Raw genomic sequence first — 56,963 nt, forward strand, 5'->3', positions numbered from 1 at the left:
GGACGAGTTCGCGTTTGTCGCCGCGCGCAGTTATCAGACGCATCTGCGCGAGTACGCTGAAATGAGCGTGCTCGATCTCTGGTACGAGCGCATCACCTTCGATCGCATGTACCAGGCCGTGCAGAGCGAAGACGCGCGGCGGCGCATCAAGCGCGGCATCGAACGGGCTTCGCGCCGCACGCACGAAACGATGCTGCCGAAACTCGCCGACCGAACCGGCGACACGTGGCGCATTCGCGATGCGCCGCCTGCCGTGTTTCACATCCACGGCAAGAGCACGCTGATCGATAAGAACGACGGCTGGATGACGCTCAAAGCCAGTCGTGAAGATGCGCTCGCGACGCTCGTGCGCGATTATGTCGCGACGCTTACGCCGGAGCGCGCGAGATTGCTGTCGCAATTCAGCCTGCAGGATGTCGCGTTCAAGGTGGTCGGCGTGGGCAGCGTCGGCACGCGCTGCCTCGTTTTGCTGCTCACGGATCATCACGACAAGCCGCTTTTCCTGCAGATAAAGGAGGCATCGACGTCGGTCGTCGCGAGATTCACGAAACATGCGAAGCACGCCGACGATATCAAACACGACGGGCACCGCGTCGTTCACGGACAACGTCTGATGCAGGCCGCCACGGACCCGTTTCTCGGCTGGGCGACCGGACCGCTCGGGCGCACGCTCTACATCCGCCAGTTACGCGACATGAAAATTTCCGCAGAACTCGATACTTTCAGCGACGACGTCTTTCGCGAATACGCCGTGCTTTGCGGCTGGGCGCTTGCCCGCGCGCACGCGAAGTCCGGCGGATGCGCGCCGGAAATCTCGGGCTACCTGGGCAACAGCGATCGAATGGCCGAAGTTCTAGTGCGCTACGGTCGCGCCTACGCGGATCAGGTGGAAAAGGACTACGAGGTGTTTCGCGTTGCGTGCCGGGACGGCAAGCTCGAATCGCGTTCGGATGCGGACATCGCGGCGGAGTTCGCGCCGTGAAACGATCCGCTGCGCGATGACATGAACCGGGGCACGCGGGTTCAGTCGCGTGCCGCGGGATGCGTCAATGCGCAGCGCTGACTGCTCGCGGCCGATTCTGTCGCGATGCGCGCTCGTAGGCGTCTACGGCGAAGGCGAAAACGGCGGGCAAGGCATCCGAGGATGCAACGTCGACGACGTCATCGGTTTCGGGGAAATGAAAGTGATCGGGACGCGCGAACAGCTCGCGCAAGGCGGCTTCGTGTCGTCCCGCGAATCCGAGGTCCGCGACGGCCTCCGCCTCGATGGCATGCAACAGCCGCCAAGTCAGCGGCACTCCTTTATCGATGTAACGCCCCGCGATCTGACGCGTGATGCGCTCGAGGTCATGCACCGCGCGGGCGAACTGCCTTCTGCTCAGGTTTTCACCATTCGACTCCATGATCCACCCCTTCCGGCCGGTCTTATTGTACTGTACAAATATACAGTACTTGTTGCAATGAAAATAGCGTCGCGCGAGTCGAACCGGGTGTATGTGCGATTCCGCCTACGTGCGTTTCAGACATGCGCGGCTATGCGCGCCTGCCGACAAAGCGCATCGTTCAACCGTGCTTGGGAAACTCCTGAGCGGAACGCGCAGGCAGTTTCTGCGTTCGTTCGACGGCACCGCGCGGCCAACAGCGCTGCAAACCACGGGAGAACTGACATGAACAAGGATCAAGCCGAAGGCGTTGGCAAGCAGGTCAAGGGAAAGATCAACGAGGGCGTCGGCAAAATGACGGGGGACACGGCTCAGGAAGCCAAGGGCGACATGCAGCAAGCAGCCGGCAAGGTCCAGAAAGGCGTGGGCGATGCACGCGAGGATCTGAAGGACAGCGTGAAAAAGAACCCGTAAGACGGGCCAACCGGCGCCGCGACTCCGGCGCCGCTTTGAGCGGGACGTGCTCGATGCGTCCCGTTTTTTATTGGCGGGCGCACGGCGGCGCGCCGACTTTATGCGCAAAAAGTTCCGGACGCTCAACGCATCAGCCGTGGATGACGACGAGCAACGCCTTGGCCTCCGCGCGCCCGACATTCCGGATCGCGTGCGCCTCGTCCGCGGCATACCGCGCGGTTTCCCCCGCCTTCAGACGACGCGTCGCACCCGACGCATCGACCTCAACGGAACCGTTCAGCACTGTGAGATGCTCGCGCGTTCCCGGTTCGTGCGCGTTCGACGTGAGCGCGGCGCCCGATTGCAGCGTAAGTTCGTACCACTCGAACTTGCCGGCGAGTTCAATCGGTCCCCACACGCGCAACTGATAGCCGCCGTTGTCCCCACTCAGGGTCGGTATTTCATGCAGCCCCGAAACGCGGATCGCTTCGGCGGGCCTTTGCTGCGCGAACAATTGGTCGAGGCTGATGCCGAGCGCATTGGTCAGTCGCCACGCGACGGCGATCGTCGGATTTGCCTTGTCGCGCTCGATCTCCGACAGCATCGACTTTGACACGCCGGCCGCGCGCGACAGATCGTCGAGGGTCAGCTTCCGTTCGCTGCGCAAGCGTTGAATGATCTCTCCGACGCGCGGCGGTGTTGCGCCTGCGCCCGCGAGATCGCCTGCTTTTCCCTCTGAACCCGTGCTTGCCATGAATCGACCAATCCCGTAAAGTGTTCGGCATATCGGAAATGCGTTCGAAATATCGAACATGTCCGATGCGATGGATGCACTATAACAGGGCTAAGGACGGCGCGCGCGAGTCACGAGGCGCGGATTGCATTGGCAGGCCCAGAACAAGGATTGCGATGAAAGACCGATATCTCTCCCATTTGCGTTCGACGCTCGACGAAATTCGCGCTGCGGGGTTCTACAAGACGGAGCGCGTCATCGCGAGTCCGCAGTCGTCGGACATTCGGCTCGCGAACGGCGCGGCGGTGCTTAACTTCTGCGCGAACAACTACCTGGGTCTCGCGGACGATCGCCGGCTCATCGAGGCCGCGAAGGACGGACTGGACGCCGATGGTTTCGGCATGGCGTCCGTGCGTTTCATCTGCGGCACGCAGACCGTGCACAAGGAACTTGAACAGGCGATCGCGCGTTTTCTCGAAACGGACGACGCCATTCTTTATTCGAGTTGCTTCGATGCAAACGGCGGCCTCTTCGAAACGCTGCTGACCGAAGAAGACGCGATCATCAGCGACGAACTGAATCACGCCAGCATCATCGACGGCGTGCGGCTCTCGAAGGCCCGGCGTCTGCGCTATAAGAACAACGACCTCGCCGATCTGGAAGCGCGTCTTCAGGAAGCCGATGCAGCCGGCGCACGCTTCAAGCTGATCGCGACCGACGGGGTTTTTTCGATGGACGGCATCATCGCCAACCTTTCCGGCATCTGCGATCTCGCTGACCGTTACGGTGCGCTCGTCATGGTCGACGATTCCCACGCCGTCGGCTTCATCGGCGAGAACGGGCGCGGAACCCCGGAGCAATGCGGCGTGCTCGATCGCGTCGACATCATTACCGGCACGCTCGGCAAGGCGCTTGGCGGCGCGTCAGGCGGCTATGTCGCCGCGCATAAGGAAGTCATCGATTTGCTGCGTCAGCGCAGCCGGCCGTATCTTTTCTCGAACACGTTGGCACCGAACATCGCCGCGGCATCGCTGAAAGTGCTTGAACTGCTCGCAAGCGACGAAGGCGCGACGTTGCGCCGGCGCGTCCGCGAGAACGGGGCGCACTTCCGCAAGGCGATGTCCGCGCTCGGCTTCGATCTTGTCCCCGGTGAACATCCGATCATTCCGGTCATGCTGGGCGACGCTCAACTCGCGTCGAAGATGGCTGATGCGCTGCTCGACGAAGGCGTCTATGTGATTGGCTTCTCCTACCCTGTGGTGCCGAAAGGACGCGCGCGCATCCGGACGCAGATGAGCGCGGCACACACGCCGGAGCAGATCGATCGCGCAGTCGATGCGTTCGCTCGCGTCGGCCGATCCCTCGGCGTCATCGGCTGACTTTATGCGCATAAAGGCCCGCGACCTTCGAAGCAGCATCATCAAGACCAAACGCCAGGATCAAACGCAATGAAAGCCCTCGCCAAACTCGAACGCGCACCCGGCCTCACCCTGACGCGCGTGAAGCGACCCGAAGTCGGTCACAACGACGTTCTTATCCGCATCCGGAAGACGGCGATCTGCGGCACCGACATCCACATCTGGAAATGGGACGAATGGGCGCAGAAGACGATTCCGGTGCCGATGCATGTCGGTCACGAGTACGTCGGCGAGATCGTGGAGATGGGACAGGAAGTACGCGGCTTCGCCATCGGCGACCGCGTGTCGGGCGAAGGCCATATCACATGCGGTTTTTGTCGTAACTGCCGCGCGGGCCGTCGTCACCTGTGCCGCAACACGGTCGGCGTGGGCGTGAATCGTGAAGGCGCATTTGCGGAGTTTCTCGTGATCCCGGCGTTCAACGCGTTCAAGATTCCGCCTGACATTTCCGACGATCTCGCTGCGATCTTCGATCCGTTCGGCAACGCGACGCACACCGCCCTTTCATTCAATCTCGTCGGCGAGGATGTGCTGATTACCGGCGCCGGGCCGATCGGCGTGATGGCTGCGGCGATCGCGCGGCACGTCGGCGCGCGCAACGTCGTCATCACCGACGTGAACGACTATCGGCTCGAACTTGCCCGCAAGATGGGCGCGACGCGCGCGGTCAACGTGGCGAACGAAAACCTGCGCGACGTGATGAGCGAACTCGGCATGACCGAAGGATTCGACGTGGGCCTGGAAATGTCCGGCGTGCCGAGCGCATTCACGGCGATGCTCGAATCGATGAATCACGGCGGCAAGGTCGCACTGCTCGGCATTCCGCCGGCGCAGACCGCCATCGACTGGAATCAGGTGATTTTCAAGGGACTCGAAATCAAGGGCATCTACGGACGCGAGATGTTCGAGACCTGGTACAAGATGGTCGCGATGCTGCAAAGCGGCCTCGATCTCTCCCCGATCCTCACGCACACGTTTCCCGTCGACGACTATCAGCGCGCATTCGACACGATGCTTTCCGGCAACAGCGGCAAGGTCGTACTCGACTGGACCGCCGTCGCGGCCTGAGGGGCACGGATCACGGCGCGTTGTCCGCAGATGCCTTCGAAAATTCGGCCTGAATGGCGACGTGCACATCGTCGCCGACGGCCGGATACCACGTCGTCAGTCCGAACTGAGCGCGGCTGAAATGTCCGTCGGCGGAGAAGCCCAGCGTTTCCTGCTTCGTGAGCGGATTGACCGCGTGTCCGTTGAACGTCACGTTGAGCGTGACCGGCTTCGTCGTGCCGCGTATCGTCAGATCGCCCGTCAATATGCCCTTGTCTTCGCCGGTGCGTTGAAACGCCGTGCTGACGAAAACGATGTCCGGATAACGCGCGCCATCGAACATGTCCGGTCCTTTCAGCATGCGATCGAGCAGCGGCACATTGGTGTTGACGCTGGACGCGTCGATTCGCGCGCGTACCGAGCTTCCGGACATTCCGTCCGCGTTCCAGTCGAGTTGCGCCGTGGTCTTATCGAATCGGATGACGAAGCGCGAGTAGTGGAAATGATCGACGTCGAAACTCACGTTCCAGTGATGCGGATCGAGCTGATAACGTCCTGCCGGCACGCTCGATTCACTCGACGAAACGTGATGCGTCACGACCTGAAGCGGCGTGCACGCCGTCAATGCGATCGCCGCGAGAAAAAGAACGAGACGCTTATAAGCCTTCATCGCGCATTGCCTCGAAAACAAAAATAGAACGTCGACAAGTTTCGCCGAGATCATCCGAACGCGCGCAAGCCGTCACGGACTTTTCGTCAGCACACACGAAAATGTCGCGATCGGGTAGAGTTCGCCTCGACCTACATCTCAAAAAAGCGGCGCCACCGTACGCGCGTTGGCGGATAAAACATGTGCACATGGCTGTCCCGATTCCGAACGTTTCGCGCGCACTTGTCGGCGGTTGCCGCGCTCGTCGCGCTGGGCTGGACGCCCGCCGCGCACGCAAGCTGGTGCGGCGACGGTCTCTGGCTCGACGCGATGGTCGCTTCGCATCACTTTCACCCGGACAAGGACTTCGAGCAATTCAATCCGGGCATCGGCGTGGAATGCTGGGTCGCGCCGCAATGGGCGGTGACAGGCGGCTACTTTCGCAATTCGCTGTCGAAGCCGTCGTTCTACGGCGGCGGCGTGTGGGGACCGGACTTCCTTCACTGGAATTACATCAGGCTCGCAGTCATGGCCGGGCTCATCTCCGGCTATGACTACGGCAGCTACGGCCTCGGCCATAACCATACGGTCGGTCCGGTTGCCGCGCCGCTCATCATGCTGGAATACAAGCGCGTCGGCGCGAACATCATCCTGATTCCGCCGATCCCTTCGAGCGATCTTCCGTTCACGCTTGGGTTCATGCTCAGACTGCGATTCTGAACATCGTGCGGGGTTTGTGGTTTGTAACGTACTCCCGAGCTCCAGACGACTGAACGAGAATCCAGCTAACGCCTTCGCGGCCGAGGCAAACCGGCGACGCTGTCAGGCGCGCCGCGCATGCGTTCTTGACACCCGCGTTGGCGGCCCAACGATTGCTGAGGGGTGCGATGTGACGCATCGTGCACAGCAAACAAGAGAAAAGAATCAGCACGTAGACGAAAGAAAACGCCGCACGCATGGCTCAACGTCATAGGCCCGGCTTTGGCTCGCTACGCGATGTCGGCGTCACTCCGTGCCCGAGTCTCTCTGCGACCCCATCCATGAGCAAGCCAACCCAGATTCGCATGAAGCTCGACGAATATCGGCTGCAATGGCGCGTGCTGACCTTCTACGAGCGCTTCGAGCAGATCATCGCCCACATCCTGAGCGTCGTGATCTCGGTGATCATCGTCGTATCGCTGTGGCAGTTGATTCGGGCGGTCATAGCGCTGACGCTGTCGGGGGCGCTCGATCCGCTGGATCATGCGATCTTTCAGGCGGTTTTCGGCATGGTGATGACGTTGTTGATCGCGATGGAATTCAAGCATTCGATCACTCGCGTCATGTTAAGACGCGATCACATCGTGCAGGTCAAGACAGTGCTTCTCGTGGCGATGCTCGCGATAGCGCGCAAGTTCATCATCCTTGATCCAGCCACGGACCCGGGCCGCATTGCCGCACTGGCGGCCGCGCTGATCGCGCTCGGCAGCGTCTACTGGCTAATGCGGCAACGCGACGATCCCGTCGATGCGGCGATTGCAGAGCGCGCCGCGCGGGATCGCGAAAAGCGCGATTGATATTCTGTTGGCGTGCTGCCGATGCTTTCAGCGTCAATCTGGCAGCACGAACTCGGTACGCATGTCTTCGATCACCTTCTCGACGTGATGTACATAGTCCGCACCGAGGTCGTTGAGCGGCACGATGTTCCAGTTGCGGCCGGATGCGTCGGGCGGATGCCGCTCTGGCAGCGGTATGCGCACGCGCAAGGCTCCCGGCGCGTCAGCGGAGATTTTGGCCATGCGGCTTTGCAGTTCGTCGCGAATCTGCTCAGGGGTTCGAACGGTTTTCGGCATGGGTCTGCCTCCTTCGCTTGCACGTCTGGATCGTGACTGGTTGGGCGCAGACGTTGGACGCATGCACCGACGCCTCTTTGAAGTTTAGTCGCTAATTCGGATAGGCATCGACTGATGCAATGATCGTCCAGAAAAAGTGAGTGCATTCCTCCTCACAGCCCCGATTCTCGCTGTCTATTCCACGAATCCGGAATCTTCTTGAAGCGCACCTGCCTCACTGTCCCCGCGCCGCGTGTCGCAAGCACTCCAGCATCAACGTCGCAGCGGGCGTCAGCGGACTGTCCCTGCGCGTCACGATTCGCACCGACACGGCAGGCAACGGATCAACGATAGGAAAGATCGCGAGCCCTTCGCCGACCCATGGATGTTCCAGCAACGCGGCGGGCATCGCGGCGAGCGCATCCGAGCCACGCAACAACCCGTGCGCGATGATGAAGCTCGGACACTCGATCACACGTTTGGGCACCATCAGACCGCGCTCGGCGTACGAATCGAGCAGCGCCTGCGTCGAACTTTCCGGCGACGGATTCAGCAGCCACTCCGCATCCGACAACTCCGCGAGCGACGTGCAGTGCCGCAACGGATGATCCGCGCGCCCGACGATCGCCGAGCGGCTCTCGTACAGCTCGATGTGATCGAACTCCGGCGCGAGATGTTCGGGCACGACGACCGCCACGACGAAGTCCAGCGAACCATCGCGCAGACGCGGCATCGCGACGCCCGGAAAGCCTTCGATAAAACTCACGCGCGCGTCCGGCATCTGCTTGCGAAACGCGCGATACGCCTGCGGCAATATCGATAGCGCGGCAGTCGGCGTGACGGCCGCGCTCACGCTGCCCGCGCCGGCGCCTTTCATCTGCGCGATGTCGTCTTCCGCGCGGCGCATTTCGCTGACGATCAGATGCGCCCGCACGCGCAACTGCTGCCCGAACGCCGTCAGTTGCACGCCGCGCGCGGTGCGCAACACGAGCGGTACGCCCAGATCCTGTTCCAGTTCCTTGATCGCCTTAGTCAGCGCCGCTTGCGACAAATGAAGGCTGCGCGCGGCCGCGCGAATGCTGCCTTGCTCGGCGGTCGTCAGGAAAGCGCGCAACTGGTGATATTTCATGCTCATGGCCGACATCCTAGGGTTATCGCCGACAACTAATAGTCATCACGCAATAAATTTACCGTCTTTTGGTTTGCTTATCGGCTTTATATGCTTGGCACACATCGAATCGCATCGAGCAAGGAGCGTCATATGTTGTCAGTCGAGCCCGTCATCCCCGGCATTGCCGCCATCGCATCGGAATTCGTCGATGTGCGCCGGCGCATTCACGCGCATCCGGAACTTGCGTATGAGGAAACGCAAACCAGCGATCTCGTCGCGGGATTGCTCGCGCAATGGGGCTACGAAGTGCATCGCGGGCTGGGCAAGACGGGCGTCGTCGGCGTGTTGACGGAAGGCGAGGGCGGCAAGCGCATCGCACTGCGCGCCGACATGGACGCGTTGCCGATCGAGGAAGCCACCGGCCTGCCGTATTCCAGCAAACACGCGCGCACGATGCACGCATGCGGCCACGACGGCCACACCGCGATGCTTCTGTGCGCCGCGCGCCATCTCGCCGAAAGCCGCCAGTTCTCGGGCACGCTGATCGTGATTTTCCAGCCCGCCGAGGAAGGCGAGGCGGGCGCGCGCGCGATGATCGAAGACGGTCTCTTCGAAAAATTCCCGTGCGACGCCGTGTTCGGTCTGCACAACATGCCCGGCCTGCCCGCGGGCGACATGTTCTTCACGCCGGGTCCGGGCATGGCGTCGTCGGATCGCGTGAACATCACCGTGCGCGGCGTCGGCGGACATGGCGCGATGCCGCACGTCGCATGCGATCCGATGCCCGCGGTCGCATCGATCATGCTCGGTCTCAACAGCATCGTCGCGCGCGAAGTGGATGCGCAGAAATCCGCGGTCGTCACCGTCGGCAGCGTGCAGGCGGGCGAGGCGTGCAACGTGATCCCCGAGACCGCGCTGCTGAAGCTCTCCGTGCGCGCGCTCGACGCGGGCGTGCGCAAGCAGCTTCAGGAGCGCATCACCGCGCTCGTGAACGCGCAGGCATTGGCGTTCGGCTGCACGGCCGACATCGACTACGAACTCGGCTATCCGGTGCTCGTGAATCACGCGGAACCGACCGCCTTCGCCACCGATGTCGCGACGAAAATGCTCGGCGCGCAACGCGTCGATCCGGCCGCGCGTCCGCTGATGGGCAGCGAAGACTTCGCCTTCATGCTCGAAGCGTGCCCCGGCACGTATGCGTGGATCGGCAACGGCATCGGCTCGAAGGGCGGCTGCATGGTGCACAACCCCGGCTACGATTTCAACGACGACATCCTCGCGATCGGCGCGAGCTACTGGGTGCGCCTGGCCGAAGCCTGGCTCGCCGACTGATCCTTCGGAATCCATCATGAACGCACCTACCTTTGCCAGCGCGCCCGCGAATCCTTCGATGCAAACCAGCCGCGCGGCGCGCACGCGGCTCGTTCTGGCGGCGGCGGTCGGCAACGCGCTCGAGTTTTACGACTTCATCGTCTATGCGTTCTTCGCGCTGACCATCGGCAAGCTGTTCTTTCCGGTGGACGATCCGGTCGGCCAGTTGCTGCTTGCGGTGGCGAGCTTCGGCGTCGGGTTCTTCACGCGGCCGATCGGCGGCTTGCTGATCGGCATGTACGCCGATCGCGCCGGCCGCAAGAAGGCGATGCTCCTCACGCTCGGGCTGATGGCGCTCGGCACCGCGATGATCGCCGTCGCGCCGACTTACGCGCAAGCGGGCATCGCCGCGCCGATCATTCTCGTGATCGCACGGCTGATTCAAGGCTTCTCGGCGGGCGGCGAAGTCGGCGCATCGACGACGCTGTTGCTCGAACAGGCGCCCGCGAACCGGCGCGGCTTCTATGCATCGTGGCAGTTCTCGAGCCAGGGACTTTCGGCGCTCGCCGGCGCGTTGACCGGCGTCGCGCTCACGGCGACGCTCACGACCGCGCAACTCGAAAGCTGGGGCTGGCGCGTGCCGTTCTTCATCGGCACGGCGATCGTGCCCGTCGGCTGGTGGCTGCGTCGCACGATGGAAGAAGCGCCGCCGCAAAACGTCGCCGCCGCGCCCAAGGCACCGAAGATTCCGCTTGTCACCGTGCTGCGCGAACATGGCCGCGCGGTGCTCAACGGACTCGGCCTGACGATCGGCGGCACGTCGGCGCACTTCATCATCGTGTTCTATCTGTCGATCTACGGCGTGAAGACGCTCGGCCTGCCGAGCTGGACGTCGATGCTTTCGGGCTGCGTGTCGGGCGCGATTCTCTTTATCGTCGCGCCGATAGGTGGCTATCTGTCGGACCGCATCGGCCGCAACAAGCTCGCGCAGACGACGCGCATCCTGCTGATGCTCGCGATCTGGCCGGCCTTCGCGCTGCTGAACAAATCGCCGAACGCGACGACGCTGCTCGCGGTCGTCACCGTGCTCTCGATCGTGCATTCGCTCAACGTCGGTCCGACCGGCGCGATGCTCGGCGAGCTGTTCCCGCGTTCGGTGCGCGCGACGGGCGCGGCCATCGTCTACAGCATCGGCGTGGCGATCTTCGGCGGCTTCGCGCAGTTCTTCGTGACGTCGCTCATCGTCATTACGAAGAGCGTGATGGCGCCCGCGTGGTACGTGATCGGTTGCGGCGTGCTCTCCGTGATCGCGGTGGCGTGCATGCGCGAAAGGTCGCAGGAAATGCTCGACTGATCGTCAAATCTTGCGCTGCACGCGCGCCGGATGCGTATGCGAGGTGTATAACTCGACGTGTCCGGGTTTCTGAAAAGGCCGCCCGCGCGGCCTTTTTTACTGGATCCCACACTATGAAGAAAGCGCGATAAAGGGGACTTCCATGCGCAAGAAGCTACGCTCGCAAAGCTGGTTCGGCGGCAACGATAAAGACGCGTTCATCCATCGTTCGTGGATGAAGAACCAGGGCATACCTCACGATCAGTTCGATGGCCGGCCGGTCATCGGCATCTGCAATACATGGTCGGAACTCACGCCGTGCAACGCGCATTTTCGCGAGCTCGCGGAATACGTGAAGCGCGGCGTGCGCGAGGCAGGCGGCTTTCCGCTGGAGTTTCCGGTGATGTCTCTCGGCGAATCGAATCTGCGGCCAACAGCCATGTTGTTCCGCAATCTCGCGTCGATGGACGTCGAAGAATCCATACGCGGCAATCCGATCGATGGCGTCATTCTGCTCGTCGGCTGCGACAAGACCACGCCCGCCTTGCTGATGGGCGCGGCGTCGTGCAATCTGCCCGCGCTCGCGGTGTCGGGCGGACCGATGTTGAACGGCCGCTTTCGCGGCGGCACCATCGGCTCGGGCACGGGCGTCTGGCAGATGTCGGAGGAAGTGCGCGCGGGCACGATGACGCAGGAAGAATTCGTCGAAGCCGAATCGTGCATGAACCGGTCGCGCGGCCATTGCATGACGATGGGCACCGCATCCACGATGGCCTCGATGGTCGAATCGCTCGGCATGGGCTTGCCGCACAATGCCGCGATTCCCGCCGTCGATGCGCGCCGTCAGGTGCTCGCGCACCTGGCCGGCCGACGCATCGTCGATATGGTCAAGGACGATCTCACGATGGACAAGATCCTCACGCGCGAAGCCTTCGAGAACGCGATTCGCACGAACGCGGCGATCGGCGGATCGACGAATGCGGTCGTGCATCTGATCGCCTTGGCGAAGCGTATCGGCGTGGAGCTCACGCTCGAAGACTGGGAACTCGGCAGCAAGGTGCCTTGCCTCGTGAATCTGCAGCCATCGGGCGAGTATCTGATGGAAGACTTCTATTACGCGGGCGGCTTGCCCGCGGTGTTGCGTCAGCTCGGCGAGCAAGGCTTGCTGCATCGCGATGCGCTCACGGTGAACGGCCGCACGATTTGGGACAACGTCAGCGACGCGCAGAACTACGACGAGAAGGTCATCACGCGGTTCGAGAAGCCATTCAAGCCGCACGCGGGCATCGCGGTGCTGAAGGGCAATCTCGCACCGAACGGCGCGGTCATCAAGCCATCGGCGGCGACGCAATCGTTGCTGAAGCATCGCGGGCGCGCGGTCGTATTCGAAAACGTCGAAGAGTTGCACGCGAAGGTCGACGACGATTCGCTCGATATCGACGAGCACTGCATCATGGTCCTGAAGGGCGCGGGGCCGAAGGGTTACCCCGGCTTCGCGGAAGTCGGCAACATGCCGCTGCCGAAAAAGGTGCTGCAAAAAGGCATCACCGATATGGTCCGCATCTCCGATGGCCGCATGAGCGGCACCGCCTACGGCGCGGTCGTGCTGCATGTGTCGCCGGAAGCGGCGGCGGGCGGTCCGCTCGCGCTCGTGCAGACCGGCGACATGATCGAACTGGACGTCGAAGCGCGGCGTCTGCATCTCGAAGTATCGGACGAAGAACTGGCGAAGCGCCGCGCCGCATGGCAGGCGCCCGAATTGCCGAAGCGCGGTTATTACCGCTTGTATGTCGAGCATGTCTTGCAGGCGGATCAGGGCGCGGACCTGGACTTTCTCGTCGGTTCGAGCGGCGCGCCCGTGCCGCGCGATTCGCATTGAGCGGAGGCAATCGATGACGAACCTGCAAACGCCGCCGCCCGGCATGTGGCCGGTGCTGTACGCCTATTTCGATGCGCTGAACCGCCTCGACCACGACGCCACGCGCAAGCAGATCGACGCGACCCTCGCGGCGGGCGCGCCGGCGATCGTCACGCTCGGTCTCGCGACGGAAGTGCATCACCTGTCGGAAGACGAGAAGCGCACGATGATCGACGTATGCGCCGCGCATATCGCCGGTCGCGTGCCGCTCGCGGTCACGATCACCGGCGACAGCGTCGATGCACAAGTCGCGCTCGCAAGCCATGCGCTCGAACGCGGCGCGTCGTGGTTGATCCTTCAACCGCCGTCCAAACGCGGCGAGCCGGAAGCGTTCTACTACGACTTCTTCGCGTCGGTGCTCGAACGGACCGGCGCGAATGCGGGCATTCAGAACGCGCCGGAATATCTGGGCGTGGGTTTGTCGGCGGAATCGATTGCCGCGCTCGCTGCCGAGCGGCCGAACTTCCGTTTGCTGAAGGGCGAGGGCCCGGCTGTGACGATCCGCGCGACCATCGAACGATTGCGCGCGCTCGAACAGACGCTCGCGGTGTTCAACGGGCGCGGTGGCCAGGAACTCGTGGACAACTTGCGTGCGGGCTGCGATGGCCTGATCGTCGCGCCCGACGCGTTCGATCGTCAGGCCGCCATTTACGACGCGTTCGCCGAAGGCCGCGAGGACGATGCCGAATCGCTGTATGCGGAGACGCTGCCGGAAATCGTCTTCGTGATGCAGTCCCTGGAAACGCTCACCTGTTACGGCAAGCGCATCGCGGCGTGGCGCATGGGCTTCGACGTGCAGCACGATCGCGGCGCGCGTCCGACGCCGTTCGGCATCGAATGCGCGCGCCGTTTCGCGCAACGACTAGGGCCGACATCGCGCGTCTTGCGCCGATGAATCAGCGCGCCGCGTGCCGCGTGAAGCGCTGCTCGATCACGGATGTGCCCCATTGCGTGCCTTCGGCTTCATCGCTCAACGTGAATCCGAACGATTCGTACAAGTGGCGCGCGGCGTCCAGGCTCTTGAAGGTCCAGAGATACGTTTCGTCGTAGTGCGCGTCGACGAAGCTCATCGCGCGCGCCATCAATTGCCTGCCTATGCCGCTGCCCCGCAACGAATCGTCGACGATGAACCAGCGCAGATGCGCGACGCGCGTGGTGAGATCGCCATCGATCGCGAGCGAGCCGAGCGTGCGCTCGCCTTCCATCACGAGCCACAACGCGCGGCCTTCGACCGGCAGACTTTCCGCGAATGCGGCCAATTCCGTCGCGACCCTGCGCTCGAAGAACACGCCGAAGCCCGCGTGATGCGCGTAGAAACGCGCGTGCAGGCTCGCCACATCGCCGATGCAGCCGGGCCGGTATCCCTCCACGATGCGCGCGCTTTCCGTATGCGCGGCATGCGGCGTCCTGTGATCGATCTTGTGTTCGTGACCGTGGGCGAGCGCATCGGCGTAGAGCGCGAGCGAGCGCACGAGCGTCTGCTGATCTTCGGGCACCATGCGGCGCAGCGCGTCGGAAACCTGATCGGTCGCGAACTTGTCGATCTTTCTGCGCAGCTTCTGTCCGTTCGCCGTGAGATACAGCTCGGACGAACGCGCGTCTTCGCTCGATGTCTGCCGCGTGACAAGCCCCGCCGCTTCGAGCCGCGCGATCTGCCGGCTGGCGTTGGATTTGTCGAGCCGCAGAATTTGCGCGATGTCGCGCGCCTGAATGCCGGGCGTCGCCCCGATCTCGATGATCGCGTGAACCGCCGAAGGCGCGAGTCCGCTGTCGGCCAGCGTGTTGCGCATGAAGCCCAGTTCGCGCACGAGCTTGCGCGAGAATTCGCGCAGTTCGAGGATGGTTTTGTCGCGCGATTGAACGGGTGTGTCGATGAAGTCCATGTCCTCTCCATCGGTTGCGAGGCGCAACCAAATGCCTCTAATTTAGTTGCGATCTGCAACTTTCGCAAGAAAAATCGCGCTCCCGAAAAGCCTCACCTTTAGCCGCGATCGCGCGCCAATTCGCTCGCGCGCCGCGGTTCCGCCACGCGCAGCAACACGATTGCGATGCCGCCCCACGCGAACTCGCGCACGCGCCGCGCACGATACAGACGGGGATGCTTAGGTAAGCGAACGAATGGACATTGAAATGCGAGCGAAAGCAATGTGTAGTGCGAGACGCGGTAAATATTCGCGGACAAAAAAAACCCGGCTCATGAGCCGGGTCGAAGGAGGTCGGGCGCGATTCCGAGGTCACGCCCGACCGCGTGGCACTCTGCTGGACGCCGCTGCGTGGGAACACGCGTGCGCGGCGCTCGACCGTGAGCCGTCGGGATGAAGCTCCACATGGAGCTGCACGAGCCAGGCGCCGGGACAGGTTCCGTCGATGACGAATCTGTCGCTGGTCCAGGCGATGCGCCTTGCGGCTCTGGCCGCATCGAATTCGAGCTTGGCGATGCGTCGCACGATGAAGACGATGCCTGCCGCGCTCCCGAGCGTCGCGAGACGCATCGTCGTGGTTTCGAGCGCATGCACATGGCCCGTGCAACCGCAGACCGCGAGCCACGCCGCATCCGATGCCGCGACGCACAATGCGATCAGCACGGCGTTCGCACGCAGGGAAACGACAGTGGACGCTCGCATCGGCATCTCCGGGGCCGCACGGCCGCGAATCGGCGCGCTCGACGTATAGTGCGTGGACAAACCTTATGCGATGCTTAAGCCGCCGGCGCCGCAAGGCGTTATCGGGGACATAATGTGCGGCTGCGCGCAAAGCTTAAGTGGCGCTTAAGCATGCAAGCCGGACAATCGGCGGCGACCTGTTGAGCCTGGAGAAAGTGCATGCGCCTGTTATTGGTGGAGGACGACGAGATGATCGCGGAGACCGTGCTCGCCGCGTTGCGCCGCGCTGGTTACACGGTGGATTGGGCGCAGGACGGACGGGCCGCGGAGCTGTCGCTTGGCAACGGCGTGTACGACCTCGTGCTGCTGGACCTGAACCTGCCCAAGCGCGACGGCCTCGACGTGCTCGCCACGTATCGCAAGAACGGCGGCGACGCGCCCGTGATGATCCTGACGGCGCGCGATGCCGTCGATGACCGCATCCGCGGCCTCGACGCCGGCGCGGACGACTATCTGATGAAGCCCTTCGATCTCGACGAGCTCGCGGCTCGCGTCCGCGCATTGTTGAGACGCCGCACCGGACACAAGCATCCGGTGTACTCGCACGGCGAGCTGACGCTCAATCCGGCCGCGCACGAGGCGACCAAGGGCGGCGTCGCGCTCAATCTCGTGCCGCGCGAGTTCGCGCTGCTGCAGGCGCTGATCGAAGAGCCGTCGCGCGTATTTCGCCGCCCCGAGCTCGAAGAAAAACTGTACGGCTGGGGCGAGGAAGTGGGCAGCAACGCGATCGAAGTCCACGTTCACAGCTTGCGGCGCAAGATCGGCGCGGATGAGATCGTGACGGTGCGCGGCGTCGGCTATCGATTGAAGAGGATCGGATGACAACGATCCGCCGATGGCTGCTCGGCTGGCTCATCTGCAGCCTTGGTATCGCGTGCCTGATTGCGGGCGTCGGCATATTCGACGCCGCGCGCCTCGAAGCCGGCGAACTCTTCGACTACGAACTGCGCACCGTCGCGCTCTCGCTGCCGCATAACATCACCGCCGACGACGTTGCAGAGGGCCGCAATCCCGAACTGCACGGCATCGCGGACGACCGGCTCGTCATCGACATTTGGGATCGGACGGGCCGCCTCATCTATCACTCGCCGCGCGAGCCCGCGTTGCCGCGTTTCGGCGACGGTTTCGAATCGGCGGAGCGGGAAGGGTATCGCTGGCGCGCGTTCGGCGTCGCGCAGCCGGATCGCTTCGTGCAGGTCGCGCAGCCTTATTTCATCCGCGACGATCTCGCCATGGCGCTCGCATTGCGCACGATTTGGCCGCTCGCATTGCTGATTCCGGTGATCGTCGTGATCGTGCTTCTCGTCGTCGCGCGCGGGCTTTCGCCGGTGCGCTGGCTGTCGCGATCGCTCGTCGCGCGCTCGCCGGAATCGCTCGAGCCCGTCGTCTTCCACAAGCCGATGCCCGACGAGCTGCGTCCTCTCGTCGATGCGTTGAATGGCCTGCTCGCGCGTCTCTCGGAGGCATCGCAGGCGCAGCGCACGTTCGTCGCCGATGCCGCGCACGAACTGCGCACGCCGCTCACCGCGCTCAAGCTGCAAATCCAGGGCGCAATCGGCGATGGCTCGCTTCAGGTCGATGCCGCGACGCTCGCGAAGATCGACGGCCGGTTGAATCGCCTCATCCATCTCGCGCAGCAGCTACTCAGCATGGCGCGCGAAGACGCCGCGCGCGAAGCGGCCATCGCGCCGATGAGCCTGCGCACGCTCTGCGAACTCCGCGTGAGCGATTTCTCGTTGCTGGCCGAAGCACGATCGATCGACCTCGGCCTGGAACTCGAACATGCGCTGGACGATCACGATCCGTTCACGATCATGGGCGAAACGCACGCGCTCGCCGTCCTCGTGAACAACCTGCTCGATAACGCGATCCGTCACACGCCGCACGGTGGGCGCGTCGACGTGACCTTGCGGCGCCAAGCGGATGGCATCGCGCTCACCGTGCTGGACTCCGGTCCCGGCATTCCGCCGGACGAGATCGATCGCGTATGCGACCGCTTTTATCGTTGCGTCGGGACGTCGGGACACGGCAGCGGGCTCGGTCTCGCGATCGCGCTGCGCGTCGCGCAACGGCATCACGCGACGCTCGACGTCAGGAACCGCGATGACGCGAGCGGTCTGATCGTCGCGGTGCGCGGCTTGTGTCCGGTTGCGTCGGCGGCGCGCGCGAAGGATGTCGTCAGCGGAATGCATGCCTGAATGAAACCGCAAGAAGCGGGGCGTCGTGCGCTCGCCGCGCGGCGAAGCTGCTCGTTTCATCTTTCATGGCGGTCTGTCATGAAGACACTCGTTCTTCTATGCGCTTGTCTCGCGTGGACCGGCGCCGCGCTTGCAACGGACGCAGCGGAAGCGCCCGTTGCGGCTTCGTCCGCCGCACCGGAACCGAAGACCTTGAAGGAACGTCTCGGCGACAAGGCCAGCGACGATCAACGCGTGGACAATTGCCACGTCCCGGCGGACCGGCGCGGCACGAAAGTTCGTCCCGACAAGTGCATGCCTTGAAGCACGCGATTGTGTTACCTTTGACGTGATGAACCATTTGGTACAAATTCAGGAGCCCGCCTTGTCATCCACTCAAGCATCGTCCGTCCTGCGCCTCGGCATTCTCGGTGGCGCGAACATCGCCAGACAATTCACGCGTGACGTGAGACCGAGCGAGCGCGTGCGCGTCGTCGCGGTCGCGAGCCGCAGCGACGAGAATGCGCAAGCCTTCGCGCAAGCAAACGGCATCGAAAAATGGTTCGGCAGCTACGACGCGCTGCTTGCGAGCCCGGACATCGACGCGGTTTACGTTCCGCTGCCGAACAGCCTGCATGCCGAATGGGCGATCAAGGCCGCGGATCACGGCAAGCACATCCTGTGCGAGAAGCCGCTCGCGCTGGATCGCGACGAAGCCGCGCGCATGTTCGAGGCCGCCGATCGCAACGGCGTGCTGCTGCTCGAAGCGTTCCCATACTATTTCCAGCCGCAGACCGCGACGATGATGGCGCTAATCGGCGAAGGCGCGATCGGCGACGTGCGCGCGATTCAGGCGAACTTCGGCTTCACCGTCGGCAATCCCGGCGCAAACATCCGCATGAAGCCCGAGCTCGGCGGCGGCGCGCTGCTCGATGCGGGGAGTTATCCGCTGAGCCTCATTCGTCTCGTGATGGGCAGCGCGCCGCAACGCGTCGATGCAATCGCGACATGGGCCGACAGCAACGTCGACATCAGCCTCATGGCGACGCTCATCTACGCCGATGGCCGCCGCGCGCAAGTCTCGTGCTCGATGGATGCGGCGAATCATCGGCACGCGACGATCATCGGCACGCAGGGCACGATCGACACCGAATATCTGAATCACACGAGCGCGCAGACGGCGGGCGATCAATACGGCTATCTGCCGAGCCAAATGCGCGTGCGTCGCGGCATTCCGAATTCGGTGCCGTTCGAGACGGTCGAGTCGGACACCGGAAGCGGCTTCTTCTTCGCGGCGGAAAGCTTCGCGCGCATGGTCGCAACGCACGATGCCGCCGCCATCGAGTACTACGCGCAAGTGAGTCTCGACAATGCCGCGACGCTCGCCGCGATCATCGCAAGCGCGCGCAGCGGCAAGCCCGTCACGCTGTGATTCGCGCGCGAGCGCATCTCGTCAACGCCTGACGATCACCACTTCCATGTATTCGCTCGGCACGACGAGCGAAGACGGTCCCGCAACATTGCAGCGTTCGAGCAGGCCGCCGATCTCGCGTTCGAGATCGGCCTGCTTCGCTGCATCGAGCGCCGCGAACGCGCGATGCACGGGCCCGTAGAAATCGCGGAACACCTGTATCCAGTGCGCCGGCGATTCATAGCGCATGTTGAAGTACTTGCGTACGCAACGAATATCGGCTGCCTCGGCGCCGAAGAGCGCGACGAGATGCGGCTCGGTGCCCCAAAGCGCGGGCGATTGCAGCCTCGCGGGCGGCGGCACGTAAGCGCCGATGATCTTGAACAACTGGCCGATGAAACCCTCGGGCGTCCAGTTCGCCATGCCGATGCGTCCGCCGCTTTTCGCCACGCGCAGCATTTCGCTCGCCGAGCGCCTGTGATCCGGCGTGAACATCGCGCCGAATGTCGACAGCACCACATCGAAGCTGCCGTCGTCGAAGGGCAGGTTCTCGGCATCGGCGACCTCGAAGTCGATCGCGAGTCCTTCGGCTTGCGCGCGCGCACGGCCTTTTTCGAGCAGCGCCGGAACGTAATCGGTCGACGTCACGCGGGCAAAACGTCGCGCGGCGGCGAGCGTCGCATTGCCGTTGCCGGCGGCCATATCGAGCACGCGCTCGCCGGCGCGCACATCGATCGATTCGGCAAGCATCTCGCCGACGATCTGCAACGTCGTGCCGATCACCGCGAAGTCGCCACTCGCCCAGGTGGCTTGCTGGCGGGCCTTGATCGCGGCGAAATCGGGTTGCTGTGATTTGGCCGGCTCGTCGCAGACCGCGGATGTATTCAACGCATGCATGGTTCGTTCTCCAGTTCCGGATGATGTGTCGAGCGTCGCCCTGATAGCGGGCAGATGCAGTATCCCGTTACCATCGCTTCGACGCCTGTCCGCAAGTCGCCGCGAATTGTCCGTTCGTCCGCTTTGCGATGCTTACGATCACCGGGAGACGCCATGAGTCTCGACATCCTGTCCGACGTGCTGCGCACCGTGCGCTTGCGCGGCGCGCTGTTCTTTCACGTGAGCGGCAATCGAAGCTGGGCGGCCGAAGCGCCGCCCGCGCGCGACATCGCGAGCATCGTCATGCCGGATTGCGAGCATGTGATGGAGTATCACGTCGTGACGCACGGCAACTGCTGGGGCGCGCTCGTCGGCGAAGCGCCGGTGCGTCTTGCGAGCGGCGACATCATCGTGTTTCCGCACGGCGACGCGCATGTGATTTCGAGCGCGCCGGGCATTCGCGCCGAAGCGGATATCGATCCGTTCTCGATGAAGATCGATCAGCTGCCCTTCACGCTGACCTACGACGCGGTCGAGGCGCGCAACAATCGACGCCCCGACGACGCGTATGAAACGATGCTCGTATGCGGCTTTCTCGGCTGCGATCTGCGTCCGTTCAATCCGCTGATCGCGACGTTGCCGCGCCTCTTGCATCTGAAGGAATCGGGCGCGCAGGGCTGGATTAATCACTTCATGCAGCAGGCCGTCGTCGAATCGCGTCACAAGCGGCCGGGCGGCGAAGCGATGCTCGAACGCATGAGCGAGATGATGTTCGTCGATGCCGTGCGCCGTTACGTCGATGTACTGCCCGATGAAAGCCGCGGCTGGCTCGCGGGCCTGCGCGACCGATTCGTCGGGCGCGCGCTCGCCGTCATGCACGATGCGCCCGCGCACGAGTGGACCGTCGAAGAACTGGGCGAGCGCGTGGGCCTCTCGCGTTCGGCGTTGCACGAGCGCTTCAGCGAGATCATCGGCTTGCCGCCGATGCAGTACCTCGTCAACTGGCGCATGCAGGTCGCGGCCGGACTGCTGCGCAACACGAACGCGACGATCGCAGCGGTCGCGCAGGACGTCGGCTATGCATCCGAAGCGGCGTTCATTCGTGCGTTCAAGCGCCTCGTCGGCAAGCCGCCCGCGACGTGGCGCCGGGAGAAAACGCGCGTGGAAGCCGAGACCCAAGCACATTGATTGACGCCGGGCGATTCTCTGACTAGAGTCAGAGATATGAACCCGACCGACATCAGCCAGATTCGCAGCTTCAATCGCACCGTTGCCGAGGGCATCGGTGCGCTCAACGAGCTTTTTCTCGGGCGCGGCCGTCCGATGGGCGAATCACGGCTCATCTGGGAAATCGGTGCGCAGGGCGTCGATCTTCGCGTGTTGCGCGAGCGTCTCGGTCTCGATTCGGGTTACGTGAGCCGCACGCTCGCCGCGCTGCAGCGACAAGGTCTCGTCGCGGTCGAGTCTCGTCCCGATGACCGCCGCGTGCGCCGCGCGAGCCTCACCGATGCGGGCTGCGCCGAACGTGAAGAACTCGAAAGGTTATCGGACGCGGTCGCGGGGGGCATGCTCGCGCCGTTGAACGATGCGCAGCGCAAGCGGCTGATCGCGGCGATGGCCGAAGTCGAGCGCTTGCTGCAACCTTCGCTGATGCGCTTCGCGATCGAAGACCCGACGAGCGAGGATGCGCAATGGTGCATCGACCAATACTTCGCGGAGTTGAACGCGCGCTTCGAAGCGGGCTTCGATCCGTCCGTCAGCCTGTCCGCCGATGCGCGCGAATTGACGGCGCCGCAGGGCGCGCTGATCGTTGCGAGGCTGCGCGGCGCGGCGATAGGCTGCGTCGCGCTCAAGTTCCACGGCGCGTCGCCGGCCGAGTTGAAGCGCATGTGGGTGAGCGCCGGCGCACGCGGACTCGGCGTCGGACGTCGGCTGCTCGAAGAGGCCGAACGGCTCGCGTCGCAGAACGGAGCGAAAGCCGTGCGTCTGGAGACGAACAAGGCGCTCGGGGAAGCGATCGGCCTGTATCGGCGATCCGGCTATGTCGAGGTCGCGCCGTTCAGCGACGAGGCTTACGCGCATCACTGGTTCGAGAAGAGTTTGCGTTGACGCCTCCCGTCAGCGCGATGACGAGATCGAGAAACGCGCGCGTCTTCGCCGGCGGATGATGCCGCGACGGATAAAACGCATACAGCGGAAAGCGCTCGTCGGGCCAGTCGGGGAAGAGGTCGATGAGCTTGGCATCGGCGATCAGATGTTCGTGACCCAGCAGCAGAATCTGCGCGACGCCATAGCCTGAGAGCAGCGTGCTCAGCATCGTGCCGGGATCGTTGAGCGTGAGACGGCCGTGCGTTTCCACCGTGATGCGCTTCTTCTTGCGATGAAACTCCCACGCGAACGGCCGTCCCGTTTCGGGATCGCGAAACTCGATGCACGTATGCGTGCCGTCTGCGAGCGCCTGCGGGGTAGCGGGCGTGCCGCATCGCTTGATATACGACGGCGCGGCGACGGTCCGCACCGGCGTATCGAGCAGCTTGCGCGCGACGAGACTCGAATCGCGCGGCTCGCCGAAGCGCACGGCGAGATCGAAACCATCCGCGATCATGTCGCCGAGACGGTCGCTCGTGATGAGTTCGAGTTGCAGATCGGCATGCGCCTTCAGAAACGCGTCGAGCTTCGGGCCGAGCAGAAGCCGCGAGAAGATCGGATCGACGTTCACGCGCAAGCGGCCGCGCACCGCCGTCGCGCCTTCGGATGCCGTGGCCGCCGCTTCCTCCAGTCCCGCGAGATGCGGCATGACGTGCTCGAAGAAGCGCCGGCCATCGTCGGTGAGCGAAACGCTGCGCGTCGTGCGATCGAAAAGACGAATCTTCAGACGCGCTTCGAGACGCGCGATCGCGCGGCTCACGCCGGGCTGCGACATGCCGAGCCGATCGCTCGCCGCGGCGAACGTGCCTGCATCGACGATCGCAGCGAACACGCTGATGCCGTTGAGGATGCGTTCGTTGAAGCCGGCCATTCATGCCTCCGCGTCATGGATGAGAAGGCATTCATGTTATCGCGTCACGCAAAAAAACGGGCCCCGAAGGGCCCGGAAGATCACTCCAACACGGTCAACTCATGCGTGGTGCGCTTTCGCGACCTTGTCCACGGAGATCGAATCGGCGCGCAGGCGCTCGTATTCCTGCTGGCTCATCGGCACGGCGTCCTTCTTGCCGAGATCGCTCAGGCGGATGCGATACGTCTCACGCGCCGAGTAAGCCGCGATCGCCGCGATGATCGTCACGCCGAACGCAATGGCGCCGACCGTCAGCGGAATGTTGTCCGACCCCGGCGGCGCAACGGCCGCGAAGAGTGCGGGCAACAGCGCGGTGATCGTCGTGCCGATGTTCTGCGAGATCGCCATCGCCGAAACGCGCGAACGGGTCGGGAAGAGTTCCGGATAGAAGCTCGGGAAGATCGCGTTATAGCCTTGATACACGACACCCCACATCAGCAGCGACATCAGGAACGCGAGCGGCACGCTATGGATGCTGATCGCGTAGAGATACGCGAAGGCCAGCAGACCGGAGATGAGCGAGCCGCCGATCATCATCGGGCGACGGCCGATCTTGTCCGACAGATTGCCGACGAACGGAATCACCAGCACCGCTACGATGTTGCCGACGACCGGAATCCACAGATACACGCTCTTGTGGAAGCCGATGCCGTAGGAAGACTGCACCGCATACGCCGCACCGAAGATCGTCGCGACCACGGGAATCACGTTCATCAGCGCCATGCAGACGACGCGGATCATGTCGGGCGTGCTGTTGGCGAACGCTTCCTTGATCGGCGACTTCGGCACACCGCCATGCGATTCCTCGGACGTGAACGCGGGCGTTTCATGCACTTCCTTACGGATGATGTAGCCCGCGACCAGCACGAAGGCCGACAGCAGGAACGGCACACGCCAGCCCCACGAGTTGAACATGTCTTCCGGCATGAACGTGGCGAGCGGCAGGAAAACGGCGGCCGCGAGAATCTGGCCGGCCTGCACGCCTTGCAGCGTGAAGCTCGCGTAGTAGCCGCGTCGGCCGAACGGCGCGTGCTCGAGAATCATCGAGCTTGCACCGGAGATTTCACCGGCCACCGCGAAGCCTTGAAGCAGGCGCAACACGACGAGCAGCGCGGGCGCGGCCATGCCGATCTGGTGATACGTCGGCAGCAGGCCGACAGCCATCGTCGAGATACCCATCAGGAACATGCAGACGAGCAGCACGTTCTTGCGGCCGTGCGTATCGCCCAGATGACCGAGCACGAATGCGCCGATGGGACGCGCCACGTAGCCGACGCCGTAGGTCGCGAGCGACGCGATGATCGCCACCTTCGGATTGCCCGACGGGAAGAACAACTGCGGGAAAATGAGTGCAGCAGCCTGGGCGTAAATGAAGAAGTCGTAATACTCCAGCGCCGAGCCGATCCAGCCGCTCGCGGTCGCTTTTTTCGCCTGGCGGCCGCCGTGCGCGTCTTCCTTAGGGCTAGCCATAGAGATGTCTCCGAACAATGGGTTTATGGAGTTGAGCCTGGAATCTGGCCGAGCGGCGGAGCGTTTTGGTTTGTCGCAATACGCGCGCTCTGAAAGTGATTGGAGAATAAAAGCGCAACCCCTTTCGATCAACGATTTATGATAAATTTTGCGCGATTATCGCACGCGCGTGTCCGATAATCGATCACTTTGGGGGTTAGCACTAGCAATTGACTTTGATGGAGCGCCGAAACATCGGCCCATCCATAACTAAACAAGCATGCAAGCATGACTAAACCGGAACTCGACAAGCGCGACTGGATCGCCGGACTGGAGAAGGGACTGGCGATCCTCGAAGCCTTCGACGATCAGCACGCGCGCATGACGCCGACGCAAGCCGCGGCGCGCACCGGCCTCACGCGCACGGCGGCGCGGCGTTATCTGCTGACGCTTGCGCATCTCGGTTACGTGCAGACCGACGGCAAGCTCTTCAATCTCACGCCGCGCGTGCTGCGCATGGGCTGGTCGTATTTCGAGTCGGCGCGGCTGCCGCGCATCGTGCAGCCTTATCTGCAGCAATTGAGCGCGCTGATTCACGAGTCGGTGTATGTCAGCGTGCTCGATGACTGGGACCTCGTGATCATCGCGCGCAATGGTTCGACGCGCGTGATGACGACCGGCTTCGTGCTCGGCGCGCGCGTGCCGGCCGCGCTGATGTCGGGCGGCATCGCAATGCTCGCGTATATGGACGAGGCATCGGTGCGCGGCTGGCTCGAAGCGACCGAGTTCAAGCCCTTCACGCCGCTCACGATCACGAACAAGGAAAAGCTATACGAGAAGATCAGGCAGGCGCGCGTGGATGGCTACGTCGCGATCGAGCAGCAATTGCAGATGGGCGTGCGCGGCATCGCGGTGCCGATGAAGAACCGGCACGGCGAAGTGGTCGCGGCGTTGTCGGCGAACATGCCGATCGGAAAGGAAACCGCCGAGGCAGCGCTTGCCCGCGTGCTGCCGCCGTTGCAGGAGACGGCGTTGTCGATGTTGAACGTGATCTGACCGCGGCGAGATCGCGCAAAGGTGAGGATTTTCGGGAATGCGTGTCGAACGGCGCTCGCAGCCCTTGTTTAAAGGTAATTTCTGAATCGCCGATGACGCAAAGGTGAGCGTTTTCGGGATCAGACCGCATCATCCTCACTTTTACCTAATTCCCCAGCTCCACATTCCCCCCACGGTTGCAGCGACCAGCGTTCGCAACGCCAAGCGGATATCGACACAAGGAAAGGGGAATCGACATGACTCAGTTCGACGCGAAACGGCTTCTCAGTCTGTCGGCAGCAACGGTCGCCACCGCGCTTTCACTCGGAGTCGGCTCAGCGCCGGTTTATGCGCAGACATCGCCGATCAACATGCGCGTTGCACGACCAACTGAGCTCTGACACGATGACGCTCACGACGCGCCCGTGAAGATCGGGCCTTGCCCGCCCGGCACGAATGCGCGATGCGCGCTATCGCCGTTCGCGCCCGACGCGGGCGCCGGATCGCGCAACGTCACCGCCGTTTCGGGCGTGATCGGCACGCTCGGTTGCGCGAGCAGTTCGGTCTTGCGCATCGAGCCCGCCGACGTCCCGAAGTAATACCCGATGATGCTGATCCACGCGGTCCCGAGCGCGCCGACCACGACGTTCACGAGATCGCGATTCGCCTCGGGCAACGCGCGCAACGCCATCAGCAGCAGAATGCCGAAGAAGCCGCCGGTCACGGCCATCGCGAGGAACTTGGGCACCCAGTCCCTGTTCGCGATGCCCATTGCGCGCGCATCGGCGCGGTCGCCCGCCGAGATGCGCGCCATGTCCGCTTCGAACGACAGACGCGCCTGCGCCGCCGCCACCACGAGTTGTTGCAACTGCAACGAGTTCGCGTTTTCGGCCTGGCTGATCTTGTCGAGCGCGGCGGGATCGTTGAGCGCGGTCGCGACGATATCCGGATCGTTAGGCGTCCCGAGCGCATGGGAGATGATCGCGGCCGCCGTGCTGACGCCAAGCCCGACGGGCCCGCCGATGAGACCCGCGAGAAGAGGCGCCTTCGCGCCGATGGTTGCCGCCACTTTCGACCAGTCCATCATGCTGCTCCCAAAAGAAGATTCGTCGCCATGCGCTCGGTCCAGCCGCGGCTGAACGTCGGCCATGCATGCAGGCCCTTCAGATAACGCAATCGATACGCAATGAAGCGCAGGACGAAGCGCATCGGATCGGCGGCTTTCACGGCATCGACGGTATCGGGGCCGAACTTGCCGTCTTCCTTTGCGCCCGATGCCTTCTGCATCCACAGCACGACGAGCCCGCCGTTGTAGTTGGCATCGAAGATCTGGAACGCGACGCGCGGATCGAATTCGTCGAGATGCAGCGGGTCCCAGTACTTCTGCTTCGCGATGCGCTTCGCGAGATCGAGCGGCAAGTCCTTCATCGCGCCCGCATAGCCATAGCCGCGTGCGACGCGCGCCGTCACGCCCCACATCGTTTCGCCGCCCGGGTCGGCCGGATGGAATGAGTAGCCGCCTTCGCTGCCGATCAGCGCTTCGAAGGCGTCGTCGAAGCTGTTCATGTCGATCTCCTTGGCGCCTGCGCGTGCCGCCGGAACCATCGTCGCGGCGCCGGAAGAAACGGGCCGGCGCGCGAGGCGTCGGCCCGGTCGCGTCAAACAGTGGCAGGCAGTCATGACGCGACGGCAGGCCTTATGCATCCGCCATGCCAGTCGGTGCATCGCGCGCGCGAAAGCCTTGTGTGGCAAGGCGCACAGAACGGGAGTAGCAGGCGCGCGGAGATGCGAACTGTCGTGCCAAGGCCAACGCTTTTTCGGCGCCGCTGTGCGGCTCGCGCAGACATCGCACGCTCATTCGACGCTCATTGTCCGCGCCTACGATGCAAGGCATCCGGGCGGCGCGGTCCTGATCGAAACCATCGCACTGCCTTTCATTGACGACGTTTCATCGAAGGAGAAATGCCATGCGCCACTATCCATCGGACAGTCCTCGCGCGGCCGCGCGCATCGTCGTGATGTCGCTGATCGCGGACGGGCATATCGGCAGTGCGGAAATCGAAGCGCTCGAACGGCGCGGCTTCTATGCGCGGCTCGGGCTTCATGCGGGCGAGTTGCACGACGTCGTGCGCGAGGTTTGCGAGGATCTCACGCGATGCTCGTATCTCACATGGGACGACGTGTGCCGCGTCGACCCGCATGTCGTGCATCAGCTCGCGCAGGACGTATCCGACGAGCGCGTGCGACGCGATGTGCTCACGCTGTGTGAATCGGCGGTGGTCGCGGATGGCGTCATGAGTTGCACGGAAGCCGCCGTGATCGATGCCGTGAAGCGCGCGTGGCGCATGCACTGAACCGCGCGAAACTCAACCGGAGACGACATCATGCAACAACACGTTCTCGTCGCAGTGGGACCGGATGGCAGCCATGCAGCGCTTGCGCTCGGCATCGCGCGGGCCCGCGAATGCAACGCGCGCCTCACGGCGCTTCATGTCGTGGACCGCGCGCCGTTCTGGGCGATATCGTCCGCGCAATACGACTTCGGCGCGGCGCTCGCGCAGGTCGACGAACTCGCGCGCGAAGTCGAGAAGCGCACGCTTCAGGCGATACGCGCATCGAGCATCAACGGCATGTGCGTGACGGTGGACCTGCGGGGCGGCACGACGCTCGCGCGCACGATCGCGCAGGCGGCGCGCGAGTTCGACGCGGATCTCATCGTGATAGGCCGCACGAAAGCCACGCACTGGCGTTTCTGGGAAGAACGCGTGGCCGATGCCGTGAGCCGCCACAGCAATCGCCGCGTGCTGATCGCATCGAACCGCGCGGGTAATGAAGCGAGCGTTGAAACAAAAGCGACACCGTTACGCTTTACCATCGTCGATTCGACGCAGCGCACAACCCCATCATTCAGTTCGAGAGGAAGCTCGCCATGCCGGATCGCATCATCAAACCGTCCCGACGCACCTTGCTGAAGGGCCTCGTTTCCGGCACGGGCCTCGCCCTGACAGGCGCGGGTCTCGCCGATGCCCTCGCGCAAGGCGTCGCGCCCGCCGTCGTCACCGCCGACAAGTTGCGTCCGCAACTACCCAGCGGCGTGATGAGCGGCGACGTCACCGCGACGAGCGGCATCGTCTGGAGCCGCACGGACCGGCCCGCGCGCATGATCGTCGAGTATTCGACGAGCGAAAGCTTCAGGACGATTCAACGGCGCATCGGACCGGCCGCGCTCGAAAGCAGCGGTTTCACGGCGCGCGTCGATCTGACCGGCCTGCCGCCCGGCGCCGATGTGTTCTATCGCGTGCGCTTCGCCGATCTCGTCGATGGCAAAGCCTACAGCGAGCCGGTGACGGGACGTCTGCGCACGGCATCGATCGAAGCGGAGAAGCCGATCTGCTTCGTATTTTCCGGCGATGAAGCGGGGCAGGGCTGGGGCATCAACGAGCGCTTCGGCGGCTATCGCATCTATGAAGCGATGCGTCGCGAAGCGCCGGATTTCTTCATCCATCAGGGCGATCAGATCTATGCGGACAGCGTGATCGAACCGGAAGTGAAACTGCCCGACGGCACGATGTGGACGAACATCGTGACCGAAGGGAAGTCGCATGTCGCGCAGACGCTCGACGACTATCGCGCGGCGTTCGCCTATAACCAGCTCGATAAAAACAAGCGCCGCTTCGCAGCCGAAGTGCCGTTCCTCGTGCAATGGGACGATCACGAAGTGCGCAACAACTGGTATCCGGGACAAGTGATCGGCGAAGCGGAGAAGCGTTATCAGACGCGTTCGATCAACCTGCTCGAAGCGCGCGCGAAGCAGGCGATGTTCGAGTACAACCCGTATCGCATCAATCAGCTCGATCCGGAACAGGTGTATCGCGGCTTTCAGTTCGGGCCGCTGCTCGATGTGTTCATGCTCGACGAGCGTTCGTATCGCGGCGCGAACTCGCCGAACACGCAAACGCGTCTCGACGCGGATTCGGCATTTCTCGGCTCGCAGCAGACCGCGTGGCTGAAGGCATCGCTCAAGGCATCGCGCGCGACGTGGAAGGTGATTGCGAGCGACATGCCGATCTCGCTCGTCGTGCCCGATGCGAACCCCGATGTGCCCAAAGGCACCTTCGAGGCATGGGCCAACGCGGACAACGGCGCGCCGTCCGGCCGCGAACTGGAGCTTGCCGACATCCTGCGCTTCATTAAGCAGGAAGACATCAGGAACGTCGTGTGGATTACGGCGGACGTGCACTACGCGCAGGCGACGCACTACGATCCGTCGCGCGCGAAGTTCACGGAGTTCAAGCCGTTCTGGGAATTCGTCGGCGGGCCGATCAACGCGGGCACGTTCGGCCCGAACGATCTCGACATGACGTTCGGTCCCGAACTGCGCTATGTCAGCGTGCCGAAGGACAATCCGCAGAACCGTTCGCCCGCGGCCATGCAGCAGTTCTATGGCCGCGCGAAGATCGATCCCGCGAGCCGCGCGCTGACGGTCTCGCTGCACGACCTCAACGGCAAGTCGCTGTACGAAGTGAAGCTCGACGTCGAGGCGTGAGCGTCGCTTAAGCGGCGAGCTTCGCGGCCAGCTCGGCGACGTGCTTGCCCTGATAACGCGCGATATCGAGTTCGTTCTGCGATGGCTGACGGCTGCCGTCGGACGAAGCGAGCGTCGTCGCGCCGTAGGGCGTGCCGCCGGACACCTCGCTCATGTTCGTGAGTCCCGCGCACGCATACGGCACGCCGACGATCACCATGCCGTGATGCAGCAGCGTCGTATGGAACGATGTGATCGTGGTTTCCTGTCCGCCGTGTTGCGAAGCCGTCGATGAAAACACGCTGCCGATCTTGCCGACGAGCGCGCCTTTCACCCAGAGCCCGCCCGTCTGATCGAGAAACGTGCGCATCTGGCCGGCCATGTTGCCGAAGCGCGTCGGCGTGCCGAAGATGATCGCGTCGTAGCCGGCGAGTTCGTCGACGGTCGCGACCGGCGCCTGCTGATCGAGCTTCACGCCGATCTTCGCGGCCTGATCGGCGGGAATCGTTTCGGGCACGCGTTTGAGCGTGACTTCCGTGCCCGCGACGCCGCGCGCGCCTTCGGCTATCGCTTGCGCCATCGTTTCTACGTGGCCGTACATCGAATAATAGAGAACCAGTACTTTCGCCATGATGTGTCCTTGTGAGAGGGGCTTGTGCGCATTCAAAGATAGCACCGGCGAGTGCGTGCGCAAGGAACTGGCCTGCCCGCAAAAATGCGAAGCGTTCATGGACGCGCGCGTCTGCCTTCGACGACACTGCCCGAAACCCGAACCGGAGACGCACACTCCATGAACGGCCACGCCTTGCTCAGCGCGAATCTGCTCATCGCTTATTCGGCGTATTTCGTCGGCACCGCGAGTCCCGGGCCGAGCAATCTCGCGATCATGTCGATCGCGAGCACGTCCGGGCGGCGCGCGGCCTTCGCGTTCGCGGCGGGCGTGATGTCCGGCTCCTTCTTCTGGGCGATGCTCGCCGCGCTCGGCCTCTCCGCCGCGCTGACGGCGTACTCGGGCTTTCTCGTCGGCGTGAAGATCTGCGGCGGGCTGTATCTGTTGTGGCTCGCGTTCAAGTCGGGACGCGCGGCGTTGAAGCCGCCGCTGCGCGCTTCGTCGGCGGATGCGCAAGGGCAGAGCGCGCGCAGGCTTTACGCGCGCGGCGCACTTCTGCATCTCACGAATCCGAAAGCGATTCTCGTGTGGATGTCCGTGGCGGCGCTCGGATCGTCGGCGGGGGAAGGGCCGGGACACATGCTCGTCGTCGTCGCGGGGTGCCTCTGCATCGGCGTATGCGTGTTCGGCGGCTATGCCGCGCTCTTCTCGATGGCCTCCGCGCGGCGCATGTACAAACGCATCCAGCGCGGCCTCGATGCATGTCTCGCGCTCGTGTTCGGCGCGGCGGGCCTGCGTCTGCTCACTTCGCACGTGTAGCGGATTTGCCGCACTTTCGCGGTTCGGCTTTGCATCCGGACGATCGGCGGCTACGCTCAAGCCAGACGTCCGAACAATCGCGAGAACGATGCCGACCGACGATTCTTCCCGAAGCGCCCGCCCGATCCCGCACGAAACCGCCGCAGCCGCGTTCGTCCACATCGTCCGCGACGCCTTCGCCGCGCTCGGGCGCGAACTCGTCGCGATCAGGCCGACGCCCGCCCGTGCGCTCTTCGCCACGCAGGCGATGCTTTCCGTCGGACTTGCCGTCGCGCTCGCCTACGCTTTCCATTTGAGCAACATCTGGTGGGCCGCGATCAGCGGCTTCGCGGTGATGCAGTCGAAATTCTCGGCGTGCGCGCAACGCGGCGTGCATCGCGTGGTCGGGACGATCGCCGGCGCGCTGATCGGCGCGGTCGCCGGGCCGATCATCGGCGACGTGCCGTGGCTCTTCGTGCCGCTGCTCGGGGCGATCGTCGGCATGTCGGTGTATCGGGCGCTCGTTTCCGATGCGGGCTACGCGTGGGTGCTCGGCGGCGTGACCTCGCTCATGGTCACGTTCGAGGCGCATCGGCTCGAATCCGCGGCGGCGACGGCCTCGTTTGCGCTCTTGCGCGTCGCCGAAGTGATGGTCGGGACGGCCGCGTGCGTGGCCGTGTCGGCGCTTGTGCATGCGGGCGTGCAGCACTATCGCAAGTCGCGCGGCGCGCCGCCGGTGCCGCGCGCGCAGGCGGCATCCACCGTGGATCGCGTCGATGGCGTCAACGCGCAAACCGTCACCGTCATTCCTTCCGATGCCGCCCGCGCCGTGCAGGCGCTCGACGCGACGCACCTCGCGCGCGCCGAGCAGACCGCGCTCGCGATGCGCAAGCGGCTCGCGTGGCAAGGCGCATGGTCGGTGATGATCCTCGCGGCGATCGCGTATGCGTGGAATCTGCCCGGCTTCGCGCAGGCGATGGTGACGGCGGTTGCCGTGCTGATCTTGCCGACATCGGCGCTCGGCAAGCCGACGCGAAAGCCGATCGCCGAGCGCATGATTCAGCGTTTCATCGGCTGTCTGCTGGCGGGCGCGGCGAGTCTCGCGCTGTTGCCGCTACTCGGCGACAACGCGTTCGCCTGCATGATCGCGCTATGCGTGGGCGTGTGGATCGGCTGTCATGTGCAGACGGGCACGCAGGGCGCGAGCTATGTCGGACGGCAGTTCAGCATCGCGTTCATCATGGTGTTCGTGCAGGACCACCATTGGTCGTCGGACCCGATGCCCGCGCTGATGCGGCTCGAAGGCATTCTCGCGGGCATCGTGGTGTTGTCCGCGGTGATGGCCGCGGGCGCGGCGTGGGCCTCGAAACGGGGGCCGCACGCCGCGATGCGGTGAATCAGGCTTCTTCCGCCCAGGCGAGATTCTCGCGCGCCATCAACGCGCTCGAAGCGGCCGGGCCGAACGTTCCCGCCGTATAACCGCGCGGACGGTCGCCGAGTTCCTTCCAGCCGTTGAGAATCGGCTCCACCCAGGTCCATGCGGCTTCCAGTTCGTCGCGCCGCATGAAGTGCGTGAGGCGGCCGCGAATCACGTCGATGAGCAAGCGCTCGTACGCTTCCGCGCGCCGCTGCGTCATGGCCTGCTGCAGGTCGAGATTGAGCGTGACGGGCTGCATGTGCATGCCGCTGCCGGGTTCCTTCGCCATCATCTGGAGCTGGATCGATTCTTCCGGCTGCAGCGTGATCGTCAGGCGGTTGCCGTAATGACGCGGGCCTTCGGGGATGATCGAGAACGGCAGGTCCGCGAAGTCGATGACGATCTCCGAGCGGCGATTCTGCATGCGCTTGCCCGTGCGCAGGAAGAACGGCACGTTGGCCCAGCGCCAGTTGTTGATATGCGCGCGCAGCGCCACGAAGGTTTCCGCGCGGCTGTCGGCGGGCACGTTCTGCTCTTCGAGATAACCCTTCACCGCCTCGCCGCCGACCGCGCCCGCCGTGTACTGGCCCCGCACGGTGTCGCGTGCGATATCGGCGACGGTCATCGGCCGCAGCGACTTCAGCACCTTCAGCTTTTCGTCGCGCACGGCGTCCGGATCGAGCGAGACGGGCGGCTCCATCGCGACAATGCAAAGCAGTTGCAGCAAGTGGTTCTGCACCATGTCGCGCAATGCGCCGGTGTGATCGTAGAAGCCCGCGCGGCTGCCGACGCCCACCGTCTCCGACACCGTGATCTGCACGCTCTTGATGTACGGCGCCTGCCACAGCGGGCCGAAGATCGCGTTGCCGAAGCGCAGCACCATCAGGTTCTGCACGGTTTCCTTGCCGAGATAATGGTCGATGCGATAGATCTGCTCTTCCTTGAAGTGCTTGCCGACCGCATCGTTGATCGCGCGCGCCGATGCGAGATCGTGGCCGAGCGGCTTTTCAAGCACGACGCGGGCGTTTTCGTCGAGAATGCCGGCGTTATCGAGGTTGGTGCAGATCGTCACGAACAGTTCCGGCGACGTCGACAGATACAGCACGCGCTGCGAGCCAGGACGCACGGCCTGTGCGAGACGCTCGAAATCGCCGGGATTCTCGACGTCGATGCGCACGTAATCGAAGAGCGCGAGAAATTTGTCCCACGACTGGGCATCGAAAACCTTGGAATCGATGAAAGGGCGCGCCTGCTCTTCCATGAAATTCTTGAGGTAATCCTCGCGCGTCCAGTCCTTGCGGCCGATGGCGAGAATGCGCGTGTCCGCGGGCAGGTTGCAGTGCGTGTGCGCCATGTAGAGCGCCGGCAGCAGCTTGCGCGCCGCCAGGTCTCCGCCGCCGCCGAAGATGATCATGTCGAGCGGGCGTTCATTCACGGGAGAAGTTGGATTCGTCATGGTGCGTGAGCCGGTAAGGGTTCAGATAAGCCGAAAGCGCGGCGATCGAAGCGATCGTTCGAGACAGCTATGTTGCATGTTTTGCCGGCATTTTGCACGGCAGTCGTGCTAACGGCCGTTCGATTCGGCGAGCGATGGACGATTTGTCACCGAAGACGTGTTTGTTTAACGCGCTCAGCGCAACGATTCGTTCGCGCGCAGCGTCGTCACGGCGAGGTCGAGAAATGCGCGGACTTTCTGCGTGACGTGACGCCCTTCGCGATGCACGAGATGGATCGGCAGGGGCGGCGTCTCGAACTCCGGCAGCACGATTGCGAGACGCCCGTCGGCAACGTGTTGCGCGATCTGATACGACAGGAGCCGCGCGATGCCGAAATCCGCGAGCGCGGCGGCGATGGCCGAGTCGTTGGTGGTCGTCGTCAGGCGAGGATGCGAGCGCACGAGAAACTGCCGCTCGCCGTCGGAGAGACGCCATTCCGGGGGCGTCGACGAACCCGTCGACGCAATCACGACATGCTCCGCGAGATCGTCCGGATGACGTGGCGTGCCGTGCTTCGCGAGATAAGCGGGCGAGGCGCACAGCACGCGCCGCACGCGCCCGACGTTGATCGCCTGCAACGACGAGTCCGGCAATTGCGCGATCCGCACCGCCACGTCGATGCCTTCATCGACGAGATTCACCACGCGATCGACGAACCAGCAGCTTGCGTCCGCTTCGGGATAACGGCCCAGATAATCGAGGACGATCGGCGTGACGTGCAGGCGGCCGAACATCACCGGCGCGGTGATCGAAAGCAGTCCGCGCGGCGAGGAATGCGTGCCGGTCGCGGAAAGTTCGGCGTTATCGATTTCGCCGAGAATGCGGCGGCAGTCCTCGAAATAGCCGCTGCCGGCGTCGGTGAGACGCACGACGCGTGTGGTGCGCGTGAGCAGGCGCACGCCGAGATGTTCTTCGAGTTCCGTCACGACGCGGCTCACGACCGACGGCGACACGTCGAGCTTGCGCGCCGCCGATGCGAAGCCGCCGGTTTCGACCACCGTGACGAAGGTCGTCATTGCCTGTAAACGGTCCATGGGAAAGCACGAGACATGCAGGCTTGAGATGCCGTGCATTCTCACGGATATGCGCGCGGGGCACAATCGTTACAGATCGAGTTCGAGCGTGTCTCCTTCGGCGGCGGGCATCGCGCAGCAGATCAGCGCTTCGTCATCGCCGACATGAAACGCCGGCTCGCTTTCATACGACACCGCGCCTTTCGCGATGCGCGTCCGGCATGTGCCGCAAGTGCCGCCGCGGCAGTTGAACTCGGGCGACAGACCGCTCGCTTCGGCGAGTTCCAGCAAGGTGCCGCTGCCCGGCTGCCATTGCGCGCTCGCGCCCGACTTCAGGAATTCGATCTTCACGGGCTCGGTCGCGGCGGGACGCATCGGCTTGACGTCGGCGCCGCGATCCGCCGTGCGCTTGAGCGCCGATGGACCGAACGCTTCCGCATGCACGCGCGCATCGGCGACATTGAGCGCGCGCAGGCCATCGTAGATCGACTGCATGAACGCGCCCGGCCCGCACAGATAGAAGTCGTAGTCGTTGAAGGGCAGACGGCTAGTCAGCAGATCGATGTCGATGCGCCCGGACACGTCGTAATCGCGGTCCATTTGCGCGCCGTTCGTGTCGCTGAGCACGCGGATCACGGTCACCGCGCCGCCCGCGCTCTGCGCGAGCGCATCGATTTCGCGCGAGAACGCGCGGCTCGCGAGCGAATGCGCCGACACGATCATCCACACCGGCCGCACGCGGCGCTTCCTCAAGCCCTCGTAGACGATATGCCGCAACATCGCGAGCATCGGCGTGATGCCGACGCCCGCCGCCATCAGCACGGCGGGACGCTGCTCGAACGGATCGATCGTGAAGTCTCCGGCGGGCGCGCGCGCCTCGATGACGTCGCCCGCTTTCAGCGTGTCGTGCAGATGTGCCGACACGCGCCCGTCGCGCTTCACGCTGATGCGATACACGCCGTCCGACGGCGCGACCGACAGCGTGTACGTGCGAATCTGCGGTTTCGCCTCGCCCGGCAGCGTCACGCGGATCGGCAGATGCTGACCGGCCTTGTGCGGAACGATGCCCGCGCCATCGGCGGGTTCGAGATGGAACGAGCGGATCGCATCGCTCTCATCGACGATTCTGCTCACGCGAAACGCGCGCCACACGTTCGCGAGCGTGGCCGCCTTCAGGCGCTCGGCCACTTGCGTCCAGTCGCCGGTCATCAGCGAATTGGGCGATGCGCCGTCGCTGCGCGCTTTCCATCGCAAGGGCAGCGCCTCGGCGCGATACACGATGCGGCGCGGCGTGAAGCGCCACAGCCGTTCCGCGCCCTGAAATGCGGCGGTTTCGGGCGAGTCGAGCAGCACTTCCGCGTCGCCCGCGAGCTGCAGCATGTCGCCGGTTCCGAAGTCCGCGAACACGAGTCCCGCGCGAGCGTTCACGAGAATGTTGCCGAGCGTGTTGAAGAAGAGATTGCCGGCGAAATCGGGAATCGTGAGCGAGCCGTCGTCCGACAGACGCACGAAACCCGGTTTGCCGCCGCGATGCGACACGTCCACTTGCCGATGCCCGTCCTCGCGATCGAAATACGACGCGACGAAGAACGTATCCGCGCCCGCGATCATCGCTTTTGCGCGCGGCGAAAGGGCGTCGGATTCGAGCGGCTCGACCGGCGACGGCAAGGAAGGATCGCGCACGAACTCGAAATCGCGCAACTGGATGTACTGCGGGCAATTGCCGAAGCTCTGTTCGACGGCCACGTCGAACGCGAGGTTCGCGCCATCGCGATGAATCACGCCGTTCATCCGATTGCGGCGGCGCGTGTGCATTTCGATGCCGAGCAGGCCGATCGACGCGCCATCGTGCATGCCGGCGTCGGCGGGATCGAGCGGATCGCGGGCGGGGCTCATCGACAGCGTTTTGGCATCGGTCGCGTGCATGAAGCCGGGATGCCCGGCGAGCAGCGTCGCCCACGGATCGCCGCGTTCATCGACGGAACCGGCCACGATGAACGGCAGTTGCCCGAAGAACTGGCGATGCTGATCCGGCATGTAATCGCGCACGACGCGCCGGCCGACGCCGTCCATGCGCTCGTCGACGCCGAAAGCCTTCTGAATGGCGAGTTCGCCGCGATGCCACGGCGAGGGCGTGGCGACCCCTTTGACATTGCCAAGCGCGGAAGCGGACATGATCGTATGCCTCTTCGATTCGGGCGCGGCGGCACGGCGCGAGCCGGCCGCCGCGCTCACTTTACGCCGCGAGACCCGCGGCCGTCTTTTGGAACGGAACGAAACCCTTCAGCGCTTCGACGCGCTTCAGCCACGCGTTCACGTTCGCGTAGGCGGAAAGGTCGACGTTGCCTTCGGGCGCGCTCGAGATATAGCTGTAGAGCGCGACATCCGCGATGGTCGGGTGCGCGGCGGCGGTCTCGTCGATATCGGCGATCCAGTCGCGATTCGCCAGTTCCGCGTCGAGCACCTTGAGGACGTTGTGCGCGCGGGCGATGACTTCGTTCGCGTCGAACTTCGCGCCGAACACGGTGATGAGACGCGCGGCGGCGGGACCGAACGCGATCTGCCCGGCCGCGACGGAGAGCCAGCGCTGCACGGCGGCGGCTTCGGCGGGCGTTTCGGGCAGCCACTTCGTGTTGCCGGCTTTTTTCGCGAGATAGACGAGGATCGCGTTCGAATCGGCGATGACCGTGTCGCCATCGACGAGCACGGGAATCTGGCCGAAGCGGTTCAGCTTCAGATAGTCGGGCGTCTTGTGCGCGGCGGCGGCGAGATCGACGAACGCTTCTTCGTGTTCGACGCCCAGCAGATTCAGGAAGAGACGCGCGCGGTGCGAGTGCCCGGACAGCGGATGGTGATAGATCTTCACGGCAGATTCCCTGATTCGGTTGATGGCCGGGAGACGTCCCGTCCTGTGAATCGAGTATCGGTTCTTGCCGTGATGAGGAGAATCCCGTCGATTTTCAAATCACCATTCTCGAAACGAGAATGGTGAGCGCGCTTTCGGTGCGCGGACCCACGTCATTTATTCGCCGCGCGGCACGTTCGCCTTGTTGCCGGCGAGCGGCGAACCGTATCCGCCGCTGTTGGCGTTGTTCGGCAGGCCGTTGACGAGCTGCGCGCGCGGATCGCTCGGATTGAGATTGAGCTCGCCGGCCTGCGCGTTGCCGTGCGTCGGGTATTGACTGCCGAGCGGCGCGTTCGGCATGAGCTTGGTGCTGATTTGCGGCGCGTACATGTCGGTTTCGGCGCTCGGATGAAGCTGCGCGAACGCCGATGTGACGGCGAATGCCGATATGACTACGACTGAAGCGCGGATCGCGTTCATGGCGGACTCCAATGCAGAGCGTGATTCAGTGTAGTCCGCGCGCCGGTGCATTGGCCGATCACCCTTCTTACAACCAGACCAGCGTTTGTTCCGGCGCGCTCGCTCCCGTATTGCCTCACCATTGAACCGATCGCAGCCGAATTTGAATCCCGGAGGCGCTCACCTTATTCGCGGCGAACGGCTTATCGACGGCACGCGTCTTGCATAATGCAACGTTGCTCCGGCCTGCGCACTGGCCGTTCCACGCCGACCACACACTAAAAGCGAGCCGTTTCCATGCCGCAAGCACCCGGGCCGCGCCGGCCACCCGCGAAGATCCTGCCGCCGGAAGCGCCCGGCGTGCGCGCGCTGGCGTCGCTCGTGACAGGCGTCATCGTCATTTGCGCGCTGTACTTCGGCCGCGCGGTGATGATCCCGATCATCCTCGCGATTCTGCTGAGCTTTCTGCTCGCGCCGTTCGTCGATTTCCTGCGGCGGCTGCGCTTCGGGCAAGTGCCTTCCGTGATCGTCGCCGTAGTGGTCGCGCTGTCGGTGCTGACGGCGGTCGGCGCGCTGATCGGCGCTCAGGTCGCGCAGCTCGCGGGCGATCTGCCGAAGTATCAGGTCGCCGTCGAGCGCAAAATCGATTCCGTGCAGAAGATGACTGTCGGCCGCGCCGATGAGTTTCTCGGCCGCGCATCGCGCGCGCTGAAGCGGATTTCGCCCGCGCGCGAGCAGGAGCCGAAGAACGAGGACAATCCGGCCGCTTCGCCGATCGACCAGCCGATGCCCGTCGAAGTGCACGAGCCCACGCCGACGCCGCTGGAACTCGCGCAGCGCTTTCTGTCGCCGATCATCAGTCCGCTGGAAACCACCGGCATCGTGCTCGTGGTCGCGGTGTTCATCCTGCTTCAGCGCGAAGATCTGCGCGACCGGCTGATACGGCTTTTCGGCTCGCGCGACCTGCATCGGGCGACCACCGCGATGGACGAAGCCGCGCGGCGCCTGTCGCGCTACTTCCTCGCGCAGCTCGGCATCAACGTGGGCGTGGGCATCGTCATTTCGATCGGGCTCGCGATCATCGGCGTGCCGGGCGCGCTGCTCTTCGGCGTGATGACCGCGCTTCTGCGCTTTGTGCCGTATGTCGGAACGTGGATCGCGGCGATCGTCGCGGTCGTGTTCGCGGCGGCCGTCGGTCCCGGCTGGGCGATGCTCGTGTGGACCATCGTGCTCTTCGGCGTGACGGACATCGTCGCGGGTCAAGTCGTCGAGCCGCTGCTGTACGGGCATAGCACGGGCCTGTCGCCGTTCGCGGTGATCGTCGCGGCGATTTTCTGGAGCTGGATCTGGGGGCCGATCGGCCTCGTGCTCTCGACGCCGCTCACGCTCTGCCTCGTGATTCTCGGCCGCCATGTCGATCGCCTCGAATTTCTCGACGTGCTGTTCGGCGACCGGCCCGCGCTCACGCCCGCCGAGAACTTCTATCAGCGCCTGCTCGCGAACGATCCCGACGAGGCGCTCGTGCAGGCCGAGACGTTGCTCAAGGAACGCTCTCTGATCGCGTATTACGACGATGTCGCGCTCGAAGGCTTGCGCTACGCGCATAACGACGTGCTGCGCGGCGTCGTCACGGCGGATCAGTTGCGGCGCATCAACGAGTCTGCGCTCGACATCATCGAAGGGCTGGAGGATGCGGAGGACACGGCCGTCACCGTCGCGCCGAAAGAGGACTTGCCCGCGAGTTTCGAATCGCCCGACGACGGGCCGCGCATCGCGCCCGAGACGCCGCCCGCGCGCTTCGATGCGCAGAAGGAAGGCCACACGGCGTCGGTGCTCTGCATCGCGGGGAGAAGCGAGCTCGACGATCTCGCGGCGACCATCGCCGTGCAGCTGTTTCGCAAGCACGGCCTGTACGCGGACCTCGCGGGCTACGAGCGCTTTTCGCGCGGACGCTTCGGCGAGGTCGATCTCGCCGGCGTGACGATCATCTGCGTCGTGTCGTTCGATGCCGCCGAGTCGCCGCCGTATCTGCGCAACCTGCTGCGGCGTCTGCATCAGCGCGCGCCGTCGGCGGAACTGATCGTCGGCTTGATCTTCCCCGAAAGTTCGCTGCAAGGCGAAGTGCTCGTGCGTACGAGTTCGGCGGCGGTGTCGTTCAGGGAGCTGGTCGAAGCGTGCGTGGCCGCCGCGCGCCGCCAGTCCGCCGACGGCGTGCCGTGGGCGGGCCTCAACGACGCCGGCGATGAAACCGCGCTGAACGGCCCGCGCGAGAACGTGGCGATTTAGCGGTTGCCGTCGAACAGATCGTTGAGCATGGTGTCGAAGGCGGCTTGCGCGTCTTCGAGTTCCTGAAGCGCGGCGTCGAAGGTCTGCAGCGCCATCTGCGAAGGCCGGCCGTCGCCTTCGGGCGGAAACTGCTTTTGCAGCGCCAGGAAAGCGGACTGAACCTGGCGCGTCGCGTTGACGATACGTTCCATCGCTCGCGCTTCTTCCGTGCGATTGTTCTCAGCGGTCATCGGAGACACTCCTCGTGGGCAATGTCCGATAGTACCAAGCGATCCTAAGCCTTCGCCACGGTAAAGAGGCGCACGGCTTCGTCGAGCACGACCGCGCGTTCCGCGAGGCGCTGCGCGGTGGCCGCCGCCTGCTCGACGAGCGCGGCGTTCTGCTGGGTCGAATCGTCGAGATGCGCGACCGCCTGATTCACCTGCGCGATGCCCTCGGCCTGCTCGCCGCTCGCCTTCGCGACTTCCATGATGATCGCCGATACGCGGTTCACCGCTTCGTCGATGGCGCGCATCTGGCTCGTCGTGCGCGCGACGAGGCTCGTGCCTTCCGCGATCTGCGCGACGCTCGTCGCGACGACGCCTTCGATTTCCTTCGCCGATGCCGCGCAGCGCTGCGCCAGATTGCGCACTTCGGTCGCGACGACCGCGAACGAGCGGCCCGCTTCGCCCGCGCGCGCCGCCTCGACGGCCGCGTTGAGCGCGAGGATGTTGGTCTGGAACGCGATGCCGTCGATGACATCGGTGATGTCCGCGATGCGCCGCGACGCCGCCGTGATGCCCGCCATCGTCTGCTCGACCTGGCTCGCGATGCGCCCGCCGTCGTCCGCCGCGGCCTGCGCTTCCTTGACGACTTCCAGCGCGCGCACGGTGGCGTCGGCGTTGCCTTGCACGGTCGTCGTGAGCTGATCCATCGTCGCGGCCGTCTGTTCGAGCGATGCCGCCTGCATCTCCGTGCGGCGCGACAAGTCCGTGTTGCCGCTCGAAATTTCGTTGGCGGCCTCGAGCATGCCGCCGATCTGGCCGCGCACGTCGAAGACGATCGCCGCGAGATTCGCCTTCAACTGCCCGAGCGCGCGCTGCACGTCGCCGAGATCGTCGTGACGCGCATCGGGCATGTCGGCGGTCAGATCGCCCGCGGCCATGCGCGCCGCGAAACCGGACATCGTGCGGACGGGCGCATCCACCTGACGCGAAAGCGCGAGCCAGCCCACGAAGCTCGCAACGGAACTCACGCCGAGCGCGATCCAGAAGGGCAGCGGCGGCGCGCCGCGCCATCCTGCCAGCGCCGCGACCAGCATGCTGACGGGCACGGCGGCGAAAGCCGTGGCGAGACGCGAACTCACCGGCAGGTTCGCGAGCGCCGCGAGCTTGCCCGCGATGCCGTTCTTCACGAGCGCGCCGCGCACGAGGCGTCGCGACGCGTTGCCGGCCTTGATCTGCGCGTAGAGCGCGGTGGCGTCGCGGACTTCATCGCGCGTCGGCTTCACGCGCACGGAGAGATAGCCGACGACCTTGCCGTGGTCCATCACCGGCGTGACGTTCGCGCGCACCCAGTAGTGATCGCCGTTCTTGCGGCGATTCTTGACGAGCGCGGTCCACGAGCGGCCGGCGCGCACGGTCGACCAGAGATCGGCGAACGCTTCGCGCGGCATGTCGGGATGCCGGATGAGGTTGTGCGGCTGGCCGATCAGCTCGTCGCGCGAGAAGCCCGACACCGACACGAAAGCCGGATTGCAGTACTGGATGTTGCCGGAAAGGTCGGTGGCGGAGACGAGCATCGCCGAGGCGGGGAATTCGAACTCTTGCTGGGTTACGGGCTGATTATTGCGCATGGTGTCCTTGATTCTTCTTCGCGTCGCGCGCCGATTTTCGAAGGCGGCGCGCGTCTTATTACAAGGACATAACGGCGATTGGCCCCACAATCTTTAGGGGAATCCGACTGAAACGCTCAAGTGTGGCGATTTGTCGCCGATAGGGGCGCGTCAGTTACTGCGCGCTCCATCCGCCGTCGATTTGCAGCGCCGAGCCGCGCATTTCGCTGGCGGCATCGGAGCAGAGGAACACGGCCATATCGCCGATCTGCTGCGCCGTCACGAATTGCGCGGACGGCTGTTTGTCGCCGAGCAGCTTGGCGCGGGCCGCGTCCGGCGTGAGCGAGTCGCGGGCGGCGAGATCGTCGATCTGTTTCTGCACGAGCGGCGTGAGCACGAAGCCTGGGCAGATTGCGTTGACGGTCACGCCGGTGCGGGCGTTTTCGAGCGCGGCGACTTTGGTCAGGCCGAGAATGCCGTGTTTCGCGGCGACGTACGCCGATTTCCCCGCCGAGCCGACGAGCCCGTGCACCGACGCGATATTGATGACGCGGCCCCAGTTGCGCGCGCGCATTTGCGGCAGCGCGACGCGCATCGTGTGGAACGCCGAGCTGAGGTTAATCGCGATGATCGCGTCCCAGCGATCGACCGGGAATTCGTCGATGGTCGCGACGTGCTGGATGCCGGCGTTGTTGACGAGGACATCGACGGCGCCGAATTGCTCGTTTGCGAAGGCGATCATCGCTTCGATTTCTTCGGGCTTCGTCATGTCGGCGGGATGGTGGACCGCTTTCACGCCGGTGGCTTCGATCTGCTTCAGCGCGCCTTCGATATCGCCGAAACCGTTGAGCACGAGATTCGCGCCTGCCTGTGCGAGTGCCGTCGCGATGCCGAGGCCGATGCCGCTCGTCGAGCCGGTGACCAATGCCGTCTTGCCGGCGAGCGCTTTGTTCAATGCGGTTTGGGTCATATGCGGGTTTTTTCCTTCTTTCAGGAGTTTTGATCGGGTTCTGCGGAGTTTGGTGTGTTGGCTTGCTGTGCGTAGATTAGGGTTTTTTCTTTTTTTTCGCCGGATCCCGTGATCGTGTCGGTCTATTAGCACTGCCCCTGTGCGGGGCGGCACTCACTTTCTTTGCTGCTGCAAAGAAAGTAAGCAAAGAAAGCAGCTACTGATACGCCCGCGGTCACACGCAATTTGGGTAGTCCTCTCGTCGTTCGTGGGCTGCCTAAAGAGTGCCCTCATAGGCCCAACCGGGCTTGGATCGCGCACGGTCTGCCACATCGCATCACACACGAAACTGGTTCAGCACCAAATAGCTCCAGCCCGCTTCGCGGCCGACCGGTCAAGCGGGTCCGCGCGTGCTTCGCTACTAACGTCTCAATCTCGCTGCACTTGCCGCACGTTGGTTTCCCTTGCATACCGGGCGGCAGCGCGTAGCGCTGTGCCGGAGCCATTTCGTGCTGAACCAGTGTCCTCAGCGTTTTCGGGCGGCAGACCGTGCGCGAGCCAAGCCCGTAGGTGTTTGAGGGCACTCTTTAGGCGAGTGCCGCCTAGGACGAGAGTACTACCCAACGTGCGTGTGACCGCGGGCTTGAAAAGCTGCTTTCTTTGCCTACTTTCTTTGCAGCAGCAAAGAAAGTAGGTGCCGCCCCGCACAGGGGCAACGCTAATAGACCACTAAGAAAACGGGATCTGCTCCCGCGACTGAAGTTTGACATTGACTCCACGCAGACTTTGACTATTCCACGAAAATGACCAGGCCCCGAGAAGTCGTTTCTGGGGACAGATAACGGAGAGTTTGGGTCATTCTTGAAAACGCTCAATAAGTTCGAGGATAGCCGCCCGAGTCGCAGTTGCCGAAGGTCCAAAGGCGCCCTGCAGACACCGCGCCATACTATAGCCCGCCGCCTTCAGTGCAAGCGTCTACCCGCCGCACGCTTCTCGAGGGGCTGATCACTCCCGGACGAGAGCCTGAGTCGCTGAGCGACCCGAGCCGAGGAAGTCGCCTTCACATTGTACGAAATGCTTCCTTACGATTGGTGTTTCTGCCTGGCGCTGCTCGACATTTCGAACGGGCACATTGGCCGATCAATACGGGAAGGCAGACGTCGTTGCGAGCCTCTCGGTGGCAGCGCAAATCTCGCCCCCGCGAGGCTGCCCTTCCTATTGACGTGAGAACCGTTCGGATCATCCTTCAAGACGGACTCAAACTGCTCACCGTCGCAGCAAGTTGATCGACCTTCTGCCGCTGCAGCTCCATAAGACGATTCCAGAACAGCGAGCCGCGCGTGACGCTTTCCGCTGCGAACGCTTCTGGGGTGTTGATTAGATTATTCAACAATTCGATGTCTGCGCGGGCCGACGCCAATGACTTCTTCGTCATTCTCGACAGGGCCTGTTTCGATGGAACATTCGAAGCTAAGCTGCCATGTGATAGCGCCGTGCCGGCCCAAGTGCCGACGGCACAGTAGGTCTTAATGCGTTCAAGTATGAAGCGTCGCGTTGGCGATAGCGGATACCCGAGGCGTGAAAGGATAATGTCGGCAATTTGAAGGTGTTTAAAGGCCCGTGCGAAGCAGACGTTAGTCGCTTGTTCCACACCGATGGAATCATTGAAAAGACGGATCATCGAGGCGCGCTTGCGTTCAAAGCTCGCGCCGAGAACATTCATATACGCTCGATCGTAGTCGTATCTAAAGAAACGCCGTGTATAGATGTCGGCTCCATGCTCCGCCTGTAGCCAGAAAGACTGCGCAGCCGCCCGCCACTCTGGCGTCGTGCCGCCGGCGCCGACCGCGCGGGTGGCTGTGTAACACAGCCCGGATAGCTTGAGCGATACTCGGACTTGGTAGCGAGTGGGTTTAGCCGACAAATCTCCTGATGATGGCGAGTCGTAGCGAAGGATAAGGCGCAGTCGCTCCGCGAAAAAGTAGACGTACGCAGCTTGCAGAAACGCGGGATATTGAAGCCGATTGCGATGGAGGTTGCTCTCGCCGGGGATCGCGTCAGCTTTGAGCGCAAGTGCTTCGGCGTACCGGAGCAGAATGGAAACACATTGGGGAAGGCGGTCGCGCTTGCTTCGATCGCGGAATGTTTGCGCATCCCCGCCCGCCTTTTCGACTAACGCCGCGAAGGGAAAGGGCGCAGCGGGATAATCATATGGCGCAAAAATCTCGCGCGCAGGGAAGTCGTTTGGCAAGCCGAAATCGACCAACTGCTCCGACATCTGGTCTAGCGCGTCCATCGCTTGGTCGGCATATTCGAGCTGGTCCAAGGACAGCTTGTTCCGCGATATCGCGAGGTCACTGCTATATGTCGCAAGAGGCGACAAAGCGTTTAAGTCGTCCAGTGTTGACAGCGTCTTTTTGGCAAGCACACCGTGACCGCTGTCCAATGCTGCGCGGCCTAGCGAAATGAGGTGGTCCGCGAAGAGTCGGGTCTTCTCCTCGGGGCCGAGCGTATTGACGCGCCGCAGTCTGCATACGACGGGCCGCTGAATGGCGAACCTGTCGAAGTAGCCGTGCCAACTTTCGAGGTGTTCGGTGCCCGTGGTCGTTGTTTCATTGCAGGAACAGGGGCGGTGTAAGTACTGTTGCGCAAGATAGTCGCGTACCTTCTCAGGGCTATTGGCGGCGGCCAGAAGACATACACGCAGTCGATGTCGCGCGAAACCACGCGCGAGCAACCACTCCTCGTCGCCCTCGAGGCAGCGCCGCATTAGATAGGTGACTATGTAAATATATCGCTTGTCGGGCGATATTGGAAAAGAACTTCGCCTCGCTCTCAACTCGGTGCGCTCGACCTGCGGCTCTTCATCGAAGGAAATACTCTGCAGACCGTGCCAGACGGCCTGGATCAGGCGCCGATGCAAACCGATGCTACTGAGTTCGGCGGGTGCCGCGATGCGCACGCTGTCCGTCCATTGATCGAGGGATTCCTCGGCGAAAAGATGATGGATGCGGAACCAGAGATTGATGTCTGCCTGAATTATGTCAGCAACCAGGAGTTCTCTTACTTCCGCAAAGCGTATGTCGATGGACGGTTCGCGCCACCTGACGCCGGACTCGTCGTCTAACCGATTGTCGTTCGCGGTGCGTGGACCGTCGGTTTCCCATTGCTGCCTTCCCAGCAAAAAGGTGTCGCTCTCTACGATTTCGTCATCGCCTGTAACGAACAACATAGGGTATTGCTTGCTTGCTGCATTAAATCGCTCCATCAGCGTGGCGGTATCCCACTGAGCACAGAGCGGAGATGAGAAGTCGCGCAGGCACCGCGTCATAGTCGAATACCTCAGTCCACCCGGGCAGAGGGCGACAAAGCGCGCCATCAGCAAAGCGAAAGGATCCTTTTCGGCCAGAAGTGTCTTGGCCAGCTTGAACAATTCCATACGTCCGACCGGTGACCCCGTCGTCGCTGCCAATCTCGCTCGTTCTCGCTGCTGCGCTGTCAAGCCATGGCCGCCATCGATGCTAACAAGCACGTCCAGAAGTGCGGCCTCTGTCTCCGGGCAGAGCGAGTTGCCCAGCACTTCCGTGACGAGATCCGGGTTCGCGAAGCCATGTTCGCGAAGAACCGGGGGGACTACTTCGCGAGAGATCGGAGGCAGCATGCCCTTGAAGCGAATGATGCCGCTGTATTTGTTCCATCTCCCACCGCTCAGGATGAGAACGCGAGACAGTGTTGCAGGAACTTCCAATGCGCGCACCTGACTTGCGAGAGTAACATCTTGTGTCGCCGGAGTAACTAAATTCGATATCAACTCATTGATCGGATTGTCGTTGATGATATTTAGCACGTCTTCGAACGCACCTCGATCCGACTCCATGCCATCCACAATAAACAGCAGTCGGTGTATCGACATGGCTCTGCGGATCCTCGCCATTCCCTCATAAATCCCGAGCCGCGAGCGAAAAGGGGGCGGGCTGCGCACATCTTTTCCGTCTAGCCACGAGAGAATCACTCCGACGTAATAGGCTAGGGACTTGTGGCAGTCCTCTGCCTCGAAGCGGTTCGCGCGGATATAGAGGACCGACGTATTGAAAGGTAGCTTGCTCTCATAAGCTAGCTCTTGTAGCCGGCCAGCGAACGCCGTGAGGCCATTGAGTGAGTTGGGAGCCTCGACTACGAGAAGCGGCTTGTATGGGTCATCCACCGGCAGCTCGGAGATTAACTGCTCAATGAAACGGTCACGTTTGGCGTTTCGATAAAACTCTGTTCGCCGAAGCAGCTGAAAATTGGTAGATGGACTGGGAGCCCCAGTTCGAAGCCATTCGATGAATCGGCGAGGCGCATCGAAGCTAGAAAAGAACGCACGGTCGATGAAATCTCGTTCGAAAGACGCATCTGAATCGGTAGATTCAGCGTGTTGCGCTATCGCTCCGAGGAGCGCATCTAGAAAGGGCGGATTCTCGTGGTCTTCTCTTTGACACATCCACTTGGCACATGGGTCAGCTCGTGTTCTAAAACTGCTCGCGTGCAATTTAGGAATGAGCCACCGTGTATTCGGCGCGTTTCCAGTGAGAGTTGCGAACAGGTGCGCGCCTAGCATCCAACGGTAGTATGCGCCAAGCCCGTACGCCGGCGAGAAGAATACGGAGGCCTTCTTCATGACCTTGGCTCTTGTAAAAAGCCGGTCGAGACGGGTTTGAATCTGTTCCTGCATTTTCGGCGGCAGGCGTCCGATCGCAAAAAGAGCCGCATCAATCTGGCCGATGCTCGGCTTATCGTCGAACTCGAGGTCGTCGAAAGCAGTGGGCTTGGCAGGTACGCCGTCCTGCTGGAGGCGACTGTGCTCTACTAAGCGGGCGCAGCTAAGCGCAACGGTGGCCCAAGAATCAGACAGGCTCTCCACGAACTCTTCCGTCTTCGCGGTGGTCAGCAGCCTAGCTGGACAGACGAAGGTTGTCAGTAGTTCGACGAGCTCATCGTCCACCGAAGGAGGCAAATCGAACAGGAGACTCTGTTCGCGCCCGCCCGCACTGTTCGGCAATTCCATATGGGCTCCTCGGATCGGTCGATCGAGTATAGGCCACCGAATTGAATGCAACAGCCATAGTCGGACTGTGTCCCGACACTTGAACCCGCGGACTTTTATTCGCATCTGAGAGTTGCCGAGGAACATGCGGGTCGCCGGCGTCTCGATTGCCGGCGACACGCCGAGAGACGATTACTCTTTGTGCCATCCCAGCGCGACCACGACACCGTGCAATGCGATGATGGCGTAGCAGACTGCCGTGACTGTTTCCATGTTTATCTCACTTGGTGGTTTGCCTTCAAAAGCGACGTCTGTGCAACATGCTTGCTTCGATGGCGCACCGCCAGTTGCCCGACTTACGCGCCTCTCGGACGTCGAGAAAAGTTCGCAATCAAATGCCGAGATGCGTGAGGCAAAGTGTCGTGTACGCCAGACACGTCATCAGGTCAATCAGGGATACTTCGTGAACGAGGCCGGGCACTCGAACGGGAAAGAGCAGCACAGACTTGATCTTCCGTACGCCTGCGCGGCGCAGACGCGACAACTTTTGCGGGATAGACTCGGTGGTTTTCATGGACCCTCCAGTATTGAGCCATGAAAGCAGTCTAGTCGGCGAGTCGGCGACGAAATGGAGACAAACCTGCAATACAAGAGTGGCTGACGTTGAAGTGGTTCACTGGTGCGTGTGGGGAAGGTCGCAGATAGGAACGAGTTGGCGAGCTAAGGGGGCGTGTAGGCGTATGGACCAAACACGAGAAATACGTGCCCTTGCGTTTCTGCAGAGCGCCGAACTACTTGGGAACGGCCCGACCGCGCAAGGCTGAGAGCCGTTGCGGCAGCCCCGTACTCGACTATCTACGATAGTGCGCCAATTTCGGCGCCATGTCCGGCAGCAGTCGTTTTCTTGATTGCTAATTTCTCGCAATTTTTCCAATCCGCGCTCACGTCGGCAATCGCGCTATTCATCTGACGGTTCTAGGCGCGCAGGATTAGGGGACATTCAGTCGGTTGCAAAATCCGAGGACGCTCGAGCGTCGCAGGTCGAAAATTCCGATACCTCCGTCCATCATGCCGATTTTAGCTCTCGCTCTTTGTGCTGATTGGCACGCGCATTGTAGATTTCTCGCCATTCGCGGCACAAAGCATTGAAGGCGGTAATACCGTCCGCGAACTCCGGTGAGTGCCGGGAGAGGTGTGACGTCCAAGAGCGTCGAGACACGCATGCACCGGGCTGGCATCGTCAAACTGATCAGTCCAGAGGGGGAACGAAGATGCTTTCGTCCGCGTCTTGTGCCGTAAGAGCTGCATATATATGTGACGGCACGGCGTCATGTTAGTCTGCAGCAGGGTGCACCGATCTGAGCATCCCAAGTTCTCTCGAAATCCAGCTTCGATCGCTGCCGTTCTGCAGCTCGAGGTGAAGACATCGCGATGATGGGGCCTCGATGATAAGTCGAAGCGCTCCTTGAAATGCGTACGACAGCCGAGATGGATGTTGTAGAATGTACAACACCAAATCATCCTCTGGCGCTTCCTGAAGCGAAACAGGAAGGGCCGCTCGCTTGAGCGGAGGATTGGTCGTCTCTTCATGTCTGTTTCACTCGCCAAGAGTGATTCGAATACGGCCGCCGTCAGGGTTAACCCATCGCAGCCTCAAAGCGGCATCCAAGGCTCTTATGGAAATGAAGTGAGTAACGGCTCTCAGGGGGCATGCGAGTTGAATGCAGAGAAGTCGAGTTTGCCAGCGATAAGAAACAGCACCGTTCGCATGGTTGCGAAGCGCGTGTAGCAACGCGCCTTGCGCTTGGCGGCCTGAAACAAGCCGTTGATGGCTTCGATAAAGCCGTTGGTCTGTCGGGTCTGGGGCCACGCAACGATGCCGTCAAAGTGTCGGCAGAAACAGATGAACGAAGTGCAGAAAGAGGGACTTGCTCTCATGATCCAAGCAACCGAGCGAGCCGGTCTCTACGAACGAGAAGTGGAATAGGTTGTTTGCCCGGCCCGTTCTTTGCGAAACGGCAGCGAATCCATCTCCGATGTGGCTCTACGCGGGCTCTCGACGCGACTGCGGGCAGGCGGCGCGAAAGCGCTTTCTTATCAGAAGCGCGCAACGAGAATAGGCCGACACAGCAGATCAGGGCTATCAACGCAGCCGCTGACCACTAGTAAACGTGCGCAGGAGAAGGGGAAGAATGAGGAAGGGTTCGGACGCGGTTGTGTTCATACCTCCGCCAACAGCTCTTCTACGTGCAAGTTGTGATTCGCTTTCCATTCTGAGCACATCGCGTTGAAAGCACTAATACCATCAGCAAGTTCGGGTGGGTAGCGATCGATGTAGCGTCCGAGAGAATCAGTACATGCATATACTGCTGGAGTGCCATCGGCATCATCCGACCAAATCGGCCACGATGTACCTTGCGTGAAAGCTTTATGTTCCAGCAGCTCGGTATAGATGTGTCGGCACGCCGTCACGTGGTACTCCGGCCGTGGAATGGTTGTTTCCAGTGAACTGAGTTCACGGCCGACCCACGCCGGGTCCTGCCGCTTTTCCAAGGAGATGTGCAAACATCGCGAAGACGGAGCTTCGATGATAAGTCGCAGCGCGCCTTGGAACGCAAATGAAAGCCGGAACGGATGTCGCAGGAAATACCAAACGAGGTGATCTCCCGGCGCCTCGCGCAAAGGCGTCGGCAATGGTCGCGCGCTTGAATTGAATTTAAAACGACTTTTCATACGGCCTCTTTGGAAAACGGTTGAGAATTGACAGGGGAACGGCCGGTTCAGTGCATGACTACCTCGAAAGCTGCGTCGAGTGCGTCATCGCTCAGCATCGGCACAAGCTCGCGTACCTCGGCTAGCTTTGTCACGGGGCAGACGAAAAAACGAGCCAACTGAACTGGCATGTCCGGACGTCGAGCGTTCAGCTTGCCGGCGAGCTCTGCGCCATGCTCTTCGGTGATCCCTTCGACCATCACGCCAATAGGTATGGGCTGATTGTCGGCAAAACTATGAATCGGAAGGTGTTCCAACGCATAACGAGGAAACATTGAGCCGAGCGTCGTGCGAGCGAGAGAGATGCACTGACACCAATATGCAATTCTGCTATTCAGGTGTGGTATGGCATTGGCGACGGGGGCTCGCGAAGCACAAGATGCGGAGACCGAGAAAAAAGCGTGGGCCGCCGATAGCACGCAGATGCCGGCTCTATGTGCGCCAGATCGCCTTGCAGCCTCGAAACGATGCGCCAGAAGACTAGTCTCCACTGATTGAAACGGCTGCGCGGACTGAAGCAGAGGGGTATCGACGCCCTCCGCGTAAAGGTGAATCAGTGGGGTGGGCGTAGGCGCGGTGGGCGTAAGTCCTTCTTCTGCTTCTTCTGCCATTCTAGTTCCTTGAGTCCGTCCGTGCTTGGCCTTTGCGGCACGTATATGCGATCCAATCTGACCGAGCCTCGTAGCGACCTTTTCGTCGGTCGGGAGGCCCTTTTGGTTCGAGAGCACAATCCGTGGGTTCCACGGTCGTGGGAACAATGGGTTTTTACTCGTGCGGAACTTTGCGAGGAATGACCTCGAGTGGCCTTCTTCGTTTTCGACTTCGTAAGCGGGTGTCGCAAGACTTTCTCCTTCGTTGCTGTAGACAATCTTCTTTTCGGTCCAAGAATGATGGGTGTTGCATTCTTGACGGTCGGCCTCTCCGGACAGAGGGCCGCTGAAATCAAAACCAAACAGTTCTAGGACGTCCCTGCCCGCAACATAAATGTGCCGCTCCTTTATCAACTGGAGGGCTGTCGAAACCTGAGTAGGGAAGCCGCTGCGTTTCGACCGTGCGCAGTCCCAAAGTAGGGGCGCTGGTAGGTGTTGAAACATCTGTGGAACGGTCGCCGCTGACCCGTAGTCGCCTGTAGCAGTGAAGATGTGGATCCGCTCTCGGGTAACCTTTCGAAGCTCGGACTCGTCAAACGGTCCAGTGATGTGGCCAATCTTTGGCACGGTCTGGCCGAGCCACAACTCCATTACCTCCTGCATCGACGAGTCGTCAAGTTCATTCGATGTAGGCCGATCATCGAGCTCAGGCGACTTGAGAGGCCCACCTGTCGATTGCGGCGCTGTTACTGACTCCACAGTCGATCTCCTTTCATCAACATGGCACGCGGTTCTCGCTCACTAACACGGGGCTCTGAGTGCCAGCGCACCATGACCGAAGGCGAACGCTGCGGCGTCGCATTCCGCTTGACGAGCAAATTGGGTGTCGCGGCGGCGAGTGCGTCGAAATCTTTAGAAGCCGCAACGGATGAGTCGGAGTCGCATGACTTCGCTTCGAAATCGAATTCCTGCTGCTCCCAGCCGACATACCTATCTGTGTCGAGAGGGCTCGAAGGATCAACGACTGCGACAACGCGCGAAGGGAGACAATCTTTCTCGTTCTTAGGCGGAAAAATGTAAGCGTTATTCATGTTCTGCTTGTACTCCGTGACGGGGGTAGAACGACGTATCAGCCTCAAAAGGACAAATGTGAAGTAGTTAGTCATACGAAATACTACCCGCAGAAGAAACGTCAATTTGATTCAGAACGGCGTTATGTAGCGGGGTAAGCCTACATTTGGAGCAGGGCTTCGGCTGCACCGCGCCTAGCGTGCGATACTCGATTTCTGCCCACACTCCGTTCTGCGCGAAGATCGTTCTACTGCCTATCTCACAAGGGGCAGCGCAGAGGATCTCGAGTGTGTACAGATGAACCTGCTCACTGTCCTCCACCGACTCGCCTTGTTCATTGGTTGTCATCCAGTGACGTGTGTGTCGGCACGACACTAGCACGCGGTTTGGACATCCTCGCGGTATCGGAGCAAGCGGAGCCGCTCTGCGGATGGAACTAATGCGTTTAGTCATAAGAAATTTTCCTCATGTGCTGCGCCAACAGTGTCGATTCACCTCACCCCAGCGTAGGCGAAATTTCGGGAAAGGGTAAGCGAAGATGATACGTATATGTGGAGACGTCGGCCATTTGAGCGCAACGTAGTGCGTCGATCGAAGAAAATTCGATCATTTCACGAGGGTATACCTTAAGAGAACTTTCGCCGGCTGGTGTCCTACTCTGAGTTCAGAGCAGTCGTATAGGTCCCCTGAAACATAGAGCTAACTGACTGACTGGGCGCTGAATCGCGGTTGGCATCGCCGAAGTGTTATGGGGTACGAAACTGTGCACCTGAAGATGGCCACGCGTTTTACTGATGACCTTCTTGGCGGCAAATGTTCGAATGTGGAAGGGCGGACGCGGAGGGGGCTCTCAAGTTGGTCAGCGACTACCACGCCTTTACGACTCAGGTACATTTCCGAACCCCTGCAATGAGCAGTTCAAAGGATTCAGACAGCGAGACCGAACTTGGGGAGCGACCGGGCCTGTAGTGGGAAGTCGCAGCACCTCGGGATGCATCGCCAGTCCCTCATACGTCAACACGACGGAGCCAATGAAAATGAATATTGTGGAAAAAGATCTTCGATTGATAGATAAGCAATCCTTTCTAATAACGCTGTGTTCCGGCATGCGTTTTTTCCTTGGATTGTCTGGAAATGTTGACTTGGTCCGTCACTACGCTTCCTCCGGGCAACTTGAGGACCGTCAGATCGTGAGGCAATTCCACGAGCATCTCGAGCGAACGCGCGATCTTCGCCGGGATCGGAGGCACGTTCGCGATGATGAGGTCCTCTTCGTTCAGGTAGATGACGACACAAGCGCGGGCTTCGACTGCTCAAAGCGGGCACGCGCGAAATCGTTCCGAACTGAGCATTTGATAAGTCACTGAATCCACTTACTACGGTTGCAGCTTTGCGTTGAGAGATGATGCGCAAGACTCGGGCGCAGGCTGTGATCGACGTTTCCCCCAATCCTTCGGTCGCTCGACTAGCGATCAAGAGAAGCTAAACACACGCGAGGTAGTTCATGAAAAACCACGAGATGCCTACTCAAGCCTTCAGGGTCGGTTCCGCCCCAGACGCTGGAGTCGCGGCACTGCTGGAGCCGCAAGAAATGTTATCCGGACAGGTCGCCCCGATATTGCAGCAGCAGGAGGGCAGCCACGACACTCACACGTCCTACGACCAAATGCATACGAACTTGCGCGACCCAACCGGCGCGCTTTCTCTGCGAGGAAAAATGATGCGGGCGTTCCATCACCTCTTCGGGCGGCGTAAAACATCATCCCCGACAGCCGTGACGGCCGATGCTACTACCGCTCGGGAACTAGGCGAATCACTCGTGGCTCAGTTGAGCCTGGAAACGCCGGTCTGGCCTCACGGGCCAAGCAAAGGGTTGCCTATCCACGAGAAAGCTCTGAGCCAGTTGCGTCGAGTCGTACGAGAGGCAGAGTCAAGGGATCAGGACCCCGTCGATGCTCTTCTCGATGCTGGTTCGAACAGTGAAAAACAAGAGGCTCCGGAATCCCTGATCAACGCGTTATGCGGCACGTTCGAGAAGACAACTGCACAGGCTGAAGAGTTTGAGCTTGGTGCAGGGGGCGTTGTTTCAACCATGGCTGATTCGGGAACTACCAGCGCCACCCGAGCCCACGCGGCGAAAGACGCTCTAAAGAAACATCAAGGGTCGCCTTCACGGGCTACAGGTCATCGACTTTGGGTCAATCCGGATTGGCAATACTCGCCCGATATCCCTCCTCGAATGCATTGGATCGAGAATCCCGCCGAATCTGTTGTCATTTACGTTCTGCATTGTCACTGGTTTGGAGCGAATTCAAGGCCTGCTGCACTTGTTGTGATCCGAAGCAGTCAGACGGCCGAGTTGCGCCATTGCTATTTCACAAACGACTACAGCAAACTCACATATACACACGCCAGGCGGCGTTATCTGAGAGATGTCGGTTGGGAACCGGACTCGTACATCCTTGATTGCGAGGAGTTGCCTTCGACGAGCGATTTCGACCCCTGGTTGCCGGAGTCGACCGGAAAGCGCGTGCGGAATTCGAATGATGAACATCTGCGCGCGTTTATCGAGAGACACCTCAGCATCGCTCGCAAGCGAACCGTAGGCCAGGCCAACGCATATTTGCCAACGCTAATTTACCTGTACAACAAGGTAACGAACAAAGGTGAGCGGCCGTTGCATAATGAGCGCCCGCTCAAGGGAGGCGACAAGAGCATCGGAGAGCAGATACTTGACACCGAAAGCCGCCAGTTGACGCGGAAGGCACAGCCAGATGCCAGTAAGAACGTTGGGCTCGAACGGATTGACGAAATCCAGGTTTGGAGACCCGCTCGTCCGAAAAGAAATGAAAAGTCGATTCAGCCTTCCGGCTGGAGTACACGGACCGTTCGCGACGGGCGCACGTTTGTTTATAACCGTGTCACATACAGAATCGACGCGCAAAAAGGTGAGCCGCCGGCCGTTGGGCAACAGATACTCGTATGGGAGGACGAAGGTGGGAGCATCGGCATCGGACCGCAGCCTGACCTGACAGCGACCCGTGTTGGTGCTGTACTACCGGCCAAGCAATCGCATCTCGCGGATCGCAGGGCGCCGGACGCAGGACCGTATTCTCACCTTAACTAGGCTAATTCCGATTCGTGCTGGCTTTGCGAGTCGTCGAAGATGCGACTTCTCACCACGAACTTCGAACGTCTCCGCATTGGACGACCTTTAACGACTATGTAGAGGATGGCTATGGACGCTCATAATCAGAGTTCTGTTTCGCGACAGCGCGCTGCCTTTGCAGGCGGGCACGCGCAGCAGAACGCGGCAAGCACTCAGAGGCCCATCGACGAGATACTCGTCAGGGCTGGAGTCTCCCCACTAGGGCGCGAGTGGATTCGGAATCTACGCCAAGAGCGCGCAATTGAGTCATCGAGGGAAAAGGAGGGGTTCCCATTTCAGGCGCCCGTGG

Annotated in this window: 51 protein-coding genes (1 of these 51 only partly in view); 25 read left to right on the plus strand and 26 right to left on the minus strand. The window is 62.3% G+C overall.

The window, feature by feature from the left end:
• Nucleotides 1-982, plus strand: partial view of a DUF2252 domain-containing protein gene (locus tag QCE58_RS23030; protein WP_250521461.1) — the 3' portion only. Its footprint begins 443 nt before the window's first position; only the last 982 of its 1,425 coding nucleotides appear in the window; the start codon falls outside the window, past its left edge; the stop codon is at nt 980-982.
• 64 nt (nt 983-1,046) lie between these two features.
• Here the strand turns inward: QCE58_RS23030 and QCE58_RS23035 are convergent, their stop codons facing one another.
• Nucleotides 1,047-1,403 carry a DUF2471 family protein gene (locus QCE58_RS23035; RefSeq protein ID WP_175982362.1) on the minus strand — a complete coding sequence of 119 codons (357 nt, stop codon included), beginning with the start codon at nt 1,401-1,403 and terminating at the stop codon, nt 1,047-1,049.
• Between the two features lie 264 nt (nt 1,404-1,667).
• On the opposite strand from QCE58_RS23035, the gene QCE58_RS23040 reads away from it, so the two are divergent.
• Nucleotides 1,668-1,856, plus strand: a complete 189-nt coding sequence (locus QCE58_RS23040) for a CsbD family protein (RefSeq protein ID WP_008354211.1) — start codon at nt 1,668-1,670, stop codon at nt 1,854-1,856.
• A 130-nt stretch (nt 1,857-1,986) separates the two neighbouring features.
• On the opposite strand, the gene QCE58_RS23045 is transcribed toward QCE58_RS23040, so the two are convergent.
• Nucleotides 1,987-2,589, minus strand: coding sequence for a helix-turn-helix domain-containing protein (locus tag QCE58_RS23045; protein WP_250521460.1), 603 nt, complete (start codon nt 2,587-2,589; stop codon nt 1,987-1,989).
• Nucleotides 2,590-2,744: 155 nt separating this feature from the next.
• Between QCE58_RS23045 and QCE58_RS23050 the strand changes: the two genes are divergently transcribed.
• Together QCE58_RS23050 and tdh are read left to right on the plus strand one after the other, a co-directional pair.
• Nucleotides 2,745-3,947, plus strand: coding sequence for a glycine C-acetyltransferase (locus tag QCE58_RS23050; protein ID WP_250440837.1), 1,203 nt, complete (start codon nt 2,745-2,747; stop codon nt 3,945-3,947).
• A 69-nt stretch (nt 3,948-4,016) separates the two neighbouring features.
• A complete protein-coding gene (gene tdh, locus QCE58_RS23055; protein ID WP_008354214.1) occupies nt 4,017-5,054 on the plus strand; it encodes an L-threonine 3-dehydrogenase in 1,038 nt (345 codons plus the stop codon).
• A 10-nt stretch (nt 5,055-5,064) separates the two neighbouring features.
• Here tdh and QCE58_RS23060 read toward each other — a convergent pair whose 3' ends face one another.
• On the minus strand, nt 5,065-5,703 hold the full coding sequence (locus tag QCE58_RS23060; RefSeq protein ID WP_034472270.1) for a YceI family protein: 639 nt from the start codon (nt 5,701-5,703) through the stop codon (nt 5,065-5,067).
• 180 nt (nt 5,704-5,883) lie between these two features.
• Here QCE58_RS23060 and QCE58_RS23065 point away from each other — a divergent pair, with 180 nt between their 5' ends.
• Nucleotides 5,884-6,402: a hypothetical protein gene (locus QCE58_RS23065; RefSeq protein ID WP_250440836.1), complete on the plus strand. Its 519-nt coding sequence runs from the start codon at nt 5,884-5,886 to the stop codon at nt 6,400-6,402.
• 344 nt (nt 6,403-6,746) lie between these two features.
• Nucleotides 6,747-7,238, plus strand: a complete 492-nt coding sequence (locus QCE58_RS23070) for a phosphate-starvation-inducible PsiE family protein (RefSeq protein ID WP_008354218.1) — start codon at nt 6,747-6,749, stop codon at nt 7,236-7,238.
• A 33-nt stretch (nt 7,239-7,271) separates the two neighbouring features.
• Here the strand turns inward: QCE58_RS23070 and QCE58_RS23075 are convergent, their stop codons facing one another.
• Both QCE58_RS23075 and QCE58_RS23080 read right to left on the minus strand, forming a co-directional pair.
• Nucleotides 7,272-7,514: a hypothetical protein gene (locus QCE58_RS23075; protein WP_008354219.1), complete on the minus strand. Its 243-nt coding sequence runs from the start codon at nt 7,512-7,514 to the stop codon at nt 7,272-7,274.
• Between the two features lie 214 nt (nt 7,515-7,728).
• Nucleotides 7,729-8,622: a LysR substrate-binding domain-containing protein gene (locus tag QCE58_RS23080; RefSeq protein WP_033535848.1), complete on the minus strand. Its 894-nt coding sequence runs from the start codon at nt 8,620-8,622 to the stop codon at nt 7,729-7,731.
• 132 nt (nt 8,623-8,754) lie between these two features.
• Between QCE58_RS23080 and QCE58_RS23085 the strand changes: the two genes are divergently transcribed.
• From QCE58_RS23085 to QCE58_RS23100, 4 genes are all read left to right on the plus strand, one after another.
• On the plus strand, nt 8,755-9,936 hold the full coding sequence (locus QCE58_RS23085) for a M20 aminoacylase family protein (protein ID WP_250503190.1): 1,182 nt from the start codon (nt 8,755-8,757) through the stop codon (nt 9,934-9,936).
• A 16-nt stretch (nt 9,937-9,952) separates the two neighbouring features.
• Nucleotides 9,953-11,269 carry an MFS transporter gene (locus QCE58_RS23090; RefSeq protein ID WP_034472267.1) on the plus strand — a complete coding sequence of 439 codons (1,317 nt, stop codon included), beginning with the start codon at nt 9,953-9,955 and terminating at the stop codon, nt 11,267-11,269.
• A 142-nt stretch (nt 11,270-11,411) separates the two neighbouring features.
• Entirely contained in the window at nt 11,412-13,127 is a 1,716-nt protein-coding gene (locus tag QCE58_RS23095) for an IlvD/Edd family dehydratase (protein WP_250521459.1), read from the plus strand.
• Nucleotides 13,128-13,140: 13 nt separating this feature from the next.
• Nucleotides 13,141-14,061 carry a dihydrodipicolinate synthase family protein gene (locus QCE58_RS23100; RefSeq protein WP_250521458.1) on the plus strand — a complete coding sequence of 307 codons (921 nt, stop codon included), beginning with the start codon at nt 13,141-13,143 and terminating at the stop codon, nt 14,059-14,061.
• A gap of 1 nt (nt 14,062) precedes the next feature.
• On the opposite strand, the gene QCE58_RS23105 is transcribed toward QCE58_RS23100, so the two are convergent.
• Both QCE58_RS23105 and QCE58_RS23110 read right to left on the minus strand, forming a co-directional pair.
• The gene (locus QCE58_RS23105) at nt 14,063-15,049 is read right to left on the minus strand and encodes a helix-turn-helix domain-containing GNAT family N-acetyltransferase (protein ID WP_175982358.1); all 987 of its coding nucleotides are present in this window, start codon (nt 15,047-15,049) and stop codon (nt 14,063-14,065) included.
• 351 nt (nt 15,050-15,400) lie between these two features.
• Nucleotides 15,401-15,790 (minus strand): hypothetical protein, encoded by a 390-nt coding sequence (locus QCE58_RS23110; protein ID WP_250521457.1) that lies wholly within the window; start codon nt 15,788-15,790, stop codon nt 15,401-15,403.
• Nucleotides 15,791-15,988: 198 nt separating this feature from the next.
• Here QCE58_RS23110 and QCE58_RS23115 point away from each other — a divergent pair, with 198 nt between their 5' ends.
• The 4 genes from QCE58_RS23115 to QCE58_RS23130 all read left to right on the plus strand — a co-directional run bounded on the left by QCE58_RS23115 (nt 15,989) and on the right by QCE58_RS23130 (nt 19,438).
• Nucleotides 15,989-16,651: a response regulator gene (locus QCE58_RS23115; RefSeq protein WP_008354227.1), complete on the plus strand. Its 663-nt coding sequence runs from the start codon at nt 15,989-15,991 to the stop codon at nt 16,649-16,651.
• On the plus strand, nt 16,648-18,027 hold the full coding sequence (locus tag QCE58_RS23120; protein WP_250521456.1) for an ATP-binding protein: 1,380 nt from the start codon (nt 16,648-16,650) through the stop codon (nt 18,025-18,027). Before QCE58_RS23115 ends, QCE58_RS23120 begins: the two co-directional genes overlap by 4 nt.
• A gap of 78 nt (nt 18,028-18,105) precedes the next feature.
• Nucleotides 18,106-18,330, plus strand: a complete 225-nt coding sequence (locus QCE58_RS23125) for a hypothetical protein (protein WP_239295342.1) — start codon at nt 18,106-18,108, stop codon at nt 18,328-18,330.
• 61 nt (nt 18,331-18,391) lie between these two features.
• Nucleotides 18,392-19,438, plus strand: coding sequence for a Gfo/Idh/MocA family protein (locus QCE58_RS23130; RefSeq protein ID WP_250440832.1), 1,047 nt, complete (start codon nt 18,392-18,394; stop codon nt 19,436-19,438).
• Between the two features lie 21 nt (nt 19,439-19,459).
• On the opposite strand, the gene QCE58_RS23135 is transcribed toward QCE58_RS23130, so the two are convergent.
• Nucleotides 19,460-20,314 carry a class I SAM-dependent methyltransferase gene (locus tag QCE58_RS23135; protein WP_250521455.1) on the minus strand — a complete coding sequence of 285 codons (855 nt, stop codon included), beginning with the start codon at nt 20,312-20,314 and terminating at the stop codon, nt 19,460-19,462.
• Between the two features lie 153 nt (nt 20,315-20,467).
• Between QCE58_RS23135 and QCE58_RS23140 the strand changes: the two genes are divergently transcribed.
• Both QCE58_RS23140 and QCE58_RS23145 read left to right on the plus strand, forming a co-directional pair.
• The gene (locus QCE58_RS23140; RefSeq protein ID WP_250436292.1) at nt 20,468-21,481 is read left to right on the plus strand and encodes an AraC family transcriptional regulator; all 1,014 of its coding nucleotides are present in this window, start codon (nt 20,468-20,470) and stop codon (nt 21,479-21,481) included.
• A 36-nt stretch (nt 21,482-21,517) separates the two neighbouring features.
• Nucleotides 21,518-22,402 (plus strand): bifunctional helix-turn-helix transcriptional regulator/GNAT family N-acetyltransferase, encoded by an 885-nt coding sequence (locus QCE58_RS23145; RefSeq protein WP_250521454.1) that lies wholly within the window; start codon nt 21,518-21,520, stop codon nt 22,400-22,402.
• Here QCE58_RS23145 and QCE58_RS23150 read toward each other — a convergent pair.
• Both QCE58_RS23150 and QCE58_RS23155 read right to left on the minus strand, forming a co-directional pair.
• The gene (locus tag QCE58_RS23150; protein ID WP_250440831.1) at nt 22,353-23,312 is read right to left on the minus strand and encodes a LysR family transcriptional regulator; all 960 of its coding nucleotides are present in this window, start codon (nt 23,310-23,312) and stop codon (nt 22,353-22,355) included. The genes QCE58_RS23145 and QCE58_RS23150 overlap by 50 nt on opposite strands.
• Nucleotides 23,313-23,411: 99 nt before the next feature.
• The gene (locus tag QCE58_RS23155; RefSeq protein WP_008354237.1) at nt 23,412-24,821 is read right to left on the minus strand and encodes an MFS transporter; all 1,410 of its coding nucleotides are present in this window, start codon (nt 24,819-24,821) and stop codon (nt 23,412-23,414) included.
• A 267-nt stretch (nt 24,822-25,088) separates the two neighbouring features.
• On the opposite strand from QCE58_RS23155, the gene QCE58_RS23160 reads away from it, so the two are divergent.
• Nucleotides 25,089-25,856: an IclR family transcriptional regulator C-terminal domain-containing protein gene (locus QCE58_RS23160; protein WP_008354238.1), complete on the plus strand. Its 768-nt coding sequence runs from the start codon at nt 25,089-25,091 to the stop codon at nt 25,854-25,856.
• A gap of 236 nt (nt 25,857-26,092) precedes the next feature.
• Nucleotides 26,093-26,236, plus strand: a complete 144-nt coding sequence (locus QCE58_RS23165; RefSeq protein ID WP_250503186.1) for a hypothetical protein — start codon at nt 26,093-26,095, stop codon at nt 26,234-26,236.
• A gap of 11 nt (nt 26,237-26,247) precedes the next feature.
• Here QCE58_RS23165 and QCE58_RS23170 read toward each other — a convergent pair whose 3' ends face one another.
• Complete coding sequence (locus QCE58_RS23170) at nt 26,248-26,919, minus strand: hypothetical protein (RefSeq protein WP_008354239.1); 672 nt, start codon at nt 26,917-26,919, stop codon at nt 26,248-26,250.
• A complete protein-coding gene (locus QCE58_RS23175; RefSeq protein WP_008354240.1) occupies nt 26,919-27,401 on the minus strand; it encodes a glycoside hydrolase family 108 protein in 483 nt (160 codons plus the stop codon). Before QCE58_RS23175 ends, QCE58_RS23170 begins: the two co-directional genes overlap by 1 nt.
• Nucleotides 27,402-27,802: 401 nt before the next feature.
• On the opposite strand from QCE58_RS23175, the gene QCE58_RS23180 reads away from it, so the two are divergent.
• From QCE58_RS23180 to QCE58_RS23190, 3 genes are read left to right on the plus strand one after another with little or no spacing between them, the layout of a single operon-like run.
• The gene (locus QCE58_RS23180; protein WP_008354241.1) at nt 27,803-28,189 is read left to right on the plus strand and encodes a TerB family tellurite resistance protein; all 387 of its coding nucleotides are present in this window, start codon (nt 27,803-27,805) and stop codon (nt 28,187-28,189) included.
• A 30-nt stretch (nt 28,190-28,219) separates the two neighbouring features.
• A complete protein-coding gene (locus QCE58_RS23185) occupies nt 28,220-28,807 on the plus strand; it encodes a universal stress protein (protein WP_250521453.1) in 588 nt (195 codons plus the stop codon).
• The gene (locus QCE58_RS23190) at nt 28,765-30,381 is read left to right on the plus strand and encodes an alkaline phosphatase (RefSeq protein WP_008354243.1); all 1,617 of its coding nucleotides are present in this window, start codon (nt 28,765-28,767) and stop codon (nt 30,379-30,381) included. The genes QCE58_RS23185 and QCE58_RS23190 overlap by 43 nt, the downstream gene beginning before the upstream one ends.
• A 7-nt stretch (nt 30,382-30,388) precedes the next feature.
• On the opposite strand, the gene wrbA is transcribed toward QCE58_RS23190, so the two are convergent.
• Complete coding sequence (gene wrbA, locus QCE58_RS23195; RefSeq protein ID WP_250440829.1) at nt 30,389-30,991, minus strand: NAD(P)H:quinone oxidoreductase; 603 nt, start codon at nt 30,989-30,991, stop codon at nt 30,389-30,391.
• Nucleotides 30,992-31,150: 159 nt separating this feature from the next.
• On the opposite strand from wrbA, the gene QCE58_RS23200 reads away from it, so the two are divergent.
• Nucleotides 31,151-31,789: a LysE family translocator gene (locus QCE58_RS23200; protein WP_250436275.1), complete on the plus strand. Its 639-nt coding sequence runs from the start codon at nt 31,151-31,153 to the stop codon at nt 31,787-31,789.
• 88 nt (nt 31,790-31,877) lie between these two features.
• A complete protein-coding gene (locus tag QCE58_RS23205) occupies nt 31,878-33,164 on the plus strand; it encodes an FUSC family protein (protein WP_175982347.1) in 1,287 nt (428 codons plus the stop codon).
• A 1-nt stretch (nt 33,165) separates the two neighbouring features.
• Here the strand turns inward: QCE58_RS23205 and zwf are convergent, their stop codons facing one another.
• The 5 genes from zwf to QCE58_RS23230 all read right to left on the minus strand — a co-directional run bounded on the left by zwf (nt 33,166) and on the right by QCE58_RS23230 (nt 39,019).
• Nucleotides 33,166-34,641 carry a glucose-6-phosphate dehydrogenase gene (zwf, locus tag QCE58_RS23210; RefSeq protein ID WP_033535836.1) on the minus strand — a complete coding sequence of 492 codons (1,476 nt, stop codon included), beginning with the start codon at nt 34,639-34,641 and terminating at the stop codon, nt 33,166-33,168.
• Nucleotides 34,642-34,815: 174 nt separating this feature from the next.
• On the minus strand, nt 34,816-35,715 hold the full coding sequence (locus QCE58_RS23215) for a LysR family transcriptional regulator (protein WP_008354248.1): 900 nt from the start codon (nt 35,713-35,715) through the stop codon (nt 34,816-34,818).
• 69 nt (nt 35,716-35,784) lie between these two features.
• Nucleotides 35,785-37,869, minus strand: a complete 2,085-nt coding sequence (locus QCE58_RS23220) for a pyridoxamine 5'-phosphate oxidase family protein (RefSeq protein ID WP_250521452.1) — start codon at nt 37,867-37,869, stop codon at nt 35,785-35,787.
• 61 nt (nt 37,870-37,930) lie between these two features.
• Nucleotides 37,931-38,560: a glutathione S-transferase family protein gene (locus tag QCE58_RS23225; protein WP_008354250.1), complete on the minus strand. Its 630-nt coding sequence runs from the start codon at nt 38,558-38,560 to the stop codon at nt 37,931-37,933.
• 156 nt (nt 38,561-38,716) lie between these two features.
• Entirely contained in the window at nt 38,717-39,019 is a 303-nt protein-coding gene (locus tag QCE58_RS23230; RefSeq protein WP_250521451.1) for a hypothetical protein, read from the minus strand.
• 276 nt (nt 39,020-39,295) lie between these two features.
• On the opposite strand from QCE58_RS23230, the gene QCE58_RS23235 reads away from it, so the two are divergent.
• Nucleotides 39,296-41,284, plus strand: coding sequence for an AI-2E family transporter (locus QCE58_RS23235; protein WP_008354253.1), 1,989 nt, complete (start codon nt 39,296-39,298; stop codon nt 41,282-41,284).
• Here QCE58_RS23235 and QCE58_RS23240 read toward each other — a convergent pair.
• The 8 genes from QCE58_RS23240 to QCE58_RS23275 all read right to left on the minus strand — a co-directional run bounded on the left by QCE58_RS23240 (nt 41,281) and on the right by QCE58_RS23275 (nt 52,455).
• A complete protein-coding gene (locus QCE58_RS23240; protein WP_008354254.1) occupies nt 41,281-41,514 on the minus strand; it encodes a hypothetical protein in 234 nt (77 codons plus the stop codon). The two genes, QCE58_RS23235 and QCE58_RS23240, sit on opposite strands and share 4 nt — an antisense overlap.
• 44 nt (nt 41,515-41,558) lie before the next feature.
• Nucleotides 41,559-43,118: a PAS domain-containing methyl-accepting chemotaxis protein gene (locus QCE58_RS23245; RefSeq protein WP_175982344.1), complete on the minus strand. Its 1,560-nt coding sequence runs from the start codon at nt 43,116-43,118 to the stop codon at nt 41,559-41,561.
• Between the two features lie 154 nt (nt 43,119-43,272).
• A complete protein-coding gene (locus QCE58_RS23250; protein ID WP_008354256.1) occupies nt 43,273-44,067 on the minus strand; it encodes a 3-hydroxybutyrate dehydrogenase in 795 nt (264 codons plus the stop codon).
• A 1,225-nt stretch (nt 44,068-45,292) separates the two neighbouring features.
• Nucleotides 45,293-49,093 (minus strand): hypothetical protein, encoded by a 3,801-nt coding sequence (locus tag QCE58_RS23255; protein ID WP_250521450.1) that lies wholly within the window; start codon nt 49,091-49,093, stop codon nt 45,293-45,295.
• Between the two features lie 370 nt (nt 49,094-49,463).
• The gene (locus tag QCE58_RS23260; protein ID WP_250521449.1) at nt 49,464-49,646 is read right to left on the minus strand and encodes a hypothetical protein; all 183 of its coding nucleotides are present in this window, start codon (nt 49,644-49,646) and stop codon (nt 49,464-49,466) included.
• A 1,127-nt stretch (nt 49,647-50,773) separates the two neighbouring features.
• A complete protein-coding gene (locus QCE58_RS23265) occupies nt 50,774-51,013 on the minus strand; it encodes a transposase (protein ID WP_309780523.1) in 240 nt (79 codons plus the stop codon).
• Between the two features lie 279 nt (nt 51,014-51,292).
• The gene (locus tag QCE58_RS23270) at nt 51,293-51,805 is read right to left on the minus strand and encodes a hypothetical protein (RefSeq protein ID WP_250521448.1); all 513 of its coding nucleotides are present in this window, start codon (nt 51,803-51,805) and stop codon (nt 51,293-51,295) included.
• 47 nt (nt 51,806-51,852) lie between these two features.
• Entirely contained in the window at nt 51,853-52,455 is a 603-nt protein-coding gene (locus QCE58_RS23275; protein ID WP_250521447.1) for a hypothetical protein, read from the minus strand.
• A gap of 2,554 nt (nt 52,456-55,009) precedes the next feature.
• Between QCE58_RS23275 and QCE58_RS23280 the strand changes: the two genes are divergently transcribed.
• Nucleotides 55,010-56,632, plus strand: a complete 1,623-nt coding sequence (locus tag QCE58_RS23280) for a hypothetical protein (protein WP_250521446.1) — start codon at nt 55,010-55,012, stop codon at nt 56,630-56,632.
• Nucleotides 56,633-56,963: the final 331 nt, after the last annotated feature.

It is taken from the genome of Caballeronia sp. LZ028, assembly GCF_031451415.1.
In the GTDB taxonomy this organism is placed as follows: Bacteria; Pseudomonadota; Gammaproteobacteria; order Burkholderiales; family Burkholderiaceae; genus Caballeronia; species Caballeronia zhejiangensis.

Excerpts from the sequence above, each read along its gene's own strand:
- QCE58_RS23245 (WP_175982344.1), bottom strand. The coding sequence starts at position 43,118 with ATGCGCAATAATCAGCCCGTAACCCAGCAAGAGTTCGAATTCCCCGCC.
- QCE58_RS23110 (WP_250521457.1), bottom strand. The coding sequence starts at position 15,790 with ATGCGAGCGTCCACTGTCGTTTCCCTGCGTGCGAACGCCGTGCTGATC.
- QCE58_RS23275 (WP_250521447.1), bottom strand. The coding sequence starts at position 52,455 with ATGGCAGAAGAAGCAGAAGAAGGACTTACGCCCACCGCGCCTACGCCC.
- QCE58_RS23065 (WP_250440836.1), top strand. The coding sequence starts at position 5,884 with ATGTGCACATGGCTGTCCCGATTCCGAACGTTTCGCGCGCACTTGTCG.
- zwf (WP_033535836.1), bottom strand. The coding sequence starts at position 34,641 with ATGACGAATCCAACTTCTCCCGTGAATGAACGCCCGCTCGACATGATC.
- QCE58_RS23125 (WP_239295342.1), top strand. The coding sequence starts at position 18,106 with ATGAAGACACTCGTTCTTCTATGCGCTTGTCTCGCGTGGACCGGCGCC.
- QCE58_RS23240 (WP_008354254.1), bottom strand. The coding sequence starts at position 41,514 with ATGACCGCTGAGAACAATCGCACGGAAGAAGCGCGAGCGATGGAACGT.
- QCE58_RS23050 (WP_250440837.1), top strand. The coding sequence starts at position 2,745 with ATGAAAGACCGATATCTCTCCCATTTGCGTTCGACGCTCGACGAAATT.
- QCE58_RS23090 (WP_034472267.1), top strand. The coding sequence starts at position 9,953 with ATGAACGCACCTACCTTTGCCAGCGCGCCCGCGAATCCTTCGATGCAA.
- QCE58_RS23280 (WP_250521446.1), top strand. The coding sequence starts at position 55,010 with ATGAAAAACCACGAGATGCCTACTCAAGCCTTCAGGGTCGGTTCCGCC.
- QCE58_RS23100 (WP_250521458.1), top strand. The coding sequence starts at position 13,141 with ATGACGAACCTGCAAACGCCGCCGCCCGGCATGTGGCCGGTGCTGTAC.
- QCE58_RS23205 (WP_175982347.1), top strand. The coding sequence starts at position 31,878 with ATGCCGACCGACGATTCTTCCCGAAGCGCCCGCCCGATCCCGCACGAA.
- QCE58_RS23075 (WP_008354219.1), bottom strand. The coding sequence starts at position 7,514 with ATGCCGAAAACCGTTCGAACCCCTGAGCAGATTCGCGACGAACTGCAA.
- QCE58_RS23185 (WP_250521453.1), top strand. The coding sequence starts at position 28,220 with ATGCAACAACACGTTCTCGTCGCAGTGGGACCGGATGGCAGCCATGCA.
- QCE58_RS23190 (WP_008354243.1), top strand. The coding sequence starts at position 28,765 with ATGCCGGATCGCATCATCAAACCGTCCCGACGCACCTTGCTGAAGGGC.
- wrbA (WP_250440829.1), bottom strand. The coding sequence starts at position 30,991 with ATGGCGAAAGTACTGGTTCTCTATTATTCGATGTACGGCCACGTAGAA.
- QCE58_RS23175 (WP_008354240.1), bottom strand. The coding sequence starts at position 27,401 with ATGAACAGCTTCGACGACGCCTTCGAAGCGCTGATCGGCAGCGAAGGC.
- QCE58_RS23115 (WP_008354227.1), top strand. The coding sequence starts at position 15,989 with ATGCGCCTGTTATTGGTGGAGGACGACGAGATGATCGCGGAGACCGTG.
- QCE58_RS23270 (WP_250521448.1), bottom strand. The coding sequence starts at position 51,805 with ATGAAAAGTCGTTTTAAATTCAATTCAAGCGCGCGACCATTGCCGACG.
- QCE58_RS23150 (WP_250440831.1), bottom strand. The coding sequence starts at position 23,312 with ATGGCCGGCTTCAACGAACGCATCCTCAACGGCATCAGCGTGTTCGCT.
- QCE58_RS23215 (WP_008354248.1), bottom strand. The coding sequence starts at position 35,715 with ATGGACCGTTTACAGGCAATGACGACCTTCGTCACGGTGGTCGAAACC.
- QCE58_RS23070 (WP_008354218.1), top strand. The coding sequence starts at position 6,747 with ATGAAGCTCGACGAATATCGGCTGCAATGGCGCGTGCTGACCTTCTAC.
- QCE58_RS23160 (WP_008354238.1), top strand. The coding sequence starts at position 25,089 with ATGACTAAACCGGAACTCGACAAGCGCGACTGGATCGCCGGACTGGAG.
- QCE58_RS23155 (WP_008354237.1), bottom strand. The coding sequence starts at position 24,821 with ATGGCTAGCCCTAAGGAAGACGCGCACGGCGGCCGCCAGGCGAAAAAA.
- QCE58_RS23060 (WP_034472270.1), bottom strand. The coding sequence starts at position 5,703 with ATGAAGGCTTATAAGCGTCTCGTTCTTTTTCTCGCGGCGATCGCATTG.
- QCE58_RS23120 (WP_250521456.1), top strand. The coding sequence starts at position 16,648 with ATGACAACGATCCGCCGATGGCTGCTCGGCTGGCTCATCTGCAGCCTT.
- QCE58_RS23035 (WP_175982362.1), bottom strand. The coding sequence starts at position 1,403 with ATGGAGTCGAATGGTGAAAACCTGAGCAGAAGGCAGTTCGCCCGCGCG.
- QCE58_RS23200 (WP_250436275.1), top strand. The coding sequence starts at position 31,151 with ATGAACGGCCACGCCTTGCTCAGCGCGAATCTGCTCATCGCTTATTCG.
- QCE58_RS23105 (WP_175982358.1), bottom strand. The coding sequence starts at position 15,049 with ATGGACTTCATCGACACACCCGTTCAATCGCGCGACAAAACCATCCTC.
- QCE58_RS23140 (WP_250436292.1), top strand. The coding sequence starts at position 20,468 with ATGAGTCTCGACATCCTGTCCGACGTGCTGCGCACCGTGCGCTTGCGC.
- tdh (WP_008354214.1), top strand. The coding sequence starts at position 4,017 with ATGAAAGCCCTCGCCAAACTCGAACGCGCACCCGGCCTCACCCTGACG.
- QCE58_RS23260 (WP_250521449.1), bottom strand. The coding sequence starts at position 49,646 with ATGAAAACCACCGAGTCTATCCCGCAAAAGTTGTCGCGTCTGCGCCGC.
- QCE58_RS23095 (WP_250521459.1), top strand. The coding sequence starts at position 11,412 with ATGCGCAAGAAGCTACGCTCGCAAAGCTGGTTCGGCGGCAACGATAAA.
- QCE58_RS23165 (WP_250503186.1), top strand. The coding sequence starts at position 26,093 with ATGACTCAGTTCGACGCGAAACGGCTTCTCAGTCTGTCGGCAGCAACG.
- QCE58_RS23180 (WP_008354241.1), top strand. The coding sequence starts at position 27,803 with ATGCGCCACTATCCATCGGACAGTCCTCGCGCGGCCGCGCGCATCGTC.
- QCE58_RS23040 (WP_008354211.1), top strand. The coding sequence starts at position 1,668 with ATGAACAAGGATCAAGCCGAAGGCGTTGGCAAGCAGGTCAAGGGAAAG.
- QCE58_RS23045 (WP_250521460.1), bottom strand. The coding sequence starts at position 2,589 with ATGGCAAGCACGGGTTCAGAGGGAAAAGCAGGCGATCTCGCGGGCGCA.
- QCE58_RS23230 (WP_250521451.1), bottom strand. The coding sequence starts at position 39,019 with ATGAACGCGATCCGCGCTTCAGTCGTAGTCATATCGGCATTCGCCGTC.
- QCE58_RS23145 (WP_250521454.1), top strand. The coding sequence starts at position 21,518 with ATGAACCCGACCGACATCAGCCAGATTCGCAGCTTCAATCGCACCGTT.
- QCE58_RS23250 (WP_008354256.1), bottom strand. The coding sequence starts at position 44,067 with ATGACCCAAACCGCATTGAACAAAGCGCTCGCCGGCAAGACGGCATTG.
- QCE58_RS23220 (WP_250521452.1), bottom strand. The coding sequence starts at position 37,869 with ATGTCCGCTTCCGCGCTTGGCAATGTCAAAGGGGTCGCCACGCCCTCG.
- QCE58_RS23255 (WP_250521450.1), bottom strand. The coding sequence starts at position 49,093 with ATGGAATTGCCGAACAGTGCGGGCGGGCGCGAACAGAGTCTCCTGTTC.
- QCE58_RS23135 (WP_250521455.1), bottom strand. The coding sequence starts at position 20,314 with ATGCATGCGTTGAATACATCCGCGGTCTGCGACGAGCCGGCCAAATCA.
- QCE58_RS23085 (WP_250503190.1), top strand. The coding sequence starts at position 8,755 with ATGTTGTCAGTCGAGCCCGTCATCCCCGGCATTGCCGCCATCGCATCG.
- QCE58_RS23235 (WP_008354253.1), top strand. The coding sequence starts at position 39,296 with ATGCCGCAAGCACCCGGGCCGCGCCGGCCACCCGCGAAGATCCTGCCG.
- QCE58_RS23080 (WP_033535848.1), bottom strand. The coding sequence starts at position 8,622 with ATGAAATATCACCAGTTGCGCGCTTTCCTGACGACCGCCGAGCAAGGC.
- QCE58_RS23170 (WP_008354239.1), bottom strand. The coding sequence starts at position 26,919 with ATGGACTGGTCGAAAGTGGCGGCAACCATCGGCGCGAAGGCGCCTCTT.